Annotated in this window: 54 protein-coding genes, 4 tRNA genes and 3 riboswitches (1 of these 61 cut by a window edge); of the genes, 11 read left to right on the top strand and 47 right to left on the bottom strand. The window is 37.4% G+C overall.

Going from position 1 to position 57,671, the window contains the following annotated elements; genetic code table 11:
* From radC to HMPREF3182_RS04970, 6 genes are all read right to left on the bottom strand, one after another.
* Positions 1-415: the 5' portion of a RadC family protein gene (radC, locus tag HMPREF3182_RS04995; RefSeq protein ID WP_062485846.1), read on the bottom strand. 269 nt of this gene lie to the left of the window's left edge; the window shows 415 of its 684 coding nt (coding positions 1-415); it begins with the start codon at positions 413-415; its stop codon lies beyond the left edge, outside the window.
* A gap of 2 nt (positions 416-417) precedes the next feature.
* On the bottom strand, positions 418-972 hold the full coding sequence (locus HMPREF3182_RS04990; RefSeq protein WP_062485843.1) for a Maf family protein: 555 nt from the start codon (positions 970-972) through the stop codon (positions 418-420).
* Between the two features lie 14 nt (positions 973-986).
* A complete protein-coding gene (locus HMPREF3182_RS04985) occupies positions 987-1,256 on the bottom strand; it encodes a DUF4321 domain-containing protein (protein WP_007392770.1) in 270 nt (89 codons plus the stop codon).
* Between the two features lie 139 nt (positions 1,257-1,395).
* A complete protein-coding gene (locus HMPREF3182_RS04980) occupies positions 1,396-3,069 on the bottom strand; it encodes a glutamine--tRNA ligase/YqeY domain fusion protein (protein ID WP_007392781.1) in 1,674 nt (557 codons plus the stop codon).
* A gap of 80 nt (positions 3,070-3,149) precedes the next feature.
* Positions 3,150-3,908, bottom strand: coding sequence for a glycosyltransferase family 25 protein (locus tag HMPREF3182_RS04975; protein ID WP_007392756.1), 759 nt, complete (start codon positions 3,906-3,908; stop codon positions 3,150-3,152).
* A gap of 14 nt (positions 3,909-3,922) precedes the next feature.
* Positions 3,923-5,926, bottom strand: coding sequence for an LTA synthase family protein (locus tag HMPREF3182_RS04970; protein WP_062485840.1), 2,004 nt, complete (start codon positions 5,924-5,926; stop codon positions 3,923-3,925).
* A gap of 162 nt (positions 5,927-6,088) precedes the next feature.
* A riboswitch (SAM riboswitch) is annotated at positions 6,089-6,187 on the top strand.
* Between the two features lie 74 nt (positions 6,188-6,261).
* On the opposite strand from HMPREF3182_RS04970, the gene HMPREF3182_RS04965 reads away from it, so the two are divergent.
* From HMPREF3182_RS04965 to HMPREF3182_RS04950, 4 genes are all read left to right on the top strand, one after another.
* A complete protein-coding gene (locus tag HMPREF3182_RS04965; protein WP_007392746.1) occupies positions 6,262-7,305 on the top strand; it encodes a methionine ABC transporter ATP-binding protein in 1,044 nt (347 codons plus the stop codon).
* Positions 7,286-7,939, top strand: coding sequence for a methionine ABC transporter permease (locus HMPREF3182_RS04960; protein WP_007392793.1), 654 nt, complete (start codon positions 7,286-7,288; stop codon positions 7,937-7,939). Before HMPREF3182_RS04965 ends, HMPREF3182_RS04960 begins: the two co-directional genes overlap by 20 nt.
* Positions 7,940-8,016: 77 nt before the next feature.
* Positions 8,017-8,105: transfer RNA gene (locus HMPREF3182_RS04955), tRNA-Ser, on the top strand.
* Positions 8,106-8,304: 199 nt separating this feature from the next.
* The gene (locus HMPREF3182_RS04950; protein WP_062485837.1) at positions 8,305-9,753 is read left to right on the top strand and encodes an amino acid permease; all 1,449 of its coding nucleotides are present in this window, start codon (positions 8,305-8,307) and stop codon (positions 9,751-9,753) included.
* Between the two features lie 48 nt (positions 9,754-9,801).
* Here HMPREF3182_RS04950 and HMPREF3182_RS04945 read toward each other — a convergent pair whose 3' ends face one another.
* The 12 genes from HMPREF3182_RS04945 to HMPREF3182_RS04890 all read right to left on the bottom strand — a co-directional run bounded on the left by HMPREF3182_RS04945 (position 9,802) and on the right by HMPREF3182_RS04890 (position 22,114).
* Positions 9,802-11,241: a C69 family dipeptidase gene (locus tag HMPREF3182_RS04945; protein ID WP_062485834.1), complete on the bottom strand. Its 1,440-nt coding sequence runs from the start codon at positions 11,239-11,241 to the stop codon at positions 9,802-9,804.
* 87 nt (positions 11,242-11,328) lie between these two features.
* Entirely contained in the window at positions 11,329-11,772 is a 444-nt protein-coding gene (locus HMPREF3182_RS04940) for a C-GCAxxG-C-C family (seleno)protein (protein ID WP_062485831.1), read from the bottom strand.
* Positions 11,773-11,793: 21 nt separating this feature from the next.
* Positions 11,794-12,441: a TVP38/TMEM64 family protein gene (locus HMPREF3182_RS04935; RefSeq protein ID WP_235808652.1), complete on the bottom strand. Its 648-nt coding sequence runs from the start codon at positions 12,439-12,441 to the stop codon at positions 11,794-11,796.
* A gap of 55 nt (positions 12,442-12,496) precedes the next feature.
* Complete coding sequence (locus HMPREF3182_RS04930; protein ID WP_407942948.1) at positions 12,497-13,342, bottom strand: DMT family transporter; 846 nt, start codon at positions 13,340-13,342, stop codon at positions 12,497-12,499.
* Positions 13,343-13,355: 13 nt separating this feature from the next.
* Complete coding sequence (thrC, locus tag HMPREF3182_RS04925) at positions 13,356-14,870, bottom strand: threonine synthase (RefSeq protein ID WP_062485824.1); 1,515 nt, start codon at positions 14,868-14,870, stop codon at positions 13,356-13,358.
* A gap of 129 nt (positions 14,871-14,999) precedes the next feature.
* Positions 15,000-17,354 carry a primosomal protein N' gene (gene priA / locus HMPREF3182_RS04920; protein ID WP_062485821.1) on the bottom strand — a complete coding sequence of 785 codons (2,355 nt, stop codon included), beginning with the start codon at positions 17,352-17,354 and terminating at the stop codon, positions 15,000-15,002.
* A 106-nt stretch (positions 17,355-17,460) separates the two neighbouring features.
* The gene (gene metK / locus HMPREF3182_RS04915) at positions 17,461-18,651 is read right to left on the bottom strand and encodes a methionine adenosyltransferase (protein ID WP_062485819.1); all 1,191 of its coding nucleotides are present in this window, start codon (positions 18,649-18,651) and stop codon (positions 17,461-17,463) included.
* A gap of 46 nt (positions 18,652-18,697) precedes the next feature.
* Positions 18,698-18,797, bottom strand: a riboswitch (SAM riboswitch).
* A 74-nt stretch (positions 18,798-18,871) separates the two neighbouring features.
* Complete coding sequence (coaBC, locus tag HMPREF3182_RS04910; protein ID WP_062485817.1) at positions 18,872-20,083, bottom strand: bifunctional phosphopantothenoylcysteine decarboxylase/phosphopantothenate--cysteine ligase CoaBC; 1,212 nt, start codon at positions 20,081-20,083, stop codon at positions 18,872-18,874.
* 13 nt (positions 20,084-20,096) lie between these two features.
* On the bottom strand, positions 20,097-20,306 hold the full coding sequence (rpoZ, locus tag HMPREF3182_RS04905; protein ID WP_007392789.1) for a DNA-directed RNA polymerase subunit omega: 210 nt from the start codon (positions 20,304-20,306) through the stop codon (positions 20,097-20,099).
* Positions 20,307-20,321: 15 nt separating this feature from the next.
* Positions 20,322-20,933, bottom strand: coding sequence for a guanylate kinase (gene gmk / locus HMPREF3182_RS04900; protein ID WP_007392728.1), 612 nt, complete (start codon positions 20,931-20,933; stop codon positions 20,322-20,324).
* A 13-nt stretch (positions 20,934-20,946) separates the two neighbouring features.
* Positions 20,947-21,210, bottom strand: coding sequence for an extracellular matrix/biofilm regulator RemA (gene remA / locus HMPREF3182_RS04895; protein WP_007392795.1), 264 nt, complete (start codon positions 21,208-21,210; stop codon positions 20,947-20,949).
* Between the two features lie 10 nt (positions 21,211-21,220).
* The gene (locus HMPREF3182_RS04890; RefSeq protein WP_062485815.1) at positions 21,221-22,114 is read right to left on the bottom strand and encodes a YicC/YloC family endoribonuclease; all 894 of its coding nucleotides are present in this window, start codon (positions 22,112-22,114) and stop codon (positions 21,221-21,223) included.
* Between the two features lie 231 nt (positions 22,115-22,345).
* Here HMPREF3182_RS04890 and HMPREF3182_RS04885 point away from each other — a divergent pair, with 231 nt between their 5' ends.
* A complete protein-coding gene (locus HMPREF3182_RS04885) occupies positions 22,346-23,548 on the top strand; it encodes a nucleotidyltransferase family protein (RefSeq protein ID WP_062485813.1) in 1,203 nt (400 codons plus the stop codon).
* Positions 23,549-23,698: 150 nt separating this feature from the next.
* Positions 23,699-24,961, top strand: coding sequence for a sodium/glutamate symporter (locus tag HMPREF3182_RS04880; protein ID WP_062485810.1), 1,263 nt, complete (start codon positions 23,699-23,701; stop codon positions 24,959-24,961).
* 111 nt (positions 24,962-25,072) lie between these two features.
* Here HMPREF3182_RS04880 and thiC read toward each other — a convergent pair whose 3' ends face one another.
* Entirely contained in the window at positions 25,073-26,371 is a 1,299-nt protein-coding gene (gene thiC / locus HMPREF3182_RS04875) for a phosphomethylpyrimidine synthase ThiC (protein WP_007392998.1), read from the bottom strand.
* 50 nt (positions 26,372-26,421) lie between these two features.
* Positions 26,422-26,520, bottom strand: a riboswitch (TPP riboswitch).
* Between the two features lie 127 nt (positions 26,521-26,647).
* Between thiC and HMPREF3182_RS04870 the strand changes: the two genes are divergently transcribed.
* Positions 26,648-27,349, top strand: a complete 702-nt coding sequence (locus HMPREF3182_RS04870; RefSeq protein WP_062485808.1) for an SIMPL domain-containing protein — start codon at positions 26,648-26,650, stop codon at positions 27,347-27,349.
* A gap of 206 nt (positions 27,350-27,555) precedes the next feature.
* On the opposite strand, the gene HMPREF3182_RS04865 is transcribed toward HMPREF3182_RS04870, so the two are convergent.
* From HMPREF3182_RS04865 to HMPREF3182_RS04845, 5 genes are all read right to left on the bottom strand, one after another.
* Positions 27,556-28,797: an S-layer homology domain-containing protein gene (locus HMPREF3182_RS04865; RefSeq protein ID WP_062485805.1), complete on the bottom strand. Its 1,242-nt coding sequence runs from the start codon at positions 28,795-28,797 to the stop codon at positions 27,556-27,558.
* A gap of 341 nt (positions 28,798-29,138) precedes the next feature.
* Positions 29,139-29,336, bottom strand: coding sequence for a twin-arginine translocase TatA/TatE family subunit (locus HMPREF3182_RS04860; RefSeq protein WP_062485803.1), 198 nt, complete (start codon positions 29,334-29,336; stop codon positions 29,139-29,141).
* A 25-nt stretch (positions 29,337-29,361) separates the two neighbouring features.
* Positions 29,362-30,108 carry a TIGR03943 family putative permease subunit gene (locus HMPREF3182_RS04855; RefSeq protein ID WP_206445552.1) on the bottom strand — a complete coding sequence of 249 codons (747 nt, stop codon included), beginning with the start codon at positions 30,106-30,108 and terminating at the stop codon, positions 29,362-29,364.
* Positions 30,105-31,682 (bottom strand): permease, encoded by a 1,578-nt coding sequence (locus tag HMPREF3182_RS04850; protein ID WP_062485800.1) that lies wholly within the window; start codon positions 31,680-31,682, stop codon positions 30,105-30,107. Before HMPREF3182_RS04850 ends, HMPREF3182_RS04855 begins: the two co-directional genes overlap by 4 nt.
* Entirely contained in the window at positions 31,679-32,674 is a 996-nt protein-coding gene (locus HMPREF3182_RS04845) for a CobW family GTP-binding protein (protein ID WP_235808651.1), read from the bottom strand. The genes HMPREF3182_RS04850 and HMPREF3182_RS04845 overlap by 4 nt, the downstream gene beginning before the upstream one ends.
* 74 nt (positions 32,675-32,748) lie before the next feature.
* Between HMPREF3182_RS04845 and HMPREF3182_RS04840 the strand changes: the two genes are divergently transcribed.
* The 3 genes from HMPREF3182_RS04840 to HMPREF3182_RS04830 all read left to right on the top strand — a co-directional run bounded on the left by HMPREF3182_RS04840 (position 32,749) and on the right by HMPREF3182_RS04830 (position 32,993).
* A tRNA-Pro gene (locus tag HMPREF3182_RS04840) sits at positions 32,749-32,825 on the top strand.
* A gap of 9 nt (positions 32,826-32,834) precedes the next feature.
* Positions 32,835-32,908 (top strand) — tRNA-Gly (locus HMPREF3182_RS04835).
* Positions 32,909-32,916: 8 nt separating this feature from the next.
* Positions 32,917-32,993: transfer RNA gene (locus tag HMPREF3182_RS04830), tRNA-Arg, on the top strand.
* A gap of 100 nt (positions 32,994-33,093) precedes the next feature.
* Here HMPREF3182_RS04830 and HMPREF3182_RS04825 read toward each other — a convergent pair.
* The 23 genes from HMPREF3182_RS04825 to HMPREF3182_RS04715 form a co-directional block, all read right to left on the bottom strand.
* Positions 33,094-33,780, bottom strand: coding sequence for an HAD family hydrolase (locus HMPREF3182_RS04825; protein WP_062485795.1), 687 nt, complete (start codon positions 33,778-33,780; stop codon positions 33,094-33,096).
* Between the two features lie 28 nt (positions 33,781-33,808).
* Entirely contained in the window at positions 33,809-35,008 is a 1,200-nt protein-coding gene (locus HMPREF3182_RS04820; RefSeq protein WP_007393031.1) for an acetate/propionate family kinase, read from the bottom strand.
* A gap of 27 nt (positions 35,009-35,035) precedes the next feature.
* Complete coding sequence (locus tag HMPREF3182_RS04815) at positions 35,036-35,572, bottom strand: hypothetical protein (protein WP_007393014.1); 537 nt, start codon at positions 35,570-35,572, stop codon at positions 35,036-35,038.
* Positions 35,573-35,862: 290 nt separating this feature from the next.
* On the bottom strand, positions 35,863-36,480 hold the full coding sequence (locus tag HMPREF3182_RS04810) for an ECF transporter S component (RefSeq protein ID WP_007392996.1): 618 nt from the start codon (positions 36,478-36,480) through the stop codon (positions 35,863-35,865).
* A 209-nt stretch (positions 36,481-36,689) separates the two neighbouring features.
* Positions 36,690-37,973 carry a phosphoribosylamine--glycine ligase gene (gene purD, locus HMPREF3182_RS04805; protein WP_062485792.1) on the bottom strand — a complete coding sequence of 428 codons (1,284 nt, stop codon included), beginning with the start codon at positions 37,971-37,973 and terminating at the stop codon, positions 36,690-36,692.
* Entirely contained in the window at positions 37,970-38,575 is a 606-nt protein-coding gene (locus tag HMPREF3182_RS04800) for a hypothetical protein (RefSeq protein ID WP_062485788.1), read from the bottom strand. The genes purD and HMPREF3182_RS04800 overlap by 4 nt, the downstream gene beginning before the upstream one ends.
* An 11-nt stretch (positions 38,576-38,586) precedes the next feature.
* Positions 38,587-39,198, bottom strand: coding sequence for a phosphoribosylglycinamide formyltransferase (gene purN, locus HMPREF3182_RS04795; protein WP_062485785.1), 612 nt, complete (start codon positions 39,196-39,198; stop codon positions 38,587-38,589).
* On the bottom strand, positions 39,191-40,258 hold the full coding sequence (gene purM, locus HMPREF3182_RS04790) for a phosphoribosylformylglycinamidine cyclo-ligase (protein WP_007393010.1): 1,068 nt from the start codon (positions 40,256-40,258) through the stop codon (positions 39,191-39,193). The genes purN and purM overlap by 8 nt, the downstream gene beginning before the upstream one ends.
* Positions 40,245-41,663, bottom strand: coding sequence for an amidophosphoribosyltransferase (gene purF, locus HMPREF3182_RS04785; protein ID WP_007393038.1), 1,419 nt, complete (start codon positions 41,661-41,663; stop codon positions 40,245-40,247). The genes purM and purF overlap by 14 nt, the downstream gene beginning before the upstream one ends.
* Positions 41,664-41,689: 26 nt before the next feature.
* Positions 41,690-42,184: a 5-(carboxyamino)imidazole ribonucleotide mutase gene (gene purE / locus HMPREF3182_RS04780; RefSeq protein WP_062485783.1), complete on the bottom strand. Its 495-nt coding sequence runs from the start codon at positions 42,182-42,184 to the stop codon at positions 41,690-41,692.
* A 206-nt stretch (positions 42,185-42,390) separates the two neighbouring features.
* Positions 42,391-43,305 (bottom strand): dihydroorotate dehydrogenase, encoded by a 915-nt coding sequence (locus HMPREF3182_RS04775; RefSeq protein ID WP_007393008.1) that lies wholly within the window; start codon positions 43,303-43,305, stop codon positions 42,391-42,393.
* Positions 43,302-44,066, bottom strand: a complete 765-nt coding sequence (locus tag HMPREF3182_RS04770) for a dihydroorotate dehydrogenase electron transfer subunit (protein ID WP_007393016.1) — start codon at positions 44,064-44,066, stop codon at positions 43,302-43,304. The genes HMPREF3182_RS04775 and HMPREF3182_RS04770 overlap by 4 nt, the downstream gene beginning before the upstream one ends.
* A gap of 115 nt (positions 44,067-44,181) precedes the next feature.
* On the bottom strand, positions 44,182-45,153 hold the full coding sequence (locus HMPREF3182_RS04765) for a transketolase family protein (protein WP_007392997.1): 972 nt from the start codon (positions 45,151-45,153) through the stop codon (positions 44,182-44,184).
* Complete coding sequence (locus HMPREF3182_RS04760) at positions 45,150-45,974, bottom strand: transketolase (protein WP_062485780.1); 825 nt, start codon at positions 45,972-45,974, stop codon at positions 45,150-45,152. The genes HMPREF3182_RS04765 and HMPREF3182_RS04760 overlap by 4 nt, the downstream gene beginning before the upstream one ends.
* 237 nt (positions 45,975-46,211) lie before the next feature.
* The gene (rsmA, locus tag HMPREF3182_RS04755; protein WP_062485777.1) at positions 46,212-47,063 is read right to left on the bottom strand and encodes a 16S rRNA (adenine(1518)-N(6)/adenine(1519)-N(6))-dimethyltransferase RsmA; all 852 of its coding nucleotides are present in this window, start codon (positions 47,061-47,063) and stop codon (positions 46,212-46,214) included.
* 5 nt (positions 47,064-47,068) lie between these two features.
* On the bottom strand, positions 47,069-47,608 hold the full coding sequence (rnmV, locus tag HMPREF3182_RS04750) for a ribonuclease M5 (RefSeq protein WP_007392994.1): 540 nt from the start codon (positions 47,606-47,608) through the stop codon (positions 47,069-47,071).
* Complete coding sequence (locus HMPREF3182_RS04745; RefSeq protein WP_206445557.1) at positions 47,601-48,851, bottom strand: methionine gamma-lyase family protein; 1,251 nt, start codon at positions 48,849-48,851, stop codon at positions 47,601-47,603. The genes rnmV and HMPREF3182_RS04745 overlap by 8 nt, the downstream gene beginning before the upstream one ends.
* 10 nt (positions 48,852-48,861) lie before the next feature.
* Entirely contained in the window at positions 48,862-49,806 is a 945-nt protein-coding gene (gene miaA, locus HMPREF3182_RS04740) for a tRNA (adenosine(37)-N6)-dimethylallyltransferase MiaA (protein WP_062485771.1), read from the bottom strand.
* Positions 49,794-50,585 carry a class I SAM-dependent methyltransferase gene (locus HMPREF3182_RS04735; RefSeq protein ID WP_007393011.1) on the bottom strand — a complete coding sequence of 264 codons (792 nt, stop codon included), beginning with the start codon at positions 50,583-50,585 and terminating at the stop codon, positions 49,794-49,796. The genes miaA and HMPREF3182_RS04735 overlap by 13 nt, the downstream gene beginning before the upstream one ends.
* On the bottom strand, positions 50,582-52,474 hold the full coding sequence (gene mutL / locus HMPREF3182_RS04730; protein WP_062485768.1) for a DNA mismatch repair endonuclease MutL: 1,893 nt from the start codon (positions 52,472-52,474) through the stop codon (positions 50,582-50,584). The genes HMPREF3182_RS04735 and mutL overlap by 4 nt, the downstream gene beginning before the upstream one ends.
* The gene (gene mutS / locus HMPREF3182_RS04725; protein ID WP_062485765.1) at positions 52,471-55,068 is read right to left on the bottom strand and encodes a DNA mismatch repair protein MutS; all 2,598 of its coding nucleotides are present in this window, start codon (positions 55,066-55,068) and stop codon (positions 52,471-52,473) included. The genes mutL and mutS overlap by 4 nt, the downstream gene beginning before the upstream one ends.
* Before the next feature lies 1 nt (position 55,069).
* Positions 55,070-56,401 carry a tRNA (N6-isopentenyl adenosine(37)-C2)-methylthiotransferase MiaB gene (gene miaB, locus HMPREF3182_RS04720; protein WP_007393009.1) on the bottom strand — a complete coding sequence of 444 codons (1,332 nt, stop codon included), beginning with the start codon at positions 56,399-56,401 and terminating at the stop codon, positions 55,070-55,072.
* Positions 56,402-56,693: 292 nt separating this feature from the next.
* The gene (locus tag HMPREF3182_RS04715) at positions 56,694-56,906 is read right to left on the bottom strand and encodes a hypothetical protein (protein ID WP_007392999.1); all 213 of its coding nucleotides are present in this window, start codon (positions 56,904-56,906) and stop codon (positions 56,694-56,696) included.
* Positions 56,907-57,071: 165 nt separating this feature from the next.
* Here HMPREF3182_RS04715 and HMPREF3182_RS04710 point away from each other — a divergent pair, with 165 nt between their 5' ends.
* Complete coding sequence (locus tag HMPREF3182_RS04710) at positions 57,072-57,635, top strand: flavodoxin family protein (RefSeq protein WP_062485762.1); 564 nt, start codon at positions 57,072-57,074, stop codon at positions 57,633-57,635.
* Positions 57,636-57,671: the final 36 nt, after the last annotated feature.

The raw sequence follows: 57,671 nt of genomic DNA, 5'->3' as shown, positions 1-57,671 counted from the left end.
ACCGATTTTTAGTAGATAAAAATGCTGCTATAAATCGCTCCTGCGGTAAATATCGCATATCTTCCATTAAATATTCTGCAATACAATCGGGATGATTAAAATCAGGAGAATTCTTTTTTACACGCTGTTTAACAATCCTTCGACCTAATTCAACAGCCGCACATAGCGTAATGGCCTTATCTCTTCCAATCCCATGAATTTTACACAAATCATGTATCGATATTTCACCTAAATAATAAATATTTTCTTGTGGTAGTTGCTGTAATACTAAATCCGCAATTTCCAAAACAGAGTATCCTTTTATCCCTGTACGCAATAAAATAGCCAATAAATCTCGATCAGTTAGTGCTTTTTTTCCTTGTTGGATAAACTTTTCGCGTGGTTGTTCATTTTTTGTACAGAACGTTGGTTTCATTATCACACCTGTGCTTGAACAAGCATTTCTTTTACCTCCGCTAGAGGCAATCCAATAACATTAGTAAATGATCCATGTATTTCTTTTATAAAGGAAGCAGCCCCACCTTGAATAGCATATGCACCTGCTTTGTCCATTGGTTCTTTCGTACGAATATACGCATCAATTTCTACAGCCGAAAGTATCCTAAATATGACACGTGTTTGTACTACTGTTTCGTATATTTTTTCTTGCCGCCGTAACACAACTGCAGTAAAGACCATATGCTCTTTTCCCGATAACTGCTGCAACATATGTCTTGCCGCTTCAACATGATGCGGTTTACCTAAAATAGTCGTTCCCAATGCAACAATAGTATCGGCTGCCAATACCCAATCATGACTATAAATACGACTAACTGCTGCGGCTTTACCACGTGCTTGCCGTAAACAAAATGCTGACGGATCTCCTTGAACAGGAATATCCTCTTCGTAAGACGAAGGTTTTATTTCATATACATATTGCAGCGTATTTAATAACTCTTTGCGTCGTGGCGATGTAGATGCTAACAGTAACACAATCGTGCCTCCTATTATAATTTTCTAGCAATAAACCAAGCAATAATAATACCGATAATACTCAACACATTCGGTGCAAAATGGAGACCAAAATTAAATTCTATAATATATAAATTAATGGCAATATTGTTGATATTAAAAATTTCGTGATGCTCCGTAAGTAAAGAAATCGTATTTCCTATTTCTGAAGTATTAATTAATTCCCCTATAATACCTCCAAAAATTCCACCTAACACTAAAATAACAATAATGACAAACGTACTTTGAGATGAAAATCGTTTCATTCTCTTCCTCCTTATCTCAAAAGTTGAGTTTATTATACAAGCTGTTCCACAAAGAGGCAATAGTTATGAGCGAAAATGACCGAAATTTCATCTAAAAATTAAAAATGAAATACTCGGTCATTTATATTTTATATATTCGTTATTTTTTTTGCATTTTTGCCCATGTATCTCGTAAACCTACAATGCGATTTACTACAATATGATCCGATGTAGTATCTGGATCGATGACAAAATAACCTTGCCGTAAAAATTGAAAAGAATTTCCTTGTTTAAATTCTTTAATATACGCTTCTGCCTTACTCTGATATTCAACTAAACTTTGAGGATTGATTTGCTCTAAAATATCTTTGTCCCCGTCTTCTTCATTGTCTGTTAATAAATAATCGTACATTCTAGTTGTAATATCTACCGCATCTGCTGCTGATACCCAGTGTAATGTCCCTTTTACCTTGCGATTGGCATTTTCTCCCGTACCGCTCTTACTTTCAGGATCATGAGTACAATGTATTTCAATAATATTTCCTTGTTCATCTTTTAACACACGTTCACATTTAATAATATATGCATACTTTAACCGTACTTCTTTACCTGGTGCCAAACGGAAAAATTTTCTAACTGGTTCTTCCATAAAATCTTGTCGTTCAATATACAATTCACGACTAAACGTTATTTTACGTTGTCCCATTGATTCATTTTCTTGATTATTATCAGCGATTAATGTTTCTGTTTTGCCTTCCGGATAATCGACTAACACCACTTTAATCGGATCGATTACCGTCATAATACGGGGAACTTTTAGCTTCAGATCTTCGCGAATACAATATTCCAGCAATGCACTATCAACCATACTATCCGCTTTAGCTACACCAATGCGTTCACAAAAATCGCGAATCGAAGCAGGTGTATATCCTCTTCTTCGAATGCCTGAAATAGTAGGCATCCGAGGATCATCCCAACCACGTACGACTCCTTTTTCGACTAACGCCCGTAATTTTCGCTTACTCGTAATCATATGGGTAACATTTAAACGAGCAAATTCAATTTGCTGTGGTTTTTGTCCTTCTGGATCTTCCCAGTCTTTTAATACCCAATTATACAATGGACGATGTGCTTCAAACTCTAACGTACAAATAGAATGAGTAATACGTTCAATTGCATCTGAAACAGGATGGGCAAAATCATACATAGGATAAATGCACCATGTATTTCCAGTTCGATGATGAGATGCATGTAAAATACGGTATAATACGGGATCCCGCATGTTAAGGTTAGGACTAGCCATATCAATCTTGGCCCGTAAAACCTTTTCCCCGTCTTGATATTTTCCTTCTTTCATTTCCTGAAATAATCGTAAATTTTCTTCTACACTACGATCGCGGTACGGACTTTCCTTACCAGGTTCATTAAAAGTTCCACGATAAGCATGAATTTCTTCCCCCGATAAATCATCGACATAAGCTTTTCCAAGCGAAATTAATTTCACGGCGTAATCGTATAAAATAGGGAAATAATCAGAGGCGTAAAACATACGATCATCCCATGAAAATCCTAACCATTCAACATCTTCTTTTATCGAATTAACATATTCCGTGTCTTCCTTTGAGGGATTTGTATCATCAAAGCGTAAATTCGTAATACCGCCATATTTTTTTGCAATCCCAAAATTTAAACAAATTGATTTCGCATGCCCAATATGCAAATACCCATTCGGTTCAGGTGGAAAACGGGTATGAATTCGATCTCCATATTTTTTTTCTTGTATATCTTTTTCTATACTTGATTCAATAAAATTTTTGTTTTTTTCCTGTTCCATGAACGGTCTCCCCTTTGCATATAATATGTAATTCTAACACAAAATAAAATTAGATTCTAGTAAAAAGACCTTTCCCTTTATTAGCGACGTGTAATCATTCGATACCACGCATAATAATAAGCCTTAAGCAATACTTTAAATTCAAAAAAGGTAGTCTTTCCCTGCGATTTTAAAAATTGGTGTACCATTTTTTTATGTGATGATTGATGGCAGGCTCGAAGAGATGATTCGCCCACAACACTACGATATTTACCATCTTCTTCCCACTCAAAACACAAATCATTATCTAAAGCATATAAAGATATTGCACCGGCAGCTATAAAAACCTTCCAATTATCTGCTTGAAAGCGTATGGGCGTATTCAAGTTAATAATTATTTCTGCTGCTTTTCTGTTAATAATATATGCAATAGCGCCACTAGCACGAAAACATTCATATATTTTTATGTCTTGATATGATTGAATCATTTTACCTAATCGTTTTCTTTTTCTTAAAAGCAATGCCGCTCCACCAGTTTGTTGACTAATAAATGTTTGCATAGCTGATAATAAAGAAGCTGTCATAGTTGTAGAAAAACAAACATCATCTTCAAATATACAAATCGCTTCTTCTTTTGATTGCAAAAATGCACGAAGAATATGCAAATGACTAGCCGCACACCCTACTTCTCCAGGAAGCATCGCCGTATTATTGGAGATTTCACCTAATCGTGCAGAAGACATTATTCGTCCATCAATACCTTGAAAAAAAATCGGTTTTATTCCTATTTTAGTAAATTCAGCTTGCGCATGTTCTTGACGTTTTTTTTCATTAGCCGTGGTTAATACATAGCATTTCATGCACGCCTACCTCCTCAATGCAATAATTCGGGATGCTTGATTACCCATGCCGTCCATTCACACCATGCTTGCCTTTCTTTATAAAAACAAGTAATTCCCTTCGTCTGTTCCATTTCCGTATCTTCTAACGATGACGCTATGGCGTCTTCATAATACCCAATCATATCAGATGTAAGCCAATGATAAGGGGTTATAACCGAATCAATAGGTTCTAAAAAGGACGGTGCGATCGAATAATACTCAAATCCTTCTGGTGCAATTAATTCTAATACGGTTGGCATAATATTCATATGTCCACCAATTTTAGTTTGATAAAACATAGACTGCTGTAAATCAGGATGATACATAGCAAAAGATGTACAATATTTTTCACGTAAAGTTGGATTTTTTTGCGAATACATTTCCGTGTTAAAAGGAATAATAAGTCGTGAATGGTCTCCTGTGACAATGATCAGACTATCTTCATCCAACGTCTGTACCTTACGTATAAATTGGCTCATATAATGATCGGCATACCAATACATACCTAAATTATTTAATAATTTTGAGTCCTGTCGAATATCCGCTGATAAATTAGGCATAATCCGATCTGGATCAAATCCGAATTTACCCACTGGAATCGTATAAGGGGGATGATTTGATGTCGTATAAATGAGATGGAACATAGGGATTTCTGGATCCAGTTTACAAATTTCTTCATATAACCCTTCAAAAAATATGTGATCATAAATACCAAGCCACGTATGAGGTGAATTACTAGGGCAAAATTCAGGGGCCCCTTTCTGTATTTCAAACCCTTGTGCTTTCCCAAACCGGCCAAGACTAGCCCAAGCCGTATTGCCGCCATACCAATAGGCCGTATGATAGCCCAATCTTTGCATTTGTGCCGCAAATGCAGTCGGTACTTGCTTTCGCTGAAATATGGGCATTTCATTAATTTCAAAATTAGCATCAAAAATACCTGAGAATAAACTTGCAAGTGACGGCTGTGAAATCAAGCCTGCCGGTAAAAAATTAGATACCGCTATCGTATGTTCACTTTGCCTAAATGCCTTTCCTCCATCTACTAAATGCAGGTCTTTGTATTTCTCATCAAAAGGAACTTGCGTATAACTTTCTCCTACAATGAAATATATATGCTTTGGTTTTCGTATTTTTGCACCCTTAGCATGACGCAGAAAAAACGACCAATCACGATTTTTCATTTGATCTGTTTTGCCAAATAACGGGATTAATATTTGAGTTGACTCTTCCTCCGTATGTTTTAAGATCTTTTTTTCTTGCTGTTTCAATACTAATTCAATCGCAATCAAATCATCAACAGTTGCTTTAGAAAAAAATGGATCATTTTTTAACAACGTAGGCATATTATTCCTAGATGGTTTAAACAAATGAGATAAATGTCCGCCGTATCGAATCCAATAGAATCCCACCCCAGCTAAGACAAAAAAGAAAAAGTTAACAAGATAGCGAAGGAAAGTATTATCAATCAAAAGATAGGGAATAACAGGTGTAACTAAAATACCAGCAGTAAGAAAATAAACAATTATACTATACGGAATGATCCCCAGTAAAATTATCCATCCATGGTATTGATGTAAAAAGATATCGACAAAATTACCCTTATCTGCATTTTTTCCTAATAACATCGTTTGATTGTAAATATCATGAAATTCTCCATAAAAAATCATCTTCCCCATAAATGCCACATATAAACATAAAGCATATACTACCACCCATAAACAGCGTAAAGAATCCGCTATATTTGCATATGAAACCACGAAAACACTAGGAATAGTAATACATAATAACGATAATAAATATACATAAGCATGAAAATCTAGCCCCCACAAAAATCCAAACCACAGGGATAGACGAACTTTTTTATAATATAGAGCGTTTTTTTCACCATTTCCATAAAGATAAATAAAAAGAAATCGAAATATTGCAGAAATGATAACAGGAATAAGTATTAACTTTATATCCTGCTGTGCCCCCTCAATAAACATAGTAAACATTATTTCACCTCATTTTTTCTTATCTTTACCAATTAATTATACTATACCATATCACTATTATACATACAAATAAAAAGAAATTTTTTCAAAAGCACTTAAAAGCAGTAGTTTTGCGTTGACAAAAATAATCTAAAATGATAGAATAACTCAAACAATAAATTTAATTCATCGCGAGCAACCGAGGGACTGGCCTTATGACGTTGCGGCAACCCCCAGTTTGGGAAGGTGCCAAATCCAACGGAACATTCCGGCAGATGATGTTATGTGAGAATACAGACCATCATTCTTGTTGATGGTCTTTTTTATTTGTTTATTAAAAAAAAGGAGTTGATACTGTGATTCGTTTAGAGAATATCACCAAAACATATAGCGGTAAGGCAAAAGTAAATGCTTTAAAAGGTATTTCTTTAACTATCGAAGACAGTGAAATTTTTGGTATCATTGGCAAAAGTGGTGCCGGTAAATCTACACTAGTTAGATGTATTAATATGTTAGAAAAACCAACCGAGGGAAACGTCATTATTGACGGTAAAGATTTAACCACATTAACGGAAGCTCAATTACGAGAAGAACGAAAACATATTGGTATGATATTCCAACACTTCAATTTATTATCCTCTCGAACGGTATTTGAAAATATTGCCTTTCCTTTAGAATTAGCTGGAGCCTCCAAAGAAGCCATCGAGAAAAAGGTATCCGATTTGTTAGAACTGGTAAATTTAACTGATCGTAAATATAATTACCCTTCCCAACTTTCAGGTGGTCAAAAGCAACGAGTCGGTATTGCGCGGGCATTGGCAAGCGATCCTAAAATTTTGTTATGTGATGAAGCTACATCAGCATTAGATCCCCAAACGACAAAATCGATTTTAGATTTATTACAAGACATCAATAAGCGCTTAGGCATAACCATTGTTATAATTACACATGAAATGAGCGTTGTAAAAGATATTTGCCATCGTGTTGCCGTTATTGAAGGCGGTATCATCAAAGAATCCGGTCGTGTGGTGGATGTATTTTCGAATCCTCAATCAGAAACGATGCAAGAATTTGTGAAATCAGTTATTAATATGGAGTTACCAAAAGGACTAAAAAAATTAGGTATTTCTCCCCAACCTGCGCCAAACCTTTCCATGCTTGTGCGTTTGCGGTTTAAAGGTGCTTTAACAGGTGATCCGTTGGTTGCTTCAGTGGTTCGCAAGTTCAATATTAATGTTAGTGTATTATATGGCAATATTGATTATATCCAAAACGAACGCTTTGGCTATTTAGTTATTATTATATTAGGCGATATGGAAACACAGGCAAAAGCCTATTCCTATATCAAAACATTACCCGTAAAAAGTGAGGTGTTAGGATATGTCCCTAGAAATTGTTGATTTAATGCTCCAAGGAATTCAAGAAACATTAATAATGGTGATTGTTTCTACCATCATTGCCGCTATCATCGGTATTCCTTTGGGAGTTACATTAGTTATAACATCAAAAAATCATATTTTACAACATAAACATATTCATCAAATATTAGGAGCTATCGTTAATATTATTCGCTCTATTCCCTTTATTATTTTAATGGTTGCGATTATTCCTTTTACACGACTAGTCGTTGGTACTTCTATTGGCACCACTGCTGCTTGTGTTCCCTTAACCATCGTTGCCATTCCTTTTTTAAGTCGTTTAGTGGAAACGTCTATTCGTGATGTTGATTTTGGATTAGTCGAAGCCGCTGAATCTATGGGTGCTTCCCCTTTTCAAATTATTCGCAAAGTATTATTACCGGAAGCACTACCGACAATTATTAATAACGTTACCGTATTAATCGTTAATTTAATTGGTTCTTCTGCTATGGCTGGTGCTATTGGTGGTGGCGGCTTAGGTGATATTGCTATTCGTTACGGTTATCAACGCTTTCAAGGCGATATCATGTTAATTACTATTATTATTTTAATCGTCGGAGTAAATCTCATTCAAAGCATAGGCGATTACGCTTCTAATAAAAAAAATAAAAAGTAATCTATTTAGTTATACATATTAAATATTTTATAATTGACGCTACTATATTTTTATGCTAAAATAACAAAGCGTCATATGGAGCGGTATCGAAGTGGTCATAACGGGGCTGACTCGAAATCAGTTGGACCGAAAGGTCTCGTGGGTTCGAATCCCACCCGCTCCGCCAAAAGAAAACACAACGCAGATATTTATATCTGCGTTGTGTTTTTTTTATTGGCCTTCCCTTATTTTCTATTATCTCCATATAATACCTGAAATGATAATGCTAAATTTGTATTTTACGCTCATTTTAATTGTCAGGTCATTGAAGTTTCTGTATAATAGAAAAGTAGTTTTTATTTATTATAGTAAAAGGTTGTGATTATATGAAAGACGAAAAACAGAAATTACGCCGCAGCCTCAAAGCACGTCATATGAATATGATTGCCATCGGTGGTGCCATCGGTACAGGTCTTTTTGTTGCTGGTGGAGAAACAGTAAGTTCTGCTGGTCCAGGCGGTGCCCTTGTAGCATATGCACTTATTGGGGTTATGGTATATTTCCTCATGACTAGTCTTGGCGAAATGGCAGCGTACTTACCTGTCAGCGGCTCTTTTGAAACGTATGCCAATCGCTATGTAGATAAATCGTTAGGTTTTGCCTTAGGCTGGAATTATTGGTTTAATTGGGCAATTACCTTAGCCGCTGAATTAGTCGCTGGCTCATTAATTATGAAATATTGGTTTCCCGAATTACCTGCCTCACTATGGAGTGGTTTGTTTTTAATAGTCCTTTTTCTATTGAATTATCTTTCTACCCGCTCCTATGGTGAAAGTGAATTTATATTTTCAGGTATTAAAGTGGTCACTGTTTTAGTTTTTCTTTTTGCTGGGGCTTGTCTTATTTTAGGTATTGGTCCTAGTGAATCTCCTGGTTTTACCAATTGGTTTATTAAAGATGCACCTTTTGTTGGCGGCTTTACCTCAATGCTCGGAATATTTATGGTCGCTGGGTTTTCCTTTCAAGGCACCGAAATGATTGGTATTGCAGCTGGTGAAAGTGAAGATCCAGAGAAAAACATTCCTCGTGCGGTTCATTCTATTTTTTGGCGAATTTTATTATTCTATTTTGGCTCATTTATTGTCATCGGATTTTTAATTCCTTATACCGATCCTAATTTGCTAAATACGGATATTGCCAATATTTCTATTAGTCCTTTTACCTTAGTATTTGAACGGTTTGGATTAGTTGCCGCTGCCTCTATCATGAATGCGGTCATCTTAACAGCCGTTTTATCAGCAGGAAATTCAGGTTTATATGTTTCAACGCGTATGCTATATGCCCTCGCGGAAACAGGGCAAGCACCAAAATGTTTTTTGAAACTAAACAAACGTGGCGTTCCTGTAAATGCGTTAATAGCTACTGCTGCCTTTGGCTTAGCTGCTTTTTTAACTTCTCTTATTGGTGAAGGAAAAGCTTATGCTTGGCTCGTTAACATTAGTGGCATGGCCGGTTTTATTACATGGATTGGAATTGCCCTTTGCCATTATCGTTTTCGCCGAGCTTACATCGCACAAGGAAAGGACTTACGTAAACTACCCTATCGAGCAACTTTATTTCCCTTTGGTCCCCTATTGGCACTCATGATGTGTATTATTATTACGGCAGGACAAAATTATTCCGCCTTTCTCGGCACTCATATCGACTGGTATGGTGCATCCGTAGTATATATTGGTATTCCTATTTTTCTTATTGTTTTTCTATATCACAAACTCAAACACAAAACACATATTATTCCTTTAAAAGAAGTTGATCTTTCAAGAGATAAAGAATAAAAAAAAGTGGTGAGTAAGCATGCTTACTCACCACTTTTTTATTCTTTATTAATCGGCCAAATTAAAACGCAATGTCATTTTATGACTACCTGTGCAAACAAAATCTCCTAATAACGCTTTTGCTGCAGCAAATAATGCATCTGCCATTTCTTGATTCGCTTTTGTTAAAAATTCAACGGCATCCATACCACTTAAGTTCTTTTGTATAAATTCCTTATCATATTGCTGTTGCATGTGACGTAACGTCGCACTCATCTTCTTTTCAAAATCATAATGCTGCGTACCGAAAAATGTATAATTACGGTCGCCAATAACTGCCATTGTTTGAATTAACCAATACATATAATTAGGATCATATTTTATAGGTGTATCCCGATATGATGCAGGCGTATCTGAAATAGCTGTATAAAAAGGCACCATACAATTATATGGATTAGAAGCCATACCTACCCATTGAATACCAACAATATCAGCAGGTACATTCGGACGCATTTGTAAAACATGTACTTCCATATTTCGATTTAATCCAATAGCACGATATTTTTTCCTATCAGCTTCACTACCGTTTCCATATGGATCGTACGGAGTTCCTTCATAATGAGATGAAAGGGCCCATTTTATATCTTCAATAGAAATCTTTTGCTTAGGATAACAAATAAACGGTAAATCTGGGCAATCAGGATCATCTACAAAGGGATATTTTTCATGATAAGAACGTGTTGTATCCGAAAAATATTTTTGTACATACCAAGCACGCGGATTATTATATTGCACATCTTTATAATCGGAACTTCCCAAAGTATGACGCAAATTTAGTTCATCAAAATCAGGATTTAAATGGTTACGTTCAATAAAATCAGGTAAATCTTTGCAATATAATACATCAGGATTATCAAAATCAAATACATCTATATTCAATCGATTCGGAGCTACCACATAACAATCATCAGGAATACGAATAGCTGCCCAATGGTGTCCACCATATGTTTCCATATACCAAATTTCATCGGCATTACTAAACACCATACCATTGGGTTCAAAAGTACCATATTGTTCTAATAATTGTCCCATGCGTAAGACACCTTCCCGCGGCGTTTTGATATATGGCAAAACAATAGTTAATAAATCAGCTTCCCCCAACGATGCTTCCACATACGGATCTGCTCCCAAAACACGCGGATTACTTGTAATCGTTTCAGTTGCTGACATAGCAACATTAGCACTATTAATCCCAGATGCACCAAAGATACCATGTTCTAAAATAGCATTTGGTGTAGCCGTGTACCGTAGAGGATTCGGCGGTAATGGAATTTCTACATTGCCCTTGAATGTATAATACACTTTGGGTTGATTTTCTGGTTGAACCACGACAAATTGTTGCGGTTCTGGTTCATCGTGCCCATCTTCATTACGAGCTACTAACGTAGATCCGTCTAACGAAGCGTATTTCCCAACTAAAATAGTAGTACAACTTGAAAATTCAGACATTATATTCATCTCCTTTTTACTACTATCATAATGTATATTAATCAATTTGTCACTATATATTGAAACTTCTTTTCAATTACGTAACGTTTATTTTATGCTATTCTTTTTTTGCAACCCCTTTTCTTCAATGAAATCAGAAAGCATATCTGCCGCTGTTGCAGTAATGTTAATACAATATTTGCGATATTCAGGGGTTCCAAATTGTAATTTATTCAAGCTACGGCAACAAGTTGTACCAAAATGTTTTTTAAACCGATTGTGAAATTCCCCCGTATATTGATAGACTTCCGGTAGCGGTTTTTCTGCTGGATCTAATCGACCAACTAATGATCCCAATACTAAACAAGCGCCACTTAATGCACCGCATACACAGCCAGAACGGCCCAACCCACCACCTAAACCAGATACCATACGAATGGCTTCCTCTGGTAATTGTAATTGCATACTGTCATTACAAGTCTTAACAATAGATTCAACACAATTATTTCCTTCTAAATGATATTTTTTAGCTAATTCGTATTCTTTTTTCATAATAATATACCTCCTTTACAATTATTTTCTACGTCGAAAATAAATAATAATAGCATAACAAATGGAAATTCCTAATAAGGTAACTACTAAACGACTGCCATGATTACGGAATAAAATAAAATCATGTCCCACGAGCACTTCAAATGCCACCGATGGCAATTTTCCAATCAAACATGCTGCTATATATTCTTTATAGCGCAAACTACTAACTGCACCTAAAGCCGTAACTACTCCATTAGGTGCATAGGGAATTGCTCTTGCTAAAAGCATGTTAGAAAAAGTACTATACTTATCTAATTTAAATAAAAGATGCTTATGTGTTATCCATTGTTTGACAGTACTATGAAATAACGTTCGCATTAAAATAAAACTAATTGTTACTCCTATCGTTTCTGATAGCCAAGAAATCAGCGTACCTCCTACAAGGCCAAAAATCACACCGTTTGCAGCAGAAATAAATATAGATGGCAATACCCCTACCATTGTCACAAAAATAGTAATAAAGCTGCTAATAACAACCGCCCAAACGCCAAAAGAATGTATATACTCTACGGTTCCCTCAATATTCCCCGTAATAGCTAAATGCCATATAGTTTCATAAAAATCAGGAAAATACCAATGAATTCCTATTAATAATACACCCAGAAGTGCAAATAGACTTAATTTCAAATGTGATTCCCTGAAAAAAGATGTATTCATCATATAGTTATCCGTTTTTTACCCCTTAGTCTATGTTTTTTTTTGCTAACCGATCATGTTTTAACTTTGTTAAATACATAGAGCCACCAACAATACATATCCCCCCTAGAATGGTCATGATTGTCATCACTTCATCAAAAATAGCAAAACCCCAAAAAGCGTTAAAAAATACGGCAATATAAGCCACAAAACTAACTACAACTGGATTCGCACAAGCATATGCATCGGTCATTAACACCTGAGCAATAACCGTAATAACACCTAATCCAATATATAAAAACCATTCCCACGCCGTAGGTACTTGAAAATGTCCTCCCATCAAGATAATTCCTGACAAACAAGCACAAGCAAGAAAATAAAATACAATTTCGTATTGATGATGTTTACCTGATCCGGTTAATTTACTAATAGTTGTATAGGCAGCTGCTGCACAAATAGCTTGAATTAAAACAAAAATAGAATATACATTAAAGGATGAAAAATTCCATGGTCGTACAACCATACATGCCCCTATAACAATTACTACCAATGGAATAAAACTATTTTTCGGCATCATTTCTTTTAAAAAAACAGCTGCAAAAATCATTACAAAAAACGCCGACAATTGCGATAAAATGGAAACATCTGCTAAGGGCATTCCCCCCAATGCAATGAACAGACAAATCATCCCGGAACCACCCATAACACCACGAAAAAGCAAGGTACCTCTATCTTCTTTAGAAAAGTGAATCCCCTGTGCTTTCATCATTACTAAAATAATAATGGCACTAAATAGTCCTCTGAAAAAAGCAATTTCTCCAGTTCCCATCGTATACGCGAGCTCTTTAACAATAACATTTTGAATGCTAAAGGAAAGCGCCGATAAAATCATATATATAACCCCTTTATTCATGCATATCACTTCGCTTCTTCATAAAATCAGCCGCTTCTAACACAGCTGATTCTAACTGTGATGAACTGACCGCTGACATAAAGCGACGTTTTTTATGGGACAATTCATGAAGTGCCCTAGGAATAGCGATTCCCGTCATATCTTGTAATTGTAATAATGCCGTAAATGGATCAGTGGTATTTGCCAAACCTAATGCTTGATGCACGGTAAGTGGAAATTTATATGGATGGGCCGTAGCCATTAATACCGTATGTCTTGAAGGTAGCAAATGGTTGCGCTTATATTTTTGATATACGGCATATCCCACCGCCGTATGCGGATCCAATAAATAACCATCTCGATCATATACCTGACGAATACTTTCTAAAATTATTTCGTCGCTTGCATATCCACCTAGCATTTCCTTTTGAATTTGTTGCAATACTTTCGTAGGCACGGTTGCTTGTTTATTATTCTGTATTTGTTCCTGCCAACGAATCATATGAGTTGTATCTTCTCCCATCACATAATATAAAAATCGTTCTAAATTACTTGAACGAACAATATCCATAGAAGGACTAGTCGTTTTATAGAATGGACGTTTTTCATTATAAATTCCCATCTGAAGAAAATCAGTTAAAATGTGATTTTCATTTGATGCACAAAGAAGCGTATGAATAGGTATCCCCATGCGTTTTGCCATGTAAGCAGCCAAAATATTGCCAAAATTCCCCGTTGGAACAACGACATTAAATGCTTCTCCCTGGGTTATGCACCCCCGTTCTATTAATTGAGCATACGTCCATACGTAATATACAATTTGCGGCAATAATCGACCTATATTAATGGAATTGGCACTAGAAAAAATATAACCCCGTTGTGCTATTTTTTCCCGTACCTGCGAATCTGTAAATACTTCTTTGACAAATGCTTGTGCCTCATCAAAATTTCCTTGTAATCCCAATACGTGAACATTGTTTCCTGTTTGTGTTTGCATTTGCAACGCCTGCATAGGACTTACACCATCGTGCGGATAGAATACAATAATAGAAATGCCATCAATATCTTTAAACGCCTCTAATGCTGCTTTTCCTGTATCTCCACTAGTAGCGGTCAAGATTAAAATATCTTTTTTTTCATTAGTTCTTTCTTTAGCAGCTACCAGTAAATGCGGAAATAAAGATAACGCCAAATCCTTAAAAGCCAAGGTGGGACCGTGAAATAATTCGGCCACCGTTAAATCTGTATCTAATGAATGAAACGGCACTACTTCTGCTGCTGCAAATCGGCCATTTCCATATGCTTTATGAATCATAGCACCTAACGTATCTTTATCTATTTCTGAAAAAAAGTAAGACAAGACACAAGTAGCTATCTCTTCATAAGAAAGCCCCTGCCATTCTTTATGGACTAATACTTCCTGAGGAAATGTTTCTGGTACATACAGTCCCCCATCCATAGCTAAACCATGCAATAAGGCCTCCATTGCATTTACCGTTACTGATGAACGTGTACTTTTATATTTCATGAGTAGCCTCCTAGATGTCATAATAATTTATTTTTTATTATAACATAAGAATAGCCTCTTTTAAATGAGGCTATTCTTTTTATTACTCTACGGAAGACCTGATTTTCACTATTATATTGTAACACTATATTAAAGAGGATCTACATCAATCAAAACACCTTGTTGTTGTAAAATGTTTTGTGTTCGTATATAATCCTTTATTTCTTGTAAATCTTTTCCCTTAATTAATAAAACAACTCTATATTTATTTCGTATTTTTTTAATTATATCAACAAAAGGACCAATCAACTCTGTCTCTTTTTGTTGATTCACTATCGGCTGCAATTGCTGCGATAACGCATTTGCTTTTTGCCATACGCGAGACTCCTGCTGATCTTGAACTAAAATTTTGATCATATCATGAAAGGGTGGATATAAAAAAGCTTTTCTATATTCAATTTCTTGCTTATAAAAAGAAAGATAATCTTGTTTCTTTGCATTTTCAATCACATAATGTTCTGGTGCATATGTCTGCATGACGACTATTCCTGGTTTATCTCCTCGGCCGGCCCTTCCTGCTGCTTGAGTTAATAATTGGAACGTCCGTTCTCCTGCCCAATAAGCAGGAACATTTAATAGACTATCTGCCGCCAAAATTCCTACAACAGTTACATTAGGGAAATCATGCCCTTTGGCAACCATTTGTGTACCTAATAAAATATCTGCTTCCCCTCGCCCAAAAGCTGCCAAAATATTTTCCCCTTGGTGCTTGCATACGGTTGTATCTTGATCCAAGCGCATGACACGAGCCGTAGGAAATAACTCATGCAGCTCCATTTCAACTTTCTCCGTACCGGAACCAAAAAATTTAATATATTTACTATTGCATTGAGGGCAGCACTGCGGGATAGGCGACGTGGCTTCACAATAATGGCAACGTAATACTTCATTGTCTTTATGATATACCATCGGCACCTCACACGTTTGGCACATAACGACAAATCCACATTTTCGACACATAACAAAAGTTGAAAATCCTCGCCGATTTAACAAAATAATCGCCTGTTCATGTGCAGCTAATGCCTTTTTTAACTTATCCATGAGGGTATATGAAAGGACACTATAATTTCCCATGTCCAACTCACTGCGCATATCCACTACACATACTGATGGTAAATTTCTTCCTGACACACGTTGCGATAATGATAAAAGCGTATATTTGCCCTGCAAGCTTTGATAATAGTCTGTAATTAACGGCGTGGCACTTCCCAAAACGACAGGACAGCCATAATAGGCAGCACGTTTCTGTGCAACTTTAACCGCATGATACCGTGGGGCTTCATCTTGTTTATAAGACGTATCATGACATTCATCTATAATAACTAATCCTAATTGCTGGACTCCCGTAAAGACCGCCGAGCGAGCACCAATACAAATATGTGCCAAGCCTTCTTTCATTCGCATCCACGCTTCTTTGCGTTCTCCCTTAGACAATTTGCTATGCATAATGACCACTTCATCACCAAAACGTGCTAAAAAGCGCTGTACCATTTGCCCCGTTAAGGCGATTTCAGGAACTAAGACCAATACTTGCTTTGCTTTAGCCAGTACATCTGCCGCCAATTGAATATATACTTCCGTTTTTCCACTACCCGTTACCCCATGCAATACGTAGGTTTTCCCCTCTATATCTTGGCGTACAGTATGTATTGCCGACACTTGTTCACTTGTTAATTTCCATGGTGAATAAAAAGATGACATCCCCTCAGCTGAATTAGATTTCTTCAACCGTTTACTGATACCAATACACCCAGTTTGAGATAATGCGAATACCAGTTGACGCTGAAATCCATCCTGTGACAATTGTTCTAACGTGCATTCTTTATGTTGTTCCATATATGCCAATAAAGCCTTTTGCCTTGGCCGGCGTACTAATATACCTTCATTATCCGCATGTACCCACTGTACTATCGTTTCTTGTTTATCGACAATATTATTTTTAATCGTAGCTCGCACACGAATAATATGTTGGTTAATAAGCCGCTCTATTGTGGGCTTGCCAAAAATAGAAATAGCTTTTTCATACGAACACATAGAAGAAGAAATAGACTGCACAATTTTTTGATCATGTACATCAAGGTCTGTTATGCCCGTATTCACAACAAGATAAGATTGACGAGTGATCCCCTTTTTTTCTACCATAAATAGACGAAAAGCATCAGCCATGGTACATAAATAATACGAATGAATCCAAAGTGCCGTTTGTACCATTTCTTCTTGAAATCCACTTTGCTGTGATAATACTTCTAATATTGATTTTAAAGAAAAAGAAAAATCACGCTCATTTGCTTCTCTAATGCAAATAACAATACCTTCTTCTTTTCGATATCCAAAAGGAATTAATACACGACTACCAACAGTAATATTCAACCCTTCAGGTATGAGATAGGAAAACGTTTGTTGTAATTGTTTAGCCGTTGTATTAATAATAATATCTGCAATCATATTGTCGCCTCATCTGCACATAAAGATAAGGGCTTGATATACAAGCCCTTATTCATTTTATCATATTCACTTTATATTCTCTAGTATATATCAGCAATGCGTTTAATTATAAACCAGCTTCTTTACGCAACACATCTGCTTTATCCGTACGTTCCCAGGGTAAATCTAAATCATTCCGTCCGAAATGTCCATATGCAGCCGTTTGTTTATAAATAGGACGTAATAAATCTAACATTTTAATAATGCCAGCTGGACGCAAATCAAAATGTTTTTCAATTAACTGTACAATTGTTTCGTTATCCACTTTACCTGTACCAAATGTATCTACATGGATGGATACAGGACGTGCAACCCCAATAGCATAAGCCAATTGTATTTCGCATTTATCCGCTAAACCTGCAGCGACAATATTTTTCGCAACATAGCGTGCCGCATATGCAGCGGAGCGGTCTACCTTTGTAGGATCTTTACCAGAGAAGGCACCACCTCCATGCCGTGCCATACCACCATACGTATCTACGATAATTTTACGACCGGTTAAGCCGGAATCTCCCTGTGGACCACCAATAACAAAACGTCCCGTAGGATTAATAAAGAGTTTGGTTTTGTCATCAAATAACCCATCCGTTAATTCTGGTTTTAATACATACGTAATTAAATCTTTTTCAATTTGTTCACGTGTTACTTCTGGACTATGTTGTGTCGAAATAACAATCGTATCAATATGTACAGGTTTTCCGTCTTCATATTCTACAGTAACCTGTGTTTTGCCATCAGGACGCAAATATGATAAGGTTTCATTTTTACGAACTGCTGCTAATCGACGAGATAACCGATGTGCTAAAGAAATAGGCAAAGGCATATAATCATCAGTTTCATTTGTAGCATAGCCAAACATCATACCCTGATCGCCTGCACCAATAGCATCAAATTCATCTGTCTTACTTTCTTTATATTCTTTGGCAGCATCAACACCCATTGCAATATCACCAGATTGTTCATCTAATGAAACAAGAATACCACAAGTATCACAATCAAAACCATATTTTGCCCGTGTATAACCAATATCACGCACAGTATCACGAATAATACGTGGAATATCAACATAACAACTTGTAGAAATTTCTCCTACCACATGAATAAGACCTGTTGTTAACACTGTTTCACATGCTACACGAGCATGTGGATCTTTTTCCAAAATCGCATCTAAAATGCCATCAGAAATTTGATCTGCCATTTTATCAGGATGGCCTTCCGTTACAGATTCAGAAGTAAAAAATTCACGATTTTTAGCCATTTTATTCCTCCTAAAAAAAATTCCCCTCTGGTAAGAGGGGGAACAATACCCATCTTCCAGTAGTATAACTGTTGGAATTAGCACCTTTCTAGCGAAGGTTGCTGCGGCATCACAGGGCCAATCCCTCCGCCGACTCTTGATGGAACTATATTTTATTATACAAATTAAGTATATACTATGCCCATAAATAATGCAATAGTAAGTTTAATTTTTCTTTACCCTAAGCGTGACGTTTTTCCCAAATAGAAATAGCTCGTTCCATAATAATCGTCGCTAATTCAAATTTATCCATTTTAGGCAACGCTTCTTGTGTACCATCAGCAAATAACAAGGTAGCAATATTCGTTTCGCCACGAAAACCGGCACCTTCCACACTGACATCATTAGCAACTAACATGTCTAAATTTTTTTTCTGTAATTTTGCCATTCCATATTCTACAATATTAGTCGTTTCTGCGGCAAAGCCCACCAAGATTTGCTTGTGCTTACGCTCACCTAAAGAATGCAAAATATCTGGATTTTTTTCTAATTTTAATTCTAACCGATCGTCTGTTTTTTTTATTTTATTTTTTGCCGGACAAGAAACACGATAATCAGCTACAGCTGCTGCTTTAATAACCATATCACAGTCATCATATAATTGGTCAACAGCGTCCTTCATTTCGCGTGTCGTTGTCACGTCAATACGTTTAGAAACCCCACGCGGTGTTTCTAAATTCGTTGCTCCCGTTATTAAGATGACTTCCGCACCTGTAAGTGCTGCCGCTTTGGCAATAGCAAATCCCATGCGACCGCTGGAATGATTACCTAAAAACCGCACGGGATCCAGCGGTTCTCTAGTTCCCCCTGCTGTAACAATAACTTTTTTTCCCGTAAAACGAGTCGTGCGACTAAGCTGAAATTCAATTTCTTTAATGATATCAACCGGTTCAGGCATTCTCCCCTTACCTTCAATACCACATGCTAAGTAACCACTATCTGGCTCCATGCTGAGATATCCATACTGAGATAGACGCTGTAAATTAGCTTGCACAATTTCATTAGCATACATATTACTATTCATTGCCGGTACCAATAATATGGGAGCTTGCGTAGCCATAATAACCGTACTCACTAAATCGTCAGCAATACCGTTTGCAATTTTACCAATAATATTTGCCGTAGCTGGCGCTACCACCACGATATCAGCCCACCGTGCTAACGAAATATGTTCCACATTAAATTCAGGCGTTTCGCCAAACAACGAAGTAGCGACAGGATTGCCGGAAATTTCTCGCAACGTTAATGGTGTAATAAATTCCGTTGCATGTGCGGTCATAATACATTTTACCTCTGCGCCTTGCTTACGCAACAAACTAGTAATACTCGCTGCTTTAAATGCAGCAATTCCACCAGTAACGGCTAACACAACATGTTTATTTTCTAAAAGCATGATTGCCTCCTGATTATTTGATACTATTTTTGGGCGATTCAAACGTTATTTTACCTTCTTTGATTTCTTCCATCGCCAGGGAAACAACCTTATTCGTCGGTACATCCACTAACGGGGTGTCCCCACTAGTAATTTCCCGTGCACGCTTAGCGGCTAAGGTTACCAATGTATATTTACTATCTACTTTTTTGATTAAATCTTCTAAACTTGGCTTAATTAACATATTATCTCCTCCGTTTTAATAGGCATTTAAAATTTTTTCTCTTTTTTCTTGCAATCGTATTACCTTACATTGCTCGGCCTGAACAATAGCAATTGCTTCTTTGATAGCCTGAGATAAATCATTATTGATAATAAGATAATCATATTTAGAAATCCACTGCAATTCTTCTTTCGTTTTATGAAGCCTCTTACAAATAACTTCTTCTGTATCTGTATGGCGCTCACGCAAACGTTTTGCTAATATATCAAGGCTAGGTGGTACGATATAAATACAAACGCAATTTGGATATTGTGCACGAACCTGCATCGCACCTTGAATATCTATTTCCAATAACACATGTTTTCCCTGTGCTAATAGTCCATATACATGTTCTTTAGGCGTACCATAATAATGATCATATACCTTGGCATATTCTAAAAAAGCTTGCTTCTTTAATAATGTTTCAAATTCACTAGCCGAAGTAAAATAATAATCGACACCATCTTTTTCTCCTACCCGCGGTTGACGTGTTGTCATAGAAATCGAATAATTTACATTAGGAAAATTTTTACGTAATGCTTCACAAATCGTTCCTTTACCTGCACCAGATGGTCCTGAAAATACGATCAGCAATCCCGTATCTGCCATATCTTTCATCTCCTTATTCTACTGTATCTTCTGGCTCCACTGTAACAAGTCGATGCGAAATCGTTTCTGCTTGTAATGCCGACAAAATAATTTGTCCATTATCCATAATTAGTAATGCTCTCGTTTTACGACCAAACGTGGCATCAATTAATCTATTTCCTTCACGTGCTTCTTGAATCATCCGCTTAATTGGTGCTGATTCAGGACTAATAATGGCAACAACCTTATTTCCCATGACCATATTGCCAAACCCAATATTTAATAAATTAAAACTCATACGCTCACCATCACTCAATATTTTGTATTTGTTCTCGTATCTTTTCAATTTCATTTTTTAACAGCATGACCCAAGCTGTTACGTCTATATCGGTTGTTTTAGAACCCAACGTATTGACTTCCCGATTCATTTCTTGTAACAAAAAATCTACCTGTCGGCCAATTGGTTTTTGTAAAGTCATGAGCTTTGTTAATTGTACCACATGGCTGCGAAAGCGTACAACTTCTTCTGTAAAATCAACCTTATCTGCATGAATCGCAACTTCTTGTAAAATACGATTTTCATCCATAGCATACTCTTTATTAGCAAAAATAGCTGCAATTTTTTCCATAAGTCGCAATTTATATGATTTTATAATATGCTCTTTCCGTGCGGTGATATCATCAATTACCTGTACTAATCGTTCACATCGTTTTTGAAGGTCTTCTTTTAAATGTGCCCCTTCTCTAAGACGCATGTCTAATACACCTTGTATCGCATCTTGCAACGCATCTGACAAAATGGAAGAAAATAATTGTTCTTCTTCCTGTGACCATACACGAGGTGCAATTGTAACCCATTCTGTTGATAATTGCATCACATCTTGCAACCGAATTGGTTCTTGTTCAAACCCCACTGATTGAGCCTCTTCTAACCCTTCTTTATAGGCTTGCAATAATCCCTTATGTACAATAACTTGTGGATTTTCCTGTTCGCCTTCTCGAATAGTGACATATACATCCACTTTTCCTCGAGAAATATGCTCTTTTATTTGTTTCCGAATTTGTTCTTCCCAAACCAAATATCGATGAGGTAAGCGTATATTAAATTCTAAAAAACGCTGATTAATCGTTCGTATTTCTATTTCTACTGCACATTGCTCCGTCGTCGCTACACCCCTACCATATCCTGTCATACTTTGCATGTAAAAACCGCCTTTAAAATAAATTATATAAATATATACTATTGTATCACATTTACAACATTTGAAAATCTGCAATCTAATATTTTTTCCTATACCTACAATAACCTCTTCTATTAGATAAGTTATAACAATATACCAATTGGCAGTATTCCCATTCAATAGTATACTAATAGTATTATATGTAGCATAAATGTTATATGTAGCATAAATGATATCAAATAGAGGCAACTTATGAAACCAATTGCTATTATTGCTGAATTTAATCCTTTTCATCAAGGACACGATTTTTTACTAACCACTCTTCGTTCGCATGTTACTACAACTACGCCACTTATCATTATATTAAGTGGTTCCTTTGTGCAACGCGGAGAACCAGCATTATTTACCAAGTGGCGTCGTGCAGCTTGGGCAATTCAATCTGGTGCAGATGTAGTACTAGAATTACCCACTGTATATGCCCTCTCAGCCGCACCAGCATTTGCAGCAGGTGCAGTTCGTTTAGCCGCACTGATAGGCTGTCAACAACTTGCCTTTGGCTCCGAAATAGGCACTGCTCACGACTTTTATGAGATATACCAAAAACGCAAAAAAATAGAACAAGTCCCTTTTTCTCCGGGAAACTATACATATGGACAATATATAACCAATCAACTTCGCCCTTTGCTAACGCCAACCCAACAAAAAATGCTCGGTTCTCCTAATGCGTTACTTGGAATCGAATACGAAGCAGCTCGTTCTACATATGCTTCAAAAATGGAATTGTATCCTATTTTGCGTAGTAATCGGCACGATAGCATGACCATAGAAAAGGGATTTGCTTCAGGGTCCTTATTACGTAAAGCCTTTCAAAAAAATGATACCGCATTCCTTCACGCATATCTTCCCCCAATAGTAAAAAATGACCTCAATGACATCCGCTCCCAAGGCGAATATACAGATTATACGCGCTACGGCGATTTTATTCTTTATGCACTCCGACAACAATCACTTGATACATTACGCACATTACCCGCTTTTTCTGAAGGACTGGAACAACGTTTTCTACATATTGTATCTCACAGTAGCACCTGGCACGATGCCTTATGTAAATTAAAAACAAGACGCTATTCTTATCGTCGCTTATGTCGCATGGGATCTTATATCGTCTTACATCCAGCAGCCAGCCTATTTCAGCAAGCTTACAAAGAAGGGCCCCCCTATGCTCGTATCCTCGGTCTATCTCCCGTAGGACGAAAATTTATCAAGCAATCTTCAGCTGTGATCCCTTATGTATCCAAAATTCCACCATTTTTAAAACAGGCCTCATTATATGCAAAAGAAATGATGTCCTTGGATATGCAAGCCACCGATTTACAACATTTATCATTCGTAGGTTCTCCTTTTCATACAGGAAATATCGATTTTTATCATCCCCCTTATATTCTACCGGATTAATATCACTATCAAGATGCTGAAATGCTATACCATAACGCTTTTTAAAAGTGAATGAGGTATATTGTTTAAACTATTTATTTATGTTATACTTATTATCAATCAACGCGTATAAAGCATAATCACTAAGTGAGTTAAAAGAGGTGTCTTAATATGACTATAACACTAAATATGTTTCAATCTTTAGCGGCGATAATTGCAGTGTTTTATGTCGGCGTCTTTTTTTGTTCTCATATTTCCATATTGCGCCAATATTGTATACCTGCTCCCGTAGTAGGTGGTTTACTGTTTGCAATAGTACATTGCATCTTATATACACAAGGAATCGCCCAAATCAGCTTAAATGCAGATATGCAAAACCTTTGTATGATGTTATTTTTTACCAGCGTCGGCTATACGGCTAGTATCACTTTAATAAAAAGAGGGGGCTTATTAGTAATAAAAATGGCCGTTGTCACCGTTCTCATTATTTTGCTACAAAACATAATTAGTTTAGCTATTGTTCATGCCTTTCATATTAATCCCCTTCTAGGCTTGGCAACAGGGTCTATTCCACTCATCGGTGGACATGCTACAGCGGCGGCTTTTGGTCCCCTGTTAGAAGACCTAGGCCTTGCTAATGGTACTACCATTTCTATTGCTGCAGCTACATTCGGATTAGTAGCTGGAGGTATTATCGGTGGTCCCGTAGGAGAAACACTAGTAAAACGCTTTTATCTACACAGTTTTGCCGCCGAAGAACGTTTAGATCCAGAATTAATGCGTCCCGAACGAGAACAATTAGAGGCTATTGCCTGTCAACAAGAAGATCCTACCGAAATTTTAAGTCATGCCTGCCGCTGTGGTCAATCGATTAATAATCATCGTTTTATGAATGGTATGGCTCATTTATGCTTAGCCATGGGATTAGGCACACTGATTAGCAAATTTTTTGTTATGGTCGGACTTATTTTTCCTGCATATATTGGTTCTATGTTAATGGCAGCAATTATCCGTAACCTATCTGATATAACCCATATTTTTCCTACTTATCAACGGGAAAGTGAAGTTTTAGGAAATATAGGATTAACCATTTTTCTAACCTGTGTACTCATGGGATTAAAGTTGTGGCAGCTAGCTTCTTTAGCTGTACCAATGTTTGTTCTATTAGGTGTACAAATTTGTTTCATAGGTATATTTGCATATATCTGTGTATTTCGCTTTATGGGTAAAAATTATGAAGCAGCGGTTATGGCTTCTGGTGTTTGTGGCTTTGGTTTAGGTGCAACACCAAACGCCATTGCCAATATGACTGCAATGACCACTTTATTCGGACCTGCCCCTGCCGCTTTTTTTGTCATTCCGTTAATTGGTTCCTTAATTATAGATCCCGTAAATGCTTCTATTCTAATGTTTTTTATTAATTTATTCCGCTAATGCCTAACTAGTATTAGCAAAACCTATTTACTTAACCATAAAATGATGTAAAAAAAGCTATGAGCATGCTCATAGCTTTTTTAAATCGTTTTTTTACTTCATTGTAATATATTAACGTAATGTTATATCTTCACCATTTAATATCTTTTTCATCGTTTTCGCTGGGCACATAGCACCACACATAGTACAGGTGCCTTCACATTCAGGTTTGCTTGATTCATAATAAGCACGTGCCTTTTCTGGATCAATAGATAACGGGATCATTGTATCAAAATCCACAGCTACCCGTGCCTTACTCATGGCATCATCCCAAGCCTGAGCACCAGGAATACCTTTTGCTAAATCTGCAGCATGAGCAGCAATCCGTGCCGCAATAATTCCTTCTTTAACATCATTTACATCAGGCAAACGTAAATGTTCGGCAGGCGTTACATAGCAAAGAAAATCAGCCCCACAAGAAGCTGCAATAGCTCCCCCGATAGCACTCGTAATATGATCATACCCCGGTGCAATATCGGTTACCAATGGACCTAACACGTAAAAAGGTGCTCCATGGCAAAGTCGTTTTTCTAATCGCATATTTGCAGCAATTTCATTTAAAACCATATGCCCAGGGCCTTCAATCATCACTTGTACATTATGTTCCCATGCTCGTTTAGTAAGTTCACCTAAAGTAATTAATTCTTCAATTTGTGCCGCATCTGTTGCATCATGCGTACACCCTGGACGACAGGCATCACCTAAACTCAAAGTAACATCGTAGGCTTCACAAATATCTAACAATCTATCGTAATATTCATAAAATGGATTTTCCTGATTATTCATCTCCATCCAAGCAAATAAAAGAGAGCCTCCCCGTGATACGATGTTAGTTAAACGAGGATTCTTTTTTATACGATCGGCCGTTTTTAAATTCATCCCACAATGAATTGTCATAAAATCGACCCCATCTTCAGCATGCTGCTGAACAACAGAAAAAAATTCTTCTACGCTAATTTCTTTTAAATCCTTATCCAACATTCCTACGGCATCATACATAGGTACAGTCCCAATCATGGCCGTCGACATATCAATTAATTTGGTTCGAAATTCACGAGTTTTACCAAAATTACTTAAATCCATAATCGCTTCAGCTTTGAGTTCAATCGCATTACGTACTTTTTGCAGTTCTTCTTCGTGATTATTGTGTTCTGGTGATACGCCAAGATTTACATTGATTTTTGTACGACAGTCTTGCCCAATCGCCTCTGGTGACAAGCTAGTATGATTTTTGTTTGCAGGAATTACCACTTTTCCACTAGCAATAAGACTACGTAATTTTTCCACATCCATCTGTTCTTTTTTTGCAACAATTTTCATTTGTGGAGTAATGATTCCTTTTCGTGCTGCATCCATTTGTGTTGTATACATCTTGCTAACCTCCCCATTAATATAAAAAAGCTCACCCGACATAGGTGAGCTAATTACCAATTTCGCTTCCCTACGACGGCATTATCCGTATCAGGTACAAGGGTCAAATTTCTCATTTTCTCAGCCATATGGCTCCCCTAGCTTTTACACTTGCATATATGATATATTATATTTTTTTACAATCGTATTGTCAATAAAAATAGACCTTTTATACATATTGCGTATCAAAATTATTCAGTGATATAATAAAATCAAAATATTTTTAAGGAGGATGTTATGAAAAAAATACAACTGAAACACCTGTTTTTCTCTCTCATTGTAGCAAGTATCCTGGGGACAACCAATGCCTTTGCAGCCACTCCCACTATGCCAAGTGAAGTGCATGTGATCGGTTATGCGGAAAAAGAAATCATCCCTGATACAGCCTACATTTCTGTAGGTGTGGAAACGACGGGTACAACACCCATTACCGCACAAAAAGAAAATAATTCCCTCATGACTAAATTATATAATTGTGCTGTGTCATTTGGCCTAGCTAATACAGATATGAAAACAGAACAATTTTCTATTTATCCAAATTATGATGAAAAAGGAACACACATTGTTTCCTATACCGTTACCAATACGCTACGTCTAAAACTTCACAATTTAAAGCATATTTCCCCGTTACTGACACAATTAACTGAACAGGGAGCCAACAAAATACATAGTATTTCTTTTACAAGTGAAAATATCGGCCAAATACAATTAACGTTGCTACAAGAAGCGATTAAAAATGGTAAAAAAATAGCAGAAGTCGCTGCCCAAGCAGCAGATAAACAAGTCGGCAGCATTAAAGAAATAACTATATCGGATTTTCCCACCTCCCAACGTATCATGATGCGTAATGTTGATGCCCTATCAGCTAGCACTGCCCCTCTTGAACCAGGGAAAAATACTATACGACGCCAAGTTTCGCTAATATTTTATTTACAATAAAGTAAGTACTACTACCACCCGTCCTACCGATGATAACATGTTCTCATGTTCTAACGAAAAAATATTCCTACCCAGTGGGTAGGAATATTTTTTTACGACATTCCCTTATCTATACAAGTATAATCAATCGTTCCTAAAATAAATTTTTCCCACAAAAAAACTGACCTTCCATATTAGAAGGTCAGTTTATGTTTAACTTGATCTAATTAAAATGTAAATACAAGTTGTGCCCGTGTTTCTTCATTTACTTTAGCATCTTTATCTGACTTTTGCTTAGAACTGAAAGATTGCATTGCTTGTAATTTTACATTCTTAGCTAAAACATAATCTACGCCAACACCCCAAGAACGAACATCAGATACCAACGTTCCATCTCTCCAAGAGCTGCTATTTACGTCTAAAGCGAATTTATCAGCATTTAAATATTCAACCCATACATCCCAAGATTGTGGCGTTGCTGCATCAGCATAGCCATACTGTACTTTACCGCTCCAGAAGTCAGTACGTTTACTATCTTTTTTATCTTCTTTTAATGATTCATAATTAGCAGAAACAGTAATATTATTTCCCGCATTGATTTTAGCAAATGCACCTAATGCACGATAATTATTCCCCTTTGGATTCTGACCTGGAGCATTCATTACATTTGCGTGGTATACGCCAACAGAAGACATATCACCAAAGAATCCTTCTAACTGTTGGAAAGAAACTTTACGATTTGTTACTCCATCTTCTTTAAATTTACCAAAACCAGCCGTAGCTACGATATCATTGCCACCATAAGTAAGTGTTACGCCATCAGCAGCACCATCATAGAAATACCCTTGACCAAAGGTAAAATCTTGACGACCTACAACAACATTGATATTTTTAGGAAGGTTTACACTGACATTTGCTTTTTTCGTAACCGCACGAGCTTCACCAGCTGCCTCTGTATCGCCAAAATTTCCGGAATATTCAATACCATAGTTTACAGTTACATTGTCATTAACAGCTGCTTCTGCATTTAAAGCTACTTTAGCATCATAGGAGCTATCCTTTTCTTTTTTATCTTTAATGTGAATATAACGTACACGTGCATCGCCCGTTAATTTTACATTACCTACGTTTTCTTCTAAATTCGATACACGAACACCCAAGTTATTCAATTCAGCAGCAAATTCTTGTGCCAACTTATTGATAACAGCACGTTGTTGTGCATTGGCTTGGTGTGCATGTGCCATTGCTTTTGCTGTAATTTCAGCAGCTTCATAACGAGTAATATTACGGTTCCCTTGGAAATGTGTCCCATCTACACCCTGGATAATACCAGCATTAGCAATGCTTACTACAGATTTGTATGCCCAGCTATCTGCCGGTACATCAACAAACGGATTAGCTGCGAAAGCACATGTAGCACCAACTGCCATAGTTGCGACGAGAGCCGCGAGTACTTTTGACTTTTTCATAGTTAAAACTCCTTTATATAAATACTTACGTCTATTATATAAAAGATTCCTTTCATCCTTACAAAGGCGAGTTTTCCTTGTTTCCTCTCTTTGTATAATAAGACATACTCGGTATCTTTTCTAAATATTCTTGACGTAAAAGAATATTTGTTAACATCTTATCATTTTTATATAAAAATAGCAAGCATTAATTTAAAAATTTATTCTGCCATCCTGTTTAATTGTTTATAATTAATAATTATTTTCAAATTCCTTTTCAAATCAAAAGGAATTTACCTGTATTCACTAGATATATACACTTATATAAATGTATACCATTTATTTTCTAAACTATCTAGCGTTCAATCTTTGTTTTCCTCTGTCGATACCCCATCTTTCTCTTTCATTTCTCCCGCATTGTCATCTTTTTTATTTACTTCTTCTTTAAATTCTCGCAAACTCATCCCCAACGCTTTTCCTAGGCCACTCACTTTTTTGCCTCCAAATAAAATTAAAACAATTATCAAAATAATAATTAATTCTTGTGCTCCTAAATGCATAACTCTCGCTCCTTTCACTGTATGCTTACGGATAAATAAATCCTTCTACTTTTTTAGCTGGTGTAATTTCATCAATATGAATAACTGGTTGCATCAATCCATGCCAAGCCCGTTTTGTAACCGTTCCTTTTATAGCAACCCACTGATACTCTTGCCAGTGTTTAGGTCCTTCATAATGACAAGTAATACCAAAAGGAGTAACATCATTAATACAGCAAAACATTAAATAACGTGCAATAGTAAAATCATTTCCTGTTAACATTTCATCATCATAAGATACAAAACCGACTGCATATACAGTGTATCCTTGGTACATTTCTAAATTTTTAGTCAGTTCTAAATCAGCATCATAAAAATGTTTTGTATTCATAATAATCATACGATTATGATTATCAATCGTCATATGTGTTTGTCCATCAAAATCAATACCAAAGGGATGCGTTGATGCTTGCGGTGCATCTTGCATAGTTCCAATAATTTGTTTTGTATACGGTTCTTCTCCTAATAGTAAAGGTCCCGTAATTAAGACAAGCGGTATCCAAATCCACAAACAAGCTTGATAAGATTTCTTATAAGAAACCTCTTTTCTACGCCATAGAGTCATTATCCCCCAAACAAAAAAAACAATAATAGATATACATACAAGTGGCAAAATACGTGGTGTAATAAACATCTTATACGTTCCTTGGATGACAAATATGCTTAATACAACCGCTAAAAGGATAAATAACATACCCTCTATCACTAATTGTAAATTCCAACGTTTCATCATAACACCACACTTCCTGTAATCACCGCAAAGGCAAAGGCAAAAACGAAACAAGCCAATAGTAAGGAAATAAGAAGTCGATATACAAATGCTTTAGGAAAAAGCGACGTTAGAACAAAAAAATTTTTAACATCCATCATCGGACCAAAGACCAAAAATGCTAATATACCAGGCAAAGGAATATTCGAACTCATATTGCGAGCAATCATCGCATCAGCCGTAGAACAAATAGATAGAACAAAAGCTAAAGCGATCATCAATTCAATGGTCATTGCTAAATTTCCCGTTAAAGAATAATATTTCAAGAAATTACCAATATATACTTGAAAAAATGATACAACCAAAGAGGCAATGATAATAAATGGAGCCATGCGAAAAAAATCTTTTCTTGCATTTTCTAAAAAATAAAATACCTTATTGCTTTTTTCTAGTGATTCCAATCTATCTTCCAAAGAAAGTAATCCTTGTCCCCTTCCTACAATCGAATCTAATCCACGATAGTGCAAGAATGATAAACTAACCAAAACAGCAATAATAACTCCTAAAATAAGACGTGCTATGACAACTTGAGGCATCCCAAAAAACGCATACCATGTTGAAAGAATGACAATAGGATTAATAATAGGGCTAGCAAGCATAAATAATAATGCTGCCGGTAATGGCACGCCTCGCACTAATAGGCTACGGAACACAGGGATTGCCGCACAATCACATACAGGAAATAAAAAACCCCCAACTAAAGCCCAGCCCATAGAAGTAACCAGATTTCCTTGTAACCGTTTTGTAAAAAAAGAAGTAGGAATCCACGTTTGCAAAAAGGACGAACAAATAATACCTAACAGCAAAAATGATAGTGCTTGAATTACCGTTGCCATCCATAACGCCATCGCATATTTTACATTTTCTAATAATGGTATTGATGACACGGAAATCCCTATATAGCAGACAGCCATCCCTACTCCTAGTGCTATTGTTCTACCCGTGATATGCTGATGATCTTTCAATATTTTGTTAATACTACGCCGATCCACTAATGAAGAAACACGTATACACGGTGTATGTGGACATAACTGTTGCAGCCGACTTATCACTGTTTCATCATCGGTTTTAGATGTGACTTGCGTCTCCTCTAATTTATCCCACCATAAAATACAATCGGCATTTGCTAATTGAGATTCAACAGCACTTCCGGTTTTTCCTAATAAATGCAAACAATAATTTGTCGTTGTCACAAAATATACTCGCTTAATCTGAAATATATTCACTAAACAAGGGTCGCAAAACAATCGTTCTAAAAGTGTAAAAGAAAGCATCCCATTGTACTCTAACCATACTTCTTGAACGTCTTTTCCTTGTACCGCTATAAGCAGCGATTGTGCTACCTCTTCTATATTAGTAGTAGTTAACATCGGTAACATACATATAGGTGTATTTGCTTTAGTCCTACCATCTTCCATGGCAACCCGTCCTATACGGGACGAACGAAAAGACAGAATATGATTTATCACACATGTTTTACCCGTACTTAAAAAACCTGTAACCACATATACTGGAATAGGTTCTATGATCCGACTCATCCCTCTTGCCACACTTCTTTCCATTGTTTTTCCGATAGTTTCTTACCGATACATGTCAAGAAATTTTCTTTTATATCAATTGGTTTTATCACTATATTAGTACCATTATATTGAATTTCAATATGTCCATCAGGTGTTGGCAATATACCTTTCATCCGTACACATACTTCCGGCATTTGTTGCATGTGCCCTTCTATATATAGACGCCATTCCTCTGCCGTTCTAGCTTGTCTCGCATGCCATGTATACGATGAAAATGATATATGTTCGTCATGTATATGGTCACACTCATGACAAGGTGCCGTTTCCAAGGTAATGGGCACCTCGACACTTGCCGCTTGCCCTAAATGTAATACCGTTTGCCATGGAATCTCATCCCATGGTTCTTGATAAATATATGCTGATGAATTATATTTTTTTATTACCGCCAATGCTTCTCCTAACGCTTCTCTATTTTGTTCAACATGACTACAAATAATGATATCGCCTGAATGCAATTGATCTTCATAAAATTCCCCAAAATTACGTGCATATAATGCACATGTCTGTATATCTATGATGGTAATACAGCCTTTAACGGTTACAAGATCAGATAATTCTTTACTTTGACAAGCCATACGTATTTCTGAGGCTTTTCCCACCCCGGATGGTTCAATAAAAATAATATCTACATCTTGTGTTGCCAATACTTCTTTCAAAGACGTTTTAAAATCGCCAGACAAACTGCAACAAATACAACCCGAAGTTAATTCCCGTACATGCACCCCTTGTTTTTTTAAAACAGTTGCATCAAAACTAACTTCGCCAAAATCATTTTCTACAATCATAACCCGTTCTTTTTTATCTAATTGTGCTATAAGATGTTGAATACAAGTTGTCTTACCCGCACCTAAAAAACCTGAAATAATATATATAGGTATATTCATGAGTAGTATCACCAACTTTTCTTTATATGCTGCCTCATTGTAGCACACAAATTTAACTAATTGCAATGCATATTCCCCTGAAAAATAATAAAAAACTAATTGACAAAAAACAGAATACAAGATATAATATTTTTTGTTGACGGGGCATAGCGCAGTTTGGTAGCGCACTTGGCTTGGGACCAAGGGGTCGCAGGTTCAAATCCTGCTGCTCCGACCAATATTTTATGCGGGTGTAGCTCAATGGTAGAGCGCCAGCCTTCCAAGCTGGTTACGTGGGTTCGATTCCCATCACCCGCTCCATTTATTATGACTCAGTAGCTCAGCTGGATAGAGCAACAGCCTTCTAAGCTGTGGGTCTAGAGTTCGAATCTCTACTGGGTCACCACAAAAACCTTTTAAAAACCTTCTATTAAATGGAAGGTTTTTATTTTATAGCGAAAAATAAAAAAACTTCAAGAAAACTCTTCTTGAAGTTTTTTTTTATACTATACTTGTAGCAACGAAATAAACGTGTCTACATCAGGTAATTCCGGTAATACTGCCCATGGTTCACACGCAGCAAGAACATCATACGAATAATGTCCCGTTGCTACCGCAATAGTCTTTGCCCCGATAGCTTTTCCACATTGTATATCATACGGTGTATCACCAATGACATACACTTCTGCAATTTCATCGCCCCACTGCTTTTCTGCAATTTTTCGTGCATGTTGTGCTAAATCATTGCGATAATAAAAATGAAAAGCAAATCCCGAATGCACAAAGTCAAAATATTTATCTAACCCAAAATAAGATAGCTTTAATTTTGCACCGATGGAACTATTACCCGTTAACAATAGTTGCTTAACTTGAGGCTTATGATGCAAGGCCTCTAAAATAGGAGGTACCGCCTTAAAAATAGTCCCTTCCTTTCCCGTTCGTTGCAACCATTTCAATAAAGCCGCTTCGTATTGCCGACAAAAAGACTGAACTTCCTCTTCTGTTGGCATAATCCCCGTCGACTTGTACAACACTTGCTGACAAATATAATTATCCGTGCGTCCGCCTGCCTCAATTCGCGGCAGATGCACCTTTGGCCCCTTACACTGTCGAAATACTTCTAGCACTGCATGCATTCCCGCAGCACCTGTATTAATAAGGGTTCCATCAATATCCCAATATACGATATTCATCTTGTACCTCTGCCGCTAATATCGGCTATTACTTCGTCTGCGAAACAATATCACGCGTATCCCGAGCAATCATAATTTCTTCATTTGTCGGAATGACATATAATTTTACGGTAGAATCATCCGTACTAATCAACGCGTTTTTGCCACGTACATCATTACGTTTTTCGTCTAATTTTGCTCCTAAATAAGCTAATCCACGACAAATACCCGCACGATCTTCAATACCATTTTCGCCTACACCTGCTGTAAAGGTAATAACATCTACCCCTTCCATAGCAGCTGCTAACGCACCAATCGCTTTTTGCACTTGATAATGGAACATATCCAATGCTAATTTAGCTCGTTCATTCCCATTTGCTGCGGCTTCCCCTAAATCACGGAAATCACTGGATACACCAGAAATACCAAGTACACCCGATTTTTTATTCATGATCGTATCCATTTCCTTTGCCGATAAACCACGACGTTCCATTTCATGTAATACGATAGCTGGATCAATATCTCCACAACGAGTACCCATTAATACACCGGGCAAAGGAGTAAATCCCATTGTCGTATCTACGCTTTTACCATATTTAATAGCCGCTAACGAAGAACCATTTCCTAAATGGCAGTTGATAATACGCAATTTTTCAACAGGAACTCCCATAACACGAGCAACTTCACCAGCAACATAACGATGGCTCGTGCCATGAAAACCGTAACGGCGAATACCATCTTCTTTATAAAATTCATAAGGAACACCATACATAAATGCCTTTGCGGGCATAGTTTGATGGAATGCTGTATCAAAAACACCAACTTGAACAACATTAGGCATAATCGCCTGGCAAGCTTTAATACCAATAATATTAGGCGGATTATGAAGTGGGGCCATATCTACGCATTCATCCAATGCCTGCATCACTTCATCTGTAATTAATGTAGAGCAAGCAAATTTTTCACCACCATGAACAACACGATGTCCTACGGCATCAATAGCATCCATAGAAGTAATAACACCACAGTCTTTATCTGTCAAAATGTTTAATACCAATTGAACAGCGACATTATGATCGGGAATAGGTTGATTAATAACCTTTTTCTGATCTTTCCATTTATGGGTTAAAACACCCTCTGCCAATCCAATGCGTTCTACTAACCCTTTTGCCATTACTTCTTCATTCTTCATGTCTATCAATTGATATTTTAACGAAGAACTACCACAATTTACGACCAATATGATCATTACCTGTACCCTCTTTCGTTCATCTAATTATTGTATGTGACCAAAGACACGATCAATCGCTTCTTTCCCGATGTTATCACCTTGACGATATACATATTGAATGTGCCATACTTGGTCTTTATCTTCAAAGAAGAGACTTTGCATCACAATACGGATTTTTTCATCCTTACGAAGTTGATTATAATGACATATCAATTCGCGTCCAGACCGATTACCAATATTGATTTGCCTACTCTTCATTTGTAGATCTGAAATATCTTCCGCCTGTGAAAGTGCTAATACCACGTTATCAATGGTTTGATCAACTGTCGTCGCTGTTTTAGGTTCAGCTAATGCAATGATGGTCATACGCTTATCTTCGCCACCATACAATACGCCTGGATCTGATTTGCGCTGTATCCGTCCTAAATCAAAAGGACTTTGCATATACAATTCAGATGAGCCTACTTTTAATTGTACTGTACCAAAACTATATGTTTCTAATACAGATGCATTGCCGCATCCAGCCACAATAGCTGCTGTTCCAATTAAAATAATTGCTTGTTTCCAAGATTTCCACTTCATAACCTTCACCTATTTTTCTTTCTACAGACTCTTTTTAGTATATCATATTCACTGTCTATAATAAATATTTTTATTAATTTTTTTCATCATTTCTTGTCCGTTATGAATTTCTACCATCATATTTATTATCCCACTACTACCGCTCTTTTTTAACACGTTTAGAAAAGAAATAACACAAAAATTTCTAAAATACAACCCCTCTTTACTTTTTATCAAGCAAAGAGGGGTCCTATTCGGTTACTAATTTTTCGTGTATAAGTAACGATATTCCATATGTAACCCATTCATTTCTATTTTCTTACTACCCGCTGTAACACCGTTACTACAGATGCCGTAATAAAGGCCGAAATCAAAGCTTCTGGTAATCCATTCATCGCACAAATCCCAATGATAATATCCGCTACATGTGCAACAGGAATATGTCGAACTTCGGCAAAATGCTTAGCATATAATAAAAAGATACCTCCCATAACACCAATGGTATTAATAGCCGAACCAATAAATCCAGCAATTGCCAAGCTTAGTAAATTTTGTCGAATAAGCTTACGAATTCCTACATACGTATAATAAGCACCTACAGCAATTAAAATCCGTGGAAGGATCGAAATAAGTGGATTTAATAAAGCAAAAGATAATACAACAGGCGATGTGATTGCCTGAATAATGCTAAAACAACCAAATAAAAATCCAACCATTATGCCTACCCGCGGTCCAGCCAAAACAGCCCCAATAATAACCGGTACATGTAATATGGTTGCTTTCATCATCGGTAAAGGAATAAAACCATAACCCGTTACTCCCAATAAGACAGTAATGCCTGCCAGCATACCAATGATGGTTAATTCCTGAGTCGTAAATAAAGCCTTTTTTACGGGTACCGTGAATGAATCACCCGAATATTTATTCATTCTTTTTCCTCCGTTCTCGTTCTTGTACAGATACAAGTCGTTATAATCAAACATACCACTAACATTGCGGTCTCGCTTTATGCCAACCAACTATAACAATGCTTCGTATTTATGCCAAATGTATTATAACATAACCAAATGTACTTGCCCATAGAAAAACAAGAAAAAGTGAAAAAAAGAACAATTCTATGCCTAGGATGTGTTATTTGCTAAAACAAATCTTTCTTAGTAAGATGTTGCAACCCCTTATATGCAATGTCTTTACGATATTGCATACCTGCAAAATTAATTTTATCAACTGCTTGATAAGCTTTTATAACCGCTTCTTTTAAATCCATTCCCGTTGCGGTAACCCCTATCACGCGTCCGCCATTTGTCACAAAAGTCTGTTCTTTTTTTTTCGTACCCGAATGGAAAACAAGCACATCATGAATTTCATTCAGTCCATGAATAACATCCCCCTTATGAGAGGTAGCCGGATAACCGCTAGAAGCCATCATAACACAACAAGCAGCACCTTTTTGCCATGTGACTTGTTTAGCATCGACCGTTCCTACTGCACAATCATACATAATTTGTGCCAAATCTCCTGTCAGCAAAGGTAATATAGCCTGTGTTTCGGGATCACCAAAACGACAATTAAATTCAACTACCTTTGGTCCCTCTTTAGTAATCATTAACCCCGCATATAAACAACCTCGATAGGTAATTCCTTCTTGGTGTAATGCTTGTAATGTTGGGTATAAAATGCGTTCTTTTACTAATTTCATCAGGTCTACAGTCAATATAGGTGCGGGTGCATATGCGCCCATCCCCCCTGTATTCGGTCCTTTATCATGATCAAATATACGCTTATGATCTTGAGCAGAAATAAGAGGCACTACCTGTGTACCATCTACAAAAGATAATACACTTACCTCTTCGCCTTCCATGCACTCTTCTATCACAACCTTAACCCCTGCAGCGCCAAATTCTTTTTCTGCAAGCATACGTGAAACGGCTTGAATTGCCTCCGTTGTCGTCTGGGCAACAACTACCCCTTTTCCTGCCGCCAATCCATCCGCTTTAATTACAATAGGTGCACCTTGCTTAAGAATATACTTCTTCGCACTTTCTAAATCCGTAAACACTCCATATGCGGCCGTAGGAATCCCATATTTTTTCATCAATGCTTTAGCAAATGCCTTCGAGCCTTCTAACTGTGCTGCTTTTTTATTCGGTCCAAATACAGGAATACCTACGGCTTGCAAACAATCGGTTATCCCCTGTGTCAATGGTCCCTCTGGCCCAATAACAACAAGATCCACTTTTTTCTCTTGACAAATTTTTACCATTTCATCGAGGTTATTATTTTCCACCGGCACACAAGTAGCGAGTGCTTTCATTGCATCATTTCCAGGAATAGCATAAATTGATTCTACTTGTTTACTTTTTGATAATGCATAAACAATGGCATGTTCTCGACCACCACTACCAATAACTGCTATTTTCATTCTATGCCTTCCTTTCTTACTACCTCTTGTAAATACGTAGCAATAGCTGTATCATATGCCGCTGTATGAGCAAACGCTTCACGGGCTAATTTCAATCGATAGGCATCAGAAAAAACACCATCCCTTTGCAAAATAGAAATGCATTCGGCATATTGCTTGGGATTTGTAATAACCGCTACATAGGCATTATTTTTAGCCGCTGCACGGACCATACAAGGACCTCCAATATCAATCTGTTCAATCGCATCAACTAATGTAATACCCTCTTTTTGTATGGTTTCCTCAAAAGGATATAAATTAACTACCACCATATCAATAGGAATAATATCATATTTTTTCATTTCTTCCTGATCACGAATATGATCACGCCGTGCTAAAATAGCCCCATGAATCTTGGGATGTAACGTTTTAACACGACCATCCATCATTTCAGGAAAACCCGTTACATCGGATACGGAAATAACAGGCACCCCCTGTTCTTTTAATAACCGAAAGGTTCCTCCCGTAGAAAGGATTTCAATTCCCATTTTAGTAAGAGCCTGTCCCAATGCAACAATTCCCGTTTTATCCGATACACTTAGTAATGCTCGCTTTATTCTCATCCCTCTACCTCCTATTTTCGATGTACTACACGCGATTCACAAATTTCTAATTGATCATTACAAAATAACGATACGGCATGAACAAAAGCAAGATGTTCTTTAACCAAAATACGATTTGCCAATGTATCTTCTGTATCTGTTTCATATACAGGAACCGTTTCTTGCGTAATAATGGGTCCATCGTCCATCGCAGGCGTAACAAAATGAACCGTACAACCAGCAACTTTTACACCCGCCTCAAGTGCCTGCCGTTGTGCATGTAACCCCTTAAATGATGGCAATAAAGAAGGATGGATATTAATAATTCTACCTTCATATGCACGTACAAAATCTGCATCCAATATTCGCATAAAACCAGCTAAACAAATTAAATCGGGATGCAACGCATCAACCTGCATTTTTATTTTTTTATTAAACGCCCCTTTTGTAGGATATTCCTTTCTATCAACAAGAAAAAATGGAATATCCCATTCTTTCTCTTTTTGGCGGATCTGTGCTTGCGGTATATCACAAATAAGTCCTACGGGAATCCCATTAATACGACCATCTTGCATCGCTTCATACAAAGCACTCGCATTTGAGCCTCGTCCTGAAGCCAATAAAAGCACCTTTTTTTTAGTCATTAAAAAGTCCTCCCTCTAAAACAACAGGCACATCGCTTTCTCTGACTTCTCCTATTATATACGCTGCTTCATGTTGAGCCGCTAACCATTCACGAATGGGACCAGCATCTTCTGGTGAAACGACCAAAATCATACCAATTCCCATATTAAATGTGCGATACATTTCTCTTACAGCAACATTTCCCCAATTTTGTAATAATGTAAAAATAGGCAATACAGGCCACGCTGTGGTATCAATGACTACACCTAATTGGTTTGGTAATATGCGGGGAATATTTTCATAAAATCCGCCTCCCGTGATATGTACCATTCCCTTTATCGTGTATTTCTTTAAAAGCGGTAAACATACTTTCGGATACAAACGAGTAGGCGTCAATAATGTTTCTCCCAAGGTAGTTCCTAGTTCAGGAATGTTTTGATCTAAAGAATAATGCATCCGATCAAAAATTATTTTTCGCACTAATGAGAACCCATTAGAATGTACGCCTGTTGAAGGAAGCCCAATCAATACATCACCAGCCTGGATCGTATTTCCCGTAATTAATTTTTTTCTTTCCACAATACCCACGCCAAAGCCAGCTAAATCATAATCACCTTTCGCATAAAATCCAGCCATTTCCGCCGTTTCGCCACCTAATAAAGCACACCCTGACTCTTTACAAGCTTGAGCGACGCCACGGACAATCGTAGCTACTTGCGTAGGCTCAAGTGCCCCTACAGCAATATAATCCAGGAAAAATAGCGGTTCTGCACCTTGTACTAAAATATCATTTACCGACATAGCAACACAATCTTGCCCCACTGTATCATGTTTTCCCATTTCAATAGCTAGGCGTAATTTGGTGCCAACACCATCAGTACCACTGACTAAAACAGGATCTTCCATCCCCATCTTAGCTAATGAAAACAATCCGCCAAAACCGCCTAAATCACCGATTACTTCTGGACGATAAGTGGCTTTAACAGAATCTTTCATTAATTCAACCGCCTGATTTCCAGCATCAATATTGACTCCGGAAGCAGCATAAGTTAACGCTTCTTGATTATTATTCAAAGGCATATTTTTCTCCTTCCTCCGTAACGACGGGGACAGTTGTAGGATAATGATTATTAAAACAAGCCATACACATAGTATTCGGTAAAATATGATCCATTGCTCGATATAATCCTTCAGGCGAAATAAAATGTAATTTATCTACGCCAATATAAGCTCTTATCTCTTCTTCATTCATACGTGCCGCGATTAATTCTTTTCGTACGGATGTATCAATGCCATAAAAACAGGGATATTTTACAGGTGGAGCAGAAATACATAAGTACACTTCTTTCGCGCCTGCTTCACGCAACATCTTGCAAATAATACCACTCGTTGTTCCGCGTACAATCGAATCATCTACCATGACAATGCGTCGATCTTTTACCACCGATTTGACCACATTTAACTTCATTCTCACCGCTAGTTCTCTTTGTTTTTGATCTGGTTTAATAAAGGTACGTCCCATATATCTATTTTTAATTAACCCATAATTAAATGGAATGCCAGAAGCCATAGAATATCCAATAGCTGCCGTTGTTCCACTATCGGGTACAGAAATTACTAAATCTGCATCATATTGTGTTTCTTTCCACATTTCTTCGCCCATGTTCAAACGAGCCTGATAGACATCTTGCCCATCAATAATACTATCAGGGCGAGCAAAATATATATATTCGAAAGAACATACTTGTTTCGATTGCGGAGCAGTATACATTTGTGAAGTAATTCCACGGTCGTTAATCTTAATATACTCCCCTGGCAAGACATCTCGAACAAACGTAGCATGAATGGCATCTAATGCACAACTTTCTGAAGCAATAACATAACCACCTGATGCCGTTTTGCCGATACAAAGAGGTCGAAAGCCAAAGGGATCGCGTGCTCCATATAAAGCATCTTTCGTCATAAAAACTACTGAATACGCACCTTCAATCCGTCTCAAGCTATCCATCATACGTTCTTCTATCGTTTTTTTGTGACTTCGCGCGACAAGATTAACTATGATTTCACTATCCATTGTCGTTTGAAAGGCTGTCCCGCTTTTATCTAACGCTTCTCTTAACTGTCTCGTATTAGTTAAATTTCCATTGTGTGCTAAAGCGACTTGTCCCATTGAAGTATATACCGCTAATGGCTGTATATTTTGTGGATTATTCGCACCTGTCGTAGAATAACGGACATGTCCAATCCCAATATGTCCAGTTGCCGAAGGAACTCCCTTTTCAAAAACATGACTAATAAGCCCCATTCCACGATGGGTATGGATATTTTCTCCATCATGTAAAGCCATCCCACCACTTTCTTGCCCACGATGTTGTAAAGCAAAAAGCCCCCAATAGATATATTTAGGAATATCTAATTTCGGGTCATAGATACCAAATACACCGCATTCTTCATGCCATTTATCTAAGGTTGGATCGTATAACATACCATTCCTCCATTAATATTATTGCTTTATATTGCTTGTACGGCCTCTTGTATTTTTTGATTTTTTCTTTCGACTTCTACGGCCATATTATGCCGATAGGAGCTATATTGTTGAGCTAACTTATGATTTGATGCAGCCCCAATTTGAATAGCCAACAGAGCAGCATTTTTCGCACCATTAATAGCTACGGTAGCAACTGGCATTCCCGATGGCATTTGTACAATCGACAATAACGCATCCATACCTTTCATAGGGCCGCTTTCCAACGGTACACCAATAACAGGAAGCGTAGTGTATGAAGCTACTACACCTGGTAAATGTGCAGCCATGCCAGCCCCTGCAATAATACAGGTAATGCCTCTTGCTACAGCTGTTTCTGTAAACTCTCGAACTGCTTGTGGCGTACGATGAGCAGATGCTAATAACACTTCGTATTCTACTCCAAATTGTTTTAATACTTCTAACGCCTTTTTCATTACTGGGAAATCCGAATCACTCCCCATAACTACTCCTACTTTCAACAATAATCCCTCCTAAAAACAAATACACCTCAAGAACATCTTATTCTTGAGGTGTATACACTGAGACATACGACTTGCACCGCAATTTACAATGGCATTTTTTTCGCAGCTGTAATAAAGCAGGCATCGTATTCTCTCCATTCATTAACAATAATAACTATGTGTCCTAATTGACATCATCATTTTAACAAAAAGAAATATTCATGTCAATCTTTTAATGTGCCAATTATTTCACAAATATGTGTGATTTTTTCTTGTTGACAATATTTTTCAAGACCTATGGCAATCTCTTCTATTGCCTGCGGATTAACAAAATTATAAGCACCAACTGCAACCGTTGTAGCTCCTGCCAGCATAAACTCTACTACATCCTGCCATGTGCTGATTCCCCCAACACCTAAAATAGGAATATGTACAGCCTTAGCTACTTGCCATACCATACGTAAGGCAATCGGTTTAATCGCTGGTCCCGAAAGTCCACCCGTAATATTTCCTAAAACAGGTTTTCTTGTCGTAATATCAATAGCCATTCCCGTTACCGTATTAATAAGTGAAATTCCACTTGCACCCGCAGCTTCTACCGCTTGTGCCATATAGGTAATATCTGTAACATTAGGCGATAATTTCATAATTACTGGTTTTTTCGTATGCCTTCGCACTGCTGCTGTCACTGCTGCTGCCGCCTTAGCATCTGTACCAAAAACAATACCGCCTTCTTTAACATTCGGACAAGAAATATTGACCTCAACCGCATCTACGCCAGGTACATCTAATTTTTCAGCAAGCTCTCCATATTCTTCTACCGAACTAGCTGACATATTCACAATAAGTGGAATATGCAATTTTTGTATCTCCGGTAACAAATTAGCTAAAAAAAACTCCACCCCTGGATTTTCTAAACCAATACAATTAAGCATCCCCGATGGCGTTTCAGCAATACGCACACCTGCATTTCCTTCTCTCGGTAACGGCGTAATACCTTTTGAAATAATCGCCCCTACATACTTCATTTGTAAAAACGGCATATATTCAAAACCAAAGCCAAACGTTCCTGATGCCCCCATAATAGGCGTATTCATAGGTATCCCTAAAAAAGTAGTTTGTAATATAGAATTACTCATAAAAATACCTCCCGCGAGGAAAATACCGGTCCATCACTACATACTTTGTATCGAATACCAGCTACTTTTCCCGTAAAAGTACACCCTAAACAGACACCAAATCCACAAGCCATGCGTTTTTCCAAAGAAACCTCACAATCGATATTATGGAGCATTGCTTCTCTAGCAACTGCTTGCATCATTGGCGTTGGTCCACAAACAGCTATATGACCTACCGTATGCTGTTTAAAAATAAACGGTAAAGCAGCTGTCGCAAAACCATGGATACCTACGGAACCATCATCAGTAGTAGTATAAATTATATCGGTATAAGCTGAAAACAAGTGAGTCCAAAAAGTTTCTTCTTTATTTTTAGCCGAAATTAAGACAATAGGATGTTTTATCTTCTTGGCTAAAAACAAGAGTGGTGCCGCTCCCATGCCACCGCCAATTAATAAGGAATGTTCCCTACCGATTGAAAAAACTCCCTTTCCCAAAGGTCCTTCAACACTGATAACTGAAGTGGGTAATAACGTTTTCATTTCGTTAGTTCCTTGTCCTACTACACGATACATTATTGTAATGGTTCCCGTTGTAGGATCCGCATTAGCAATTCCAAAGGGTCTACGCAAAAACGTGCTACCTGCCATATATTTTACATTCACAAATTGTCCTGGCTTAGCAATCGCAGCAATCCGTGGAGCCTTGCACACCATTTGATAAATTGAAGGAGTAAGTACTTTATTCATCATAATTTCAGCATTTTCTACCCATGTTATCAATTAACATCCCATTCCTTTCCTTAAAGTTCCCATGTATTTTATCATAAAAAACACTAAAAATAAATAAAAAAAGCAAAGAAACATCTTTTATATGCTCCTTTGCTCTTGTATTCTCTTAAATACTTACCTTACAAAGACATTCGGGTAATGTAATTTTACGTGTCAATACTTTTTCAACGGCCTGACAAATAGTATCCGTTCCTAAATGATATGCCGTTAATAACTCATCCGGATCACCCGATTCGCCAAAGCAATCTTCTATACCGACACATTCAGCAGGTACACAACAATGTTGACTTAGTGTTTCGCAAATCGCACTCCCCAAACCACCTATACGCTGATGTTCCTCACAGATAACAACTGCTCCCGTAGCAGCTGCATATTGACAGATCCCCTCCACATCTAACGGTTTAACCGTATGTACATTAATAACAGATGCAGAAATACCTCTTGCTGCCAATTGCATAGCTGCCGCCAAACTTTGAGCTACCATCACCCCGTTAGCAAAAATAGTTACGTCTTTTCCTCTGCGCATAACAGATATTTTTCCCAACACAAAAGGTGTATCATCCGTAGTAACCACTGGTGCTGGATTACGCCCAAAGCGTATATACGAAGGCTCTTTAATATCATATAAAGCCAGCGTAGCCTTATATGTTTCCTTATAATCACAAGGAACAACCACAGTCATATTAGGAATCGTACGCATTAAAGCAATATCTTCTAGTGCTTGATGTGTACCACCATCAGGGCCAACAGAAATGCCCGCATGAGCACCACCTAATTTTACGTTCAAGCGATTATAACAAACAGTATTACGAATTTGTTCCCAGGCTCGCCCCGTTAAAAAAACACCATACGTAGAAACAAAAGGCGTTAATCCTGCTGCGGCCATGCCAGCTGCAGTACCAACCAAATCCTGTTCAGCAACACCAATATTAACATATTGTTCTGGATACTTCCGACGTACCCAATCGGTTCTCGTCGAGGTAGCAACATCTGCATCCAATATAATTACATCTTTATGAGTATGACAAAGTTCTAACAACGCATTACCATACCCATCACGCATCGGTACTCGTTTCATTCTTGTACCTCCTGGCTTAATTCCTTCATCGCACTGGCATACTGCTCTTTATTCGGAGCCATACCATGCCAATCTGCTTGATTTTCCATATATGAAACGCCTTTTCCTTTTACGGTCTTTGCCAGTAGTACTGTTGGTTTTTTCTTCACCTGTCGTGCTTCTATAAAAGCCTGATATACGGCCTTTACATCATGCCCATCAACAGCTATAACATGCCAGCCAAAGCCCTGCCAAGCAAAAGCTACTCGCTCCATATCTTTTATCACATCGACCGAATCAACTAATTGTAAGCCATTACAATCCACAATCAAACAGACATTATCTAATTGATGTTGCACGGAAAACATAGCAGCTTCCCAAATTTGTCCTTCTTGTTGCTCTCCATCGCCAATAAGACAATACACCCGTGACGCTATATCTTGTCTTTTTAAAGCAAAAGCTATTCCATTGGCAATAGATAATCCTTGTCCCAATGAACCCACGGCCATATCCAAACAAGGCAACTTTACCATATTGGGATGCCCTTGTAACGAGCTTCCTAATTGTCGCAGCGTTCGCAATTGAGATATTGGAAAAAATCCTTTGCGAGCCAAAACACTGTAATAGGCAGGTGCCGCATGGCCCTTAGATAAAATAAAACGATCACGCGTAGGATCATCTGGACATGAAGGATTACACTGAAAAATATCAGTAAAATATAAAGTTGCCATAATTTCTACTGCTGACAATGAACTTCCAGGATGACCTGATCCTGCCAAATAGATAGACTGCACAGTATCTTGCCGAATTTGCCTACACAGTCTTTGCAGTTCCTTCATCATGCATTTCTTCCTCCTACTACCAGCAAACCAATATAAGGAAAAACGCATTGGTACGCCTTACATTAGCCCATGCGTTTTTCAATTCTACATATATAAAATCTTAGACCTCATATTATCATACCATGATTTTTCTGAAAAAATTCTTTTCATTATCTTTATTGTACACGCAATATATATATACGTCAATCAATTATCCGTTTTCATTATAATCATTTTGATATAAAAGCATACTCATTATCATTTTAATAAAGATATATGATTAGCAATTTGTGCAAATTCAGATAAATTCAATGTTTCTCCACGCCGATTACCATCAATATTCACTTGCTCTAATACATGCATAATCACATTTTTATCATAACCAGCACCTTTCAACGCATTCATTAGTGTTTTACGCCGTTGGGCAAATGCCGCTTTAACCACAGCAAAGAACCGTTTTTCATCACTTACTTCAACAATCGGCTTATTCCGAATTTGTAATTCCACAACGGATGAAGTTACCTCTGGTGCGGGTAAAAAAGAGTGCGGGGAAATATCAAATAATAGCTGCGGCTCGGTATAATATTGTACAGCTACAGACAAAGCCCCATATATTTTATTTCCTGGAACTGCAACCATACGCTGTGCAACTTCTTTTTGTACCATAAAAATCATCCGCTTAATTGGTAACCTAGACTCTAACAACTGCATAATAATCGGGGTTGTTATATAATAAGGCAAATTTGCACAAACGGTAAAAGGCGTCTTTTTTACAATATCTAGAATCGATATTTTTAAAATATCGCCATGAATAATTTCTACATTATCATAATGTGCTAATGTTTTAGCTAATACTGGCAATAAATGTACATCTAATTCTACCGCATGCACAAATGCACCTGTTTCTGCTAAAGCCTGTGTCAAACTCCCTATGCCTGGACCAATTTCCAAAACCGAATCGCCGTCTTTAAGATCCGCTGCTATGGCAATCTGATGTACTACATCAGGAGAAATTAAAAAATTTTGTCCCAACTTTTTATTCATTCGCAATCCAAAACGTTTAACAATATATCGTACTACATCTTCTTTTGCTAATTCTATATCTTTCATATATGCTAATCTCCTATTTGAGCAACGGCCTGTTTCCACTCTTCGCGTGTAACACCATAATGATTTAAACGTTGCAAAAATTGTTTTGCATTTCCATATCCTATACCCAATATTGCCCCTATCTTACTGCGACGAACCGACGCATTGCCACAACCACTACATTGCGCACTCCATAAATCAGCCATCGTAAAAGTGCTGGTAGGAGTATATTGTTGATATCGTGTTTTTAACAACGCACTTTTAATTGATTCTGCTGCTGCCTGCTCTATACCAATATCTCCATTAGCCGTAGCCTCTTCACGTGAAATAAACGCATGTTTTGCTTTAGGAAAACGTTTACTCAAATACATGCGAATACGTTCTCCCGCACTATCGGGATCCGTTAAAATAATAATCCCCCGTTTTTCATAAGCTCGTTGAATATGTTCTAATGTATCCTTCCTCAATGAAAAACCATCGGTAGTAATCATATCAACATCAATATGAGATGCTTGAATACGTGCTACATCCGATCGACCTTCTACTACCAATACTTCTTTAATCATACCCTACTCCTTCATTACGTTCCATAATATATTGTGCCGCCTGTAACACTGCTAATACATTATGCTCAAAAACAATACCCCCTTGCAAATATACAACATAAGGATCTCGAATGGGGCCATCTGCTGATAATTCAATAGAAGAACCTTGCACAAATGCACCAGCCGCCATAATAATTTTATCACTATAACCCGGCATATCATCAGGTATTGGTGTCACATGTGCATCAACAGGCGAAAAGGTTTGAATTCCTTCACAAAAATGACACATGTTATCTTCATTTTCCAAATAAATGGTTTGGATCAAATCAGAGCGCCGTGTCGTCGCTTGCGGCTCAACTTTAAACCCTAATTCCGCAAAAACAGCGGCTGCAAATACTGCCCCTTTAATAGCTTGAGCCGTTACATGCGGGGCCATAAAAAATCCTTGAAAAAATAACCGATATCCTGTTGCATAAGAACCTAATTCCTCTCCTAATCCTGGTGCAGTTAAATAATCGGCTGCCGCTTCTACAAGTTCTGTTTTTCCTGCAATATATCCTCCCGTTGGAGCAATACCACCACCAGCGTTTTTAATTAAAGAACCAGCAATAATATCTGCCCCTACTTCAATAGGTTCTCGCGTATCGGTAAATTCACCATAACAATTATCGACAAAGCAAATTGTTTGAGGACTATATTGTTTAACGGTTTTGATAATGCACTGTATATCTTCAATCGTCAAAGATGGTCTTGAAGCATAACCTCGTGAACGTTGAATAAGAGCAACCTTTGGTTGTAATCGCTTTACGGTCTTCGCAATCGAAGTTAAATCGTATGTATTATGCAAAAGCGATACTTCTTCATATAAGACACCTTTTTCTTTTAAAGAATGCGGCGTATAACGACTGTATCCAATTACACCTTGCATTGTATCATAAGGAGCGCCAACTAACGATACCAATGTATCTCCTGCCTGTAATAAAGAACATAGCACCGTAGCTAGTGTATGTGTACCCGAAACAAAATGCGGTCTGACTAACGCTTTTTCCGCATGAAACACCTGTGCATAAACAGCATCTAAGTGTTCTCGACCTAAATCATTATAACCATAGCCTGTTGTTCCAGCAAAATGAAAAGCAGATAACTGAACTGCTTTATATGCTTGTAACACTTTACGTGTATTTTCCAATGCAATATGATCAATGTGCTGAAATTGATCTGCACAAATATAAAATGCTTTATTTTTAATTTCTTCCCACTGTATTGCCACTATTTTATTTCCTTTCTTGCAAATCCCAAGGCAAATTAGCCATAACATCTTGTATTAATTCGCTCTCTGTTCCATAGGTTTCTTTTGCAAACCAATGAATATATGGCATCCGTTTAAACCAAGTAATTTGTCGCTTAGCAAATTGCCTTGTTCTCTTTTTAATTATCATAACCGCTTTTTCCAAGCTTAATTCATGTCGTATATATGCAGCCAATTCTCTATACCCAATAGCCTTCATAGCTTGACTTTCCATATCGCATCCTAGTTGCAATAAGTACCTTACTTCATCAATCCATCCTTGTTGAATCATCATATCAATGCGCTTTTCAATACGTTCATATAACACACTTCTTGGCAATGATAAGCCAATCACATAAGCATCATAGCAAGAAGAACTAGCTTTACCTGCATGAATAAATTCTTTCCCCTGACCTAATTCAATCGCCTCAAGCAATCGAATTAAACGATTTTTATTCGCTAATAATTCATGCCAATCTTTCGGTTCCCACTGTGTATGTTTGTAAATATGTGCTTTCAATGTAGCCACATTACTATGTTTAATACGCTGTATCACCTGTGTGCGAATGGCTGGCACACTTTGAGGTGCACCAAATTCATATCCTTCTAACAACGCTTGTATATATAATCCCGTTCCACCAACCACAATCGGAATAGCATGTTGTTCATTATATTGGGCAATATACTGTTTAGCCTGAATACAAAATTGTGCCGCCGAATAAGTTTGTTCAGGCTGCAATATATTAATAAAATAATGACGAAATTGCCGTAATTCTTCAGGTGTTGGTTTCGCCGTGCCAATATCCATATGCTTGTATACTTGATAAGCATCACCAGAAATAAGTGGGGCTTTTAATTTTTCCGCTAAAGCAAAACTTAAAGCCGTCTTGCCGACTGCTGTTGCACCGACTATGGCGACTACTTTGTCCATGCTTGACTGCCTCCTTTCAACACTGCATATTGAATATGACTATATTTTCCTCCGATATTCTCCATCCACGGAAACCATGATTGTATCCATTTCGTAGATTGTGTCTTAATAACTACGCGACTTGCTTTGGTTAGTGCTAAATCAATAATTTCTTTTGTTATGGGTTCTAAGGTTACAACATTGCGCAAAGGCTTAAAATTACTACTTAAAAGTACAGGATGTGCAAACATTGGATCAAAATAGATAACATCATAATATTCTGACGTTCGTCTCAACCAAATTTGATAATCCATGGCAATAAATCGAATGCGACGCAAGGCCGCAGTCACGTCCTCTTTTTCATGTCTATAATGTTGAAACCCCCACGCTGTAATAACGCCTAAATATGGTGAATTTTCTAATGCGGTTACACGTGTTCCCGAAGGCAAGCCAAAAGAAGCCGTAATTGCATCGGCCCCTAAACCACAAGTACAATCTAATATATGCCCGGCCTGTCTCATATCAAAAGCTTCTAACAGATAATCCCGTTCCCCTCTACGTAATTTTTTAATCCGTAATTCCGCTAACTGCAAACTAAAACCATGTTTTCCCTGAGGTGTATATAATTGAGGACCCTTTGCCGTATAAACAATAAAAATTCCACCGCTAAGCTCAGTTAAGCGTTCTAACGATTTTCCCCATCGCTCTACAAATATCCCCCCTATATGATGAGTCCACTGTTTAGCCGCGATACATACCGTCCCACTAGCTTTCATTGATGTCGTTACGATTAATTTCATGTTCGCTTAAATAATTTCGCCAATTCTTCTGCCGTAAAACGAATAATTACAGGTCTACCATGGGGGCAAACAAAAGGCTTTTCTGTTTTAAATAAATCATCTAATAACTGTTTCATCTCACGCATCGTAATATGATCCCCCGCTTTAATCGCTCCCCGACACGATAAATACGCTAATGCCCGATGCCGAATAGTTGCCTTATCAAGATGCTTATTTTCTTGTAAATCATGACATATAGTTTGCAATGATTCTTGAATCATACTCATCGACAAATCACAAGGAATTTCTTCTACACGAATAGTTTCAGGTCCAGCTTGTGAATACGTATAGCCTAAATCCTGAAATACCGCTTCTTGTTCTAATAAAATTGTCATATCATTTGTATCAAATTCAACAAACAAAGGCATCAATAATTGCTGACTCGGCAATCCTTCAACACGCTTGCAAAAACGATCATATCGTACTCGTTCATGAGCTGCATGTTGATCAATAATATATAAGTCATTTCCTTTTTTTGCTAAAACATAACATTCAGCTACCGATCCCAGGGGAAAGATCTCTTCCGTATCGGCAAAACGAATACTATCCGCACTCACCGCTTCTACGCCTTCTTTTTGGGCTAACTGCTGTGAAAATGCGCGTTCATCAACTGGAATAGATGAAGATGGTAACGGCACATAGTCATTCGTATGTCTGATCGGTTGTGCTGATTTTTCTAATGGCATATTAGACAATATAAGCGGTTGACGCTGTGACTCTACCTTGCTTCTTTCAACTAAACTATCTTCTCCACAAAAAAATGATTGTTGCACATGTGCATATTGAGCTGATGCTTCTTCAATATGTTGCATCTGCTGTGAATTTGCTTGGATCGGACGCGCCACCTGTTCTGGGGCCTCTTGTGCTACCAACGCTTGCACAATGGCATGATAAATAGCATGATAAATAGCTTTTTCATCAGAAAATTTAATTTCAGTTTTAGCTGGATGAACATTGACATCTATCGTAGCTGGATCCATCTGTAAATGAATCATAGCAAAAGGATATCCTACTTTGGGTAACATAGCATGATATGCATTATCAACTGCTTTGAACATCATCGGATTGTGAACAGTACGTTGATTCACCACACATGTTTGCCAATTTCGTGAACTTTTTAAAATAGACGGTCTACCAACAAATCCCGTCACCATTACATACTCATCTTCATATTGTACTGGAAAAATTTCCTTTGCTACATCTACCCCATAAATAGCCGCAATTGTTTCTTTTAACTCACCAGTTCCACCCGTTTGTAGCGTAGTTCTACCATTATTAATAAAAGAAAAACCAATATCCGAATGAGCCAATGCCAACTTTGTCAACATTTCACTAATTTTTGACGCCTCTGTTCGCTCGCTTTTTAAAAATTTTTTCCGTGCTGGTGTATTAAAGAACAAATCGTTCACTTCCATCGTTGTTCCAATAGACGAACCAACTTGTTCTTCCGTTTCTACCTTCCCTGCATTAACTATTAAATGAGTGGCAAAATCATCCTCTTTTCTACGCGTCGTAATTTGAAAACGAGATACAGAAGCAATACTCGGAATAGCCTCACCTCGAAACCCCAAAGATGTAATAGAAAAAATATCTTCAACCGAGCGAATCTTGCTGGTCGCATGTCGAATCATACACATGTGGGCATCTTCTTGACTCATACCACACCCATCATCTGTAACACGAATATAAGTTTGACCACCATTTGCGATTTCTACTTCAATCATAGTTGCCCCTGCATCAATAGCATTTTCTACTAATTCTTTAACACAAGAAGAAGGCCGTTCTACCACTTCTCCTGCGGCAATTTTATTTCTTGTAGCTTCATCTAATACAGCAATCATCGCATTCACTTCATTCCACTCCCCTCTTTTGCCTCCGTTTGTAATTTATACAAAAACGAAATAGCTTCAATAGGTGTCAATGCCATAACATCCACTGACACTAATGCATCTATAATTGGATTCGTGAATAAATCTATATTACGTTCAACAACTTCCTTAGAAACAGACACCCGACAAGGTCTTGTTTCCGCTGCCTCTAAGTCTTTTAAAATTACTTCCGCCCTGCTTAATAAAGATTCTGGTACTCCCGCCAATCGTGCAACATGCAATCCATAACTACGATCCGCACCACCAGCAATAATACGTCGCAAAAAAGTAATATCTTTGCCGCGCTCTTTAACAGCTACCGTATAATTTTTTATTTTTGTCGTTTTATCGCTCATATCAATTAATTCATGATAATGAGTAGCAAATAATGTTAAAGCATGAACCTTACTTTCTACATATTCGATCACCGCACGGGCAATAGACATGCCATCAAAAGTACTCGTCCCTCGCCCAATCTCATCAAAAATAAGCAAACTATTCATAGTCGCATGTTTTAAGATATATGCGACTTCCTTCATTTCAACCATAAATGTACTTTGTCCTGTCAATATATCGTCACTAGCACCAATTCTAGTAAAAATACGATCAACGGGACAAATAGATGCTTCTTTAGCTGGAATAAACGCTCCTATTTGGGTCATTAAAACCAATACGGCTACTTGACGCATGTACGTCGATTTTCCCGCCATATTAGGTCCTGTAAGCACTAGAATTTCATGATCATTGTGATTTAATTGCACATCATTAGGTACAAATACTTCCGACTTCAAAAATCGTTCAATAATAGGATGTCGTCCGTCCCGAATAAGAATAGTCCGCTCTGTATTCAATTGCGGTCGTATATACCTATATTTTTGTGCTGCCACCGCAAGACTAACCAAGCAATCTACTTGTGCCAATGCTCGTGCCGTCTCTTGCATAGCCGCAATTTGTTGTTGCAAGTCTTCTCGTATTGTTGCAAACAATGCCGTTTCTAATGCTAACATCCGTTCTTGTGCAGTAAGTACTTTTACTTCAAATTCTTTTAAATCTGGCGTAATATAACGTTCTGCGTTAACCAATGTTTGCTTACGTACATAATAGTCAGGAATCGGTTTGGTATTAGCATGAGAAATCTCAAAATAATACCCAAATACTTTTGTATAACCAATTTTCATTTTAATACCCGTGCGTTCCCGTTCGGTTGCTTCCAATTCCTGCAATATGGTTTGACTATCTGCTGCTAATCGCCTAATCTCATCCAACTCTGCTGAAAAACCACTGCGGATAACCCCACCATTGCGTAACACCGTACCAGGATTATCGTTAATTCCCCTCATTAATAACGTATACATATCATCGTGTACAGAAATCTGTGTTGCCAATTGCTTAAGCATCCTAGATTGAGTTTGTGCTAAATATTGCTTAATTGCGGGCAACGCTGCTAACGACTCCCGTAAAGCTACCATATCTTTAGGATTGACTGTTCCAATTTCAATACGCGTCAAAATACGTTCAAAATCAAAAATACGGGATAAAATGTTTACCAAGTCTTGTCGTAATGTTACTTTTTGCACTAGTTCTGCCACACTGTCTTGTCGATACGTAATATCCCCAATCGATAGCAATGGAGATTCTAACCACTTCCGTAGTAACCGGCCTCCCATCGCCGTCTGAGTATGATCAAGCACTTCTAACAGTGTACCCTTACGCCCACCATCCCTAACATTTTGAGTTACCTCTAAATGACGCAAACTAGCAGCATCCAATACCAATTGTTTTGTATAATCAATGGCGATTAATAAATTCATATGAGAAATTTCAGACTTCATTACATCGGCAATATATTTCAACAACACACCGATACAAGCTAATACAGGTTTGGCTTTTTCAACAGCTTGTGCTGAAAAATATTTAACTGGTAACGTTTCATAAGCAATACTTTCATCTCGCTGAATCGCGGTTACCGTACAACTCCAATCACGAGTGTCTAAAAATCGTTTTACTCGTGACTGTTGCGATGAAGCCATTGTTTCTATCACTAATTCACGAGGTGTATAAACAGATAATATATCAAATAATTTCTCTTCCATCTGCTTAATACTACATGCCATCCACATACATTCTCCTGTGGTAACTTCCGCTAAAGCCAAAGATATCATATTTCCTTGTTGCATAATACAACCAATATAATTATTTTGCTTCGCTGCGACAGCATGCTCCATCGTAATCGTTCCTGGTGTTACCACTTTAATAATCTGTCTCTTGACAATCCCTTTTGTCATTTTGGGATCTTCCATTTGCTCACAAATCGCAACTTTATAGCCTTTTTGTACCAACCGTTCAATATACGTATCAGCCGAATGAAAAGGAACTCCACACATAGGAACCTTTTCTTTATTTCCCCCTGCACGCCCTGTCAACGTTAAATCTAATTCACGTGATGCCGTAATAGCATCATCAAAAAACATTTCATAAAAATCGCCTAACCGAAAAAATAATAATTGATCTTGACATTGCTTCTTTACTTCCAAGTATTGCTTCATCATGGGAGTCAATTTTACTTCCTCTGTCATGCTATCCTCCTTGGCTTACAATATGCCCCTTCAACACCCACGTTTGTCCTTTATCAACCGCTACCGAAACAGTATCTCCAATAGACACCGAACCATCATTTTCCCAAATAATCATTTTATTACCGCCCGTCCTTCCGAACCAATGATGTTCATCATTTTTAGTCGGGCCTTCAACAATAACAGAATATACGCACTGTTCCATTTTTTTATTTAAAGCTAAACTAAATTCATTTTGAATATCCATCAAACGTTTCAATCGTTTACTTTTTTCCTCTTGTGGGATTTGATCTTTCCACGTTGCTGCAGGCGTACCCGTTCGTGGTGAATAAATAAAAGTGTAAGCCATATCATAGCCGACACGCTGAATAAGTGCCAATGTTTCCTGGAACATCTCTTCCGTTTCACCTGGAAATCCTACAATCATATCCGTTGTTAAGACTAAATCGGGCATTTTTTCTCGAGCATAATCGACTAACTCTAAGTAATGTTCTACTGTATAGCCTCGATTCATACGTTTTAACGTTGCGTTAGAGCCACTTTGCACGGGCAAATGCAAATGATGCACAACTCGTGTACTACGAGCAATAGCATCAATCATCTTTTTGGTCATATCCTTTGGATGACTCGTCATATATCGAATACGTTCCACGCCTTTAGCATCTTCCAATGCATCTACCAAAGAAGAAAAATCCGTTCCATCTTTTAAATCCAATCCATAGGAATTAACATTTTGCCCTAATAACGTAATTTCTTTATATCCAGCTCTCCCTAACGCCTTTACCTCTGCTACAATATCTTGCAAGGGCCTACTTACTTCACGTCCCCGTACATGCGGAACAATACAATACGTGCAATATTTATTACATCCATTCATAATAGGAACCCAAGCAAAAAATTTATGAAAGCGCTTCGTGGGTAAATCATGAAAGGCCGGTAAAGACATATCCGCAGCTAGTGCATGTTTACCTTGTCGAACTTGTAATAACTCTGTAAGTTTATGTATATTATGCGTACCAATTACCAAATCAACATGCGGTGCACGTTCAAATAACCTATCTTGCCACTCCTGTGCCATACAACCTGTAATCGCAATAACCAACTTAGGATTTCTTTCTTTATAATGTTTTAATTCGCCAATTTTTCCTAATGTTTTTCCTTCCGCTGTTTCTCGCACACAACAAGTATTGAGTAAAATGACATCAGCCATATCCATGTCTTCCGTCATGTGATATCCTAACGCCTCTAATTGACCTGCATAACGTTCACTATCACTAGAATTCATTTGACAACCATAGGTTGCAATATATGCAAATTTATTTCCTAAGACATCCATACTATCTTCAACACTCCACCACTATAATAGAATTTACATGTACTTTATATCATACCATAGCCAAGTAAAGTTACGCAAATAAACACCTCTCAGCCCATTCATAATTTTCCATACCTTCTCTTTCGTTTCTTTTTATCGATTCCTCTTTCATAATCCCCTCGTTTTAAATAGCCTAAAAAACTAATTAACAAAAAGATCTCATGCTTTTTATAAAATAATCGACATCAGATATATAGCTTCTACTGATGCCGATATTTTTACAACATATAAACGATTTACCTAACACACACAATCAATATATATTTTTCTTTTTCGCACTACCATTCATAGCCATACTTAATAGATCTTGCTTTTTTACTAATGCTGCTGCAATAGCTGGATGATATTTTCCAATTTCTCGTCGTTGTGCCGCTGTTACATAAGGTGAAAAAAAAGCAATCCATGCCGCAAAATCTGTTAAATATGCCGCCCATGATAGCTGTTCATCTACATCACGTGCTAGCATATAATCCCCTCCATTTAATTAGTATATCATTCGTAATAATGAAAAACAAACTCATTATTTATGTGTTTATATCAATATCTTGTAATCTTAGTCACATCTCTTTACATCAGCATTTTAAATATGTTATATTGCAACTAATAAAGAGTGTATTGAGAGGTGTTCATCATGAAAGTTTTATTATTAAATGGTAGTCGCCGTAAAGAAGGATGTACTTATACCGCATTAAGTGTCGTTGCCAATGCGTTACAAGAACAATCTATAGAAACGGAAATTATTCACGCTGTACCTACTGATACAGTAATAAAAGAAGTAGCCGAAAAATTAAAAACCTGTGATGGTATTGTTCTCGGTTCTCCTGTATATTGGGCTTCACCAACGGGAGAAGTAATTACATTTTTAGATAAACTTTGTACCATTGCTGGCAAAGAATTACATCATAAAGTCGGTGCCGTTGTTGTATCTGCTCGACGTGCAGGAACAACCGCATCGTTAGATGTCCTCTTAAAATATCTATCCTATCATCAAATGATCATCGTTTCTTCTAATTATTGGAATATGATCCACGGAAATCGTCCTGATGAAGTTCAACAAGATATTAAAGGATTACAAATTATGCGCACCCTAGGAAAAAATATGGCCTGGATCATGTCCTGCATCGATGCGGGAAAAAAGGTTGGTATAACCCCTCCTATAACCGAACAAAAAATTATGACCAATTACATTCGCTAATCGCTAATAAAAAAAGAGATGGATATATATCCATCT

Source organism: Megasphaera hutchinsoni, assembly GCF_001553405.1.
Classification (GTDB): domain Bacteria; phylum Bacillota; class Negativicutes; order Veillonellales; family Megasphaeraceae; genus Megasphaera; species Megasphaera hutchinsoni.
This window is presented reverse-complemented; position numbering and strand designations above follow the sequence as displayed.

What these genes read in the sequence shown, in the direction of transcription:
- HMPREF3182_RS04985 (WP_007392770.1), bottom strand. Translation starts at nt 1,256, where the DNA reads ATGAAACGATTTTCATCTCAAAGTACGTTTGTCATTATTGTTATTTTA.
- HMPREF3182_RS04980 (WP_007392781.1), bottom strand. Translation starts at nt 3,069, where the DNA reads ATGGAACAGGAAAAAAACAAAAATTTTATTGAATCAAGTATAGAAAAA.
- HMPREF3182_RS04975 (WP_007392756.1), bottom strand. Translation starts at nt 3,908, where the DNA reads ATGAAATGCTATGTATTAACCACGGCTAATGAAAAAAAACGTCAAGAA.
- HMPREF3182_RS04970 (WP_062485840.1), bottom strand. Translation starts at nt 5,926, where the DNA reads ATGTTTACTATGTTTATTGAGGGGGCACAGCAGGATATAAAGTTAATA.
- HMPREF3182_RS04960 (WP_007392793.1), top strand. Translation starts at nt 7,286, where the DNA reads ATGTCCCTAGAAATTGTTGATTTAATGCTCCAAGGAATTCAAGAAACA.
- HMPREF3182_RS04950 (WP_062485837.1), top strand. Translation starts at nt 8,305, where the DNA reads ATGAAAGACGAAAAACAGAAATTACGCCGCAGCCTCAAAGCACGTCAT.
- HMPREF3182_RS04945 (WP_062485834.1), bottom strand. Translation starts at nt 11,241, where the DNA reads ATGTCTGAATTTTCAAGTTGTACTACTATTTTAGTTGGGAAATACGCT.
- HMPREF3182_RS04940 (WP_062485831.1), bottom strand. Translation starts at nt 11,772, where the DNA reads ATGAAAAAAGAATACGAATTAGCTAAAAAATATCATTTAGAAGGAAAT.
- HMPREF3182_RS04930 (WP_407942948.1), bottom strand. Translation starts at nt 13,342, where the DNA reads ATGATTTTATCGGCGCTTTCCTTTAGCATTCAAAATGTTATTGTTAAA.
- thrC (WP_062485824.1), bottom strand. Translation starts at nt 14,870, where the DNA reads ATGAAATATAAAAGTACACGTTCATCAGTAACGGTAAATGCAATGGAG.
- priA (WP_062485821.1), bottom strand. Translation starts at nt 17,354, where the DNA reads ATGATTGCAGATATTATTATTAATACAACGGCTAAACAATTACAACAA.
- metK (WP_062485819.1), bottom strand. Translation starts at nt 18,651, where the DNA reads ATGGCTAAAAATCGTGAATTTTTTACTTCTGAATCTGTAACGGAAGGC.
- coaBC (WP_062485817.1), bottom strand. Translation starts at nt 20,083, where the DNA reads ATGCTTTTAGAAAATAAACATGTTGTGTTAGCCGTTACTGGTGGAATT.
- rpoZ (WP_007392789.1), bottom strand. Translation starts at nt 20,306, where the DNA reads ATGTTAATTAAGCCAAGTTTAGAAGATTTAATCAAAAAAGTAGATAGT.
- gmk (WP_007392728.1), bottom strand. Translation starts at nt 20,933, where the DNA reads ATGGCAGATACGGGATTGCTGATCGTATTTTCAGGACCATCTGGTGCA.
- remA (WP_007392795.1), bottom strand. Translation starts at nt 21,210, where the DNA reads ATGAGTTTTAATTTATTAAATATTGGGTTTGGCAATATGGTCATGGGA.
- HMPREF3182_RS04890 (WP_062485815.1), bottom strand. Translation starts at nt 22,114, where the DNA reads ATGCAAAGTATGACAGGATATGGTAGGGGTGTAGCGACGACGGAGCAA.
- HMPREF3182_RS04885 (WP_062485813.1), top strand. Translation starts at nt 22,346, where the DNA reads ATGAAACCAATTGCTATTATTGCTGAATTTAATCCTTTTCATCAAGGA.
- HMPREF3182_RS04880 (WP_062485810.1), top strand. Translation starts at nt 23,699, where the DNA reads ATGACTATAACACTAAATATGTTTCAATCTTTAGCGGCGATAATTGCA.
- thiC (WP_007392998.1), bottom strand. Translation starts at nt 26,371, where the DNA reads ATGTATACAACACAAATGGATGCAGCACGAAAAGGAATCATTACTCCA.
- HMPREF3182_RS04870 (WP_062485808.1), top strand. Translation starts at nt 26,648, where the DNA reads ATGAAAAAAATACAACTGAAACACCTGTTTTTCTCTCTCATTGTAGCA.
- HMPREF3182_RS04865 (WP_062485805.1), bottom strand. Translation starts at nt 28,797, where the DNA reads ATGAAAAAGTCAAAAGTACTCGCGGCTCTCGTCGCAACTATGGCAGTT.
- HMPREF3182_RS04860 (WP_062485803.1), bottom strand. Translation starts at nt 29,336, where the DNA reads ATGCATTTAGGAGCACAAGAATTAATTATTATTTTGATAATTGTTTTA.
- HMPREF3182_RS04855 (WP_206445552.1), bottom strand. Translation starts at nt 30,108, where the DNA reads ATGATGAAACGTTGGAATTTACAATTAGTGATAGAGGGTATGTTATTT.
- HMPREF3182_RS04850 (WP_062485800.1), bottom strand. Translation starts at nt 31,682, where the DNA reads ATGAGTCGGATCATAGAACCTATTCCAGTATATGTGGTTACAGGTTTT.
- HMPREF3182_RS04825 (WP_062485795.1), bottom strand. Translation starts at nt 33,780, where the DNA reads ATGAATATCGTATATTGGGATATTGATGGAACCCTTATTAATACAGGT.
- HMPREF3182_RS04820 (WP_007393031.1), bottom strand. Translation starts at nt 35,008, where the DNA reads ATGATCATATTGGTCGTAAATTGTGGTAGTTCTTCGTTAAAATATCAA.
- HMPREF3182_RS04815 (WP_007393014.1), bottom strand. Translation starts at nt 35,572, where the DNA reads ATGAAGTGGAAATCTTGGAAACAAGCAATTATTTTAATTGGAACAGCA.
- HMPREF3182_RS04810 (WP_007392996.1), bottom strand. Translation starts at nt 36,480, where the DNA reads ATGAATAAATATTCGGGTGATTCATTCACGGTACCCGTAAAAAAGGCT.
- purD (WP_062485792.1), bottom strand. Translation starts at nt 37,973, where the DNA reads ATGAAAATAGCAGTTATTGGTAGTGGTGGTCGAGAACATGCCATTGTT.
- HMPREF3182_RS04800 (WP_062485788.1), bottom strand. Translation starts at nt 38,575, where the DNA reads ATGAGAATAAAGCGAGCATTACTAAGTGTATCGGATAAAACGGGAATT.
- purN (WP_062485785.1), bottom strand. Translation starts at nt 39,198, where the DNA reads ATGACTAAAAAAAAGGTGCTTTTATTGGCTTCAGGACGAGGCTCAAAT.
- purM (WP_007393010.1), bottom strand. Translation starts at nt 40,258, where the DNA reads ATGCCTTTGAATAATAATCAAGAAGCGTTAACTTATGCTGCTTCCGGA.
- purF (WP_007393038.1), bottom strand. Translation starts at nt 41,663, where the DNA reads ATGTTATACGATCCAACCTTAGATAAATGGCATGAAGAATGCGGTGTA.
- HMPREF3182_RS04775 (WP_007393008.1), bottom strand. Translation starts at nt 43,305, where the DNA reads ATGAGTAATTCTATATTACAAACTACTTTTTTAGGGATACCTATGAAT.
- HMPREF3182_RS04765 (WP_007392997.1), bottom strand. Translation starts at nt 45,153, where the DNA reads ATGAAACGAGTACCGATGCGTGATGGGTATGGTAATGCGTTGTTAGAA.
- HMPREF3182_RS04760 (WP_062485780.1), bottom strand. Translation starts at nt 45,974, where the DNA reads ATGATGAAGGAACTGCAAAGACTGTGTAGGCAAATTCGGCAAGATACT.
- rsmA (WP_062485777.1), bottom strand. Translation starts at nt 47,063, where the DNA reads ATGAAAGATATAGAATTAGCAAAAGAAGATGTAGTACGATATATTGTT.
- rnmV (WP_007392994.1), bottom strand. Translation starts at nt 47,608, where the DNA reads ATGATTAAAGAAGTATTGGTAGTAGAAGGTCGATCGGATGTAGCACGT.
- miaA (WP_062485771.1), bottom strand. Translation starts at nt 49,806, where the DNA reads ATGGACAAAGTAGTCGCCATAGTCGGTGCAACAGCAGTCGGCAAGACG.
- HMPREF3182_RS04735 (WP_007393011.1), bottom strand. Translation starts at nt 50,585, where the DNA reads ATGAAATTAATCGTAACGACATCAATGAAAGCTAGTGGGACGGTATGT.
- mutS (WP_062485765.1), bottom strand. Translation starts at nt 55,068, where the DNA reads ATGACAGAGGAAGTAAAATTGACTCCCATGATGAAGCAATACTTGGAA.
- miaB (WP_007393009.1), bottom strand. Translation starts at nt 56,401, where the DNA reads ATGGATGTCTTAGGAAATAAATTTGCATATATTGCAACCTATGGTTGT.
- HMPREF3182_RS04715 (WP_007392999.1), bottom strand. Translation starts at nt 56,906, where the DNA reads ATGCTAGCACGTGATGTAGATGAACAGCTATCATGGGCGGCATATTTA.
- HMPREF3182_RS04710 (WP_062485762.1), top strand. Translation starts at nt 57,072, where the DNA reads ATGAAAGTTTTATTATTAAATGGTAGTCGCCGTAAAGAAGGATGTACT.